52 protein-coding genes (2 of these 52 running past the window's edge) are annotated in these 56780 nt (G+C 61.8%); 24 read left to right on the top strand and 28 right to left on the bottom strand.

Translation table 11 applies throughout. The features are described 5' to 3' along the window. Positions 1-626, bottom strand: partial view of a formamidase gene (gene fmdA, locus HX803_RS06990; protein ID WP_178919769.1) — the 5' portion only. It extends 604 nt beyond the left edge of the window; the window shows 626 of its 1230 coding nt (coding positions 1-626); it begins with the start codon at positions 624-626; its stop codon lies off the left edge, out of view. A gap of 494 nt (positions 627-1120) precedes the next feature. Here fmdA and HX803_RS06985 point away from each other — a divergent pair, with 494 nt between their 5' ends. Next, entirely contained in the window at positions 1121-1441 is a 321-nt protein-coding gene (locus HX803_RS06985) for a hypothetical protein (protein ID WP_178919768.1), read from the top strand. A 745-nt stretch (positions 1442-2186) separates the two neighbouring features. Beyond that, a complete protein-coding gene (locus HX803_RS06980; protein ID WP_178919767.1) occupies positions 2187-3542 on the top strand; it encodes a HEPN domain-containing protein in 1356 nt (451 codons plus the stop codon). 1179 nt (positions 3543-4721) lie between these two features. On the opposite strand, the gene HX803_RS06975 is transcribed toward HX803_RS06980, so the two are convergent. Both HX803_RS06975 and HX803_RS06970 read right to left on the bottom strand, forming a co-directional pair. After that, positions 4722-5426 carry a DUF5677 domain-containing protein gene (locus HX803_RS06975; RefSeq protein WP_178919766.1) on the bottom strand — a complete coding sequence of 235 codons (705 nt, stop codon included), beginning with the start codon at positions 5424-5426 and terminating at the stop codon, positions 4722-4724. A 95-nt stretch (positions 5427-5521) separates the two neighbouring features. Then, the gene (locus HX803_RS06970; protein ID WP_178919765.1) at positions 5522-6115 is read right to left on the bottom strand and encodes a hypothetical protein; all 594 of its coding nucleotides are present in this window, start codon (positions 6113-6115) and stop codon (positions 5522-5524) included. Between the two features lie 606 nt (positions 6116-6721). Here HX803_RS06970 and HX803_RS06965 point away from each other — a divergent pair. Further along, the gene (locus HX803_RS06965) at positions 6722-8362 is read left to right on the top strand and encodes a methyl-accepting chemotaxis protein (protein WP_178919764.1); all 1641 of its coding nucleotides are present in this window, start codon (positions 6722-6724) and stop codon (positions 8360-8362) included. On the opposite strand, the gene HX803_RS06960 is transcribed toward HX803_RS06965, so the two are convergent. Then, complete coding sequence (locus tag HX803_RS06960; protein ID WP_178919789.1) at positions 8359-9090, bottom strand: GntR family transcriptional regulator; 732 nt, start codon at positions 9088-9090, stop codon at positions 8359-8361. The two genes, HX803_RS06965 and HX803_RS06960, sit on opposite strands and share 4 nt — an antisense overlap. Before the next feature lie 113 nt (positions 9091-9203). Between HX803_RS06960 and HX803_RS06955 the strand changes: the two genes are divergently transcribed. From HX803_RS06955 to HX803_RS06945, 3 genes are all read left to right on the top strand, one after another. Further along, positions 9204-10559: an adenylosuccinate lyase family protein gene (locus HX803_RS06955; protein ID WP_178919763.1), complete on the top strand. Its 1356-nt coding sequence runs from the start codon at positions 9204-9206 to the stop codon at positions 10557-10559. 163 nt (positions 10560-10722) lie between these two features. After that, a complete protein-coding gene (locus HX803_RS06950; RefSeq protein ID WP_178919762.1) occupies positions 10723-12027 on the top strand; it encodes a cation:dicarboxylate symporter family transporter in 1305 nt (434 codons plus the stop codon). A gap of 12 nt (positions 12028-12039) precedes the next feature. Further along, entirely contained in the window at positions 12040-13431 is a 1392-nt protein-coding gene (locus HX803_RS06945) for a lyase family protein (RefSeq protein ID WP_178919761.1), read from the top strand. Here HX803_RS06945 and HX803_RS06940 read toward each other — a convergent pair. From HX803_RS06940 to HX803_RS06910, 7 genes are all read right to left on the bottom strand, one after another. Beyond that, a complete protein-coding gene (locus tag HX803_RS06940) occupies positions 13421-14899 on the bottom strand; it encodes an amidase (RefSeq protein WP_178919760.1) in 1479 nt (492 codons plus the stop codon). The two genes, HX803_RS06945 and HX803_RS06940, sit on opposite strands and share 11 nt — an antisense overlap. Further along, complete coding sequence (locus HX803_RS06935; RefSeq protein WP_178919759.1) at positions 14896-15315, bottom strand: cupin domain-containing protein; 420 nt, start codon at positions 15313-15315, stop codon at positions 14896-14898. The genes HX803_RS06940 and HX803_RS06935 overlap by 4 nt, the downstream gene beginning before the upstream one ends. Positions 15316-15381: 66 nt before the next feature. Continuing rightward, entirely contained in the window at positions 15382-16320 is a 939-nt protein-coding gene (locus HX803_RS06930) for an esterase family protein (RefSeq protein WP_178919758.1), read from the bottom strand. A 126-nt stretch (positions 16321-16446) separates the two neighbouring features. Continuing rightward, on the bottom strand, positions 16447-17466 hold the full coding sequence (locus HX803_RS06925) for an amino acid ABC transporter substrate-binding protein (RefSeq protein WP_178919757.1): 1020 nt from the start codon (positions 17464-17466) through the stop codon (positions 16447-16449). Continuing rightward, on the bottom strand, positions 17463-18641 hold the full coding sequence (locus tag HX803_RS06920; protein ID WP_178919756.1) for a cystathionine beta-lyase: 1179 nt from the start codon (positions 18639-18641) through the stop codon (positions 17463-17465). The genes HX803_RS06925 and HX803_RS06920 overlap by 4 nt, the downstream gene beginning before the upstream one ends. A gap of 90 nt (positions 18642-18731) precedes the next feature. Further along, complete coding sequence (locus HX803_RS06915; RefSeq protein WP_178919755.1) at positions 18732-19544, bottom strand: AraC family transcriptional regulator; 813 nt, start codon at positions 19542-19544, stop codon at positions 18732-18734. A 45-nt stretch (positions 19545-19589) separates the two neighbouring features. Then, positions 19590-20492 carry an arginase family protein gene (locus HX803_RS06910; protein WP_178919754.1) on the bottom strand — a complete coding sequence of 301 codons (903 nt, stop codon included), beginning with the start codon at positions 20490-20492 and terminating at the stop codon, positions 19590-19592. A 493-nt stretch (positions 20493-20985) separates the two neighbouring features. On the opposite strand from HX803_RS06910, the gene HX803_RS06905 reads away from it, so the two are divergent. The 4 genes from HX803_RS06905 (at position 20986) to HX803_RS06890 (ending at position 26740) form a co-directional block, all read left to right on the top strand. Beyond that, a complete protein-coding gene (locus HX803_RS06905) occupies positions 20986-22392 on the top strand; it encodes an NAD(P)/FAD-dependent oxidoreductase (RefSeq protein ID WP_178919753.1) in 1407 nt (468 codons plus the stop codon). Continuing rightward, on the top strand, positions 22382-23644 hold the full coding sequence (locus HX803_RS06900; RefSeq protein WP_178919752.1) for an NAD(P)/FAD-dependent oxidoreductase: 1263 nt from the start codon (positions 22382-22384) through the stop codon (positions 23642-23644). The genes HX803_RS06905 and HX803_RS06900 overlap by 11 nt, the downstream gene beginning before the upstream one ends. Beyond that, positions 23641-25056, top strand: coding sequence for a glycerol kinase (locus HX803_RS06895; protein ID WP_176996533.1), 1416 nt, complete (start codon positions 23641-23643; stop codon positions 25054-25056). The genes HX803_RS06900 and HX803_RS06895 overlap by 4 nt, the downstream gene beginning before the upstream one ends. A 208-nt stretch (positions 25057-25264) precedes the next feature. Then, complete coding sequence (locus HX803_RS06890; protein WP_178919751.1) at positions 25265-26740, top strand: amino acid permease; 1476 nt, start codon at positions 25265-25267, stop codon at positions 26738-26740. A gap of 102 nt (positions 26741-26842) precedes the next feature. Here HX803_RS06890 and HX803_RS06885 read toward each other — a convergent pair whose 3' ends face one another. Next, the gene (locus HX803_RS06885; RefSeq protein ID WP_176996535.1) at positions 26843-27622 is read right to left on the bottom strand and encodes a DeoR/GlpR family DNA-binding transcription regulator; all 780 of its coding nucleotides are present in this window, start codon (positions 27620-27622) and stop codon (positions 26843-26845) included. Between the two features lie 112 nt (positions 27623-27734). Here HX803_RS06885 and HX803_RS06880 point away from each other — a divergent pair, with 112 nt between their 5' ends. Further along, positions 27735-28091 carry a DUF1937 family protein gene (locus HX803_RS06880; protein ID WP_178919750.1) on the top strand — a complete coding sequence of 119 codons (357 nt, stop codon included), beginning with the start codon at positions 27735-27737 and terminating at the stop codon, positions 28089-28091. 89 nt (positions 28092-28180) lie between these two features. On the opposite strand, the gene urtE is transcribed toward HX803_RS06880, so the two are convergent. The 5 genes from urtE to urtA form a co-directional block, all read right to left on the bottom strand. Further along, positions 28181-28870, bottom strand: coding sequence for an urea ABC transporter ATP-binding subunit UrtE (gene urtE, locus HX803_RS06875; RefSeq protein WP_138815132.1), 690 nt, complete (start codon positions 28868-28870; stop codon positions 28181-28183). Positions 28871-28880: 10 nt separating this feature from the next. Next, positions 28881-29639 carry an urea ABC transporter ATP-binding protein UrtD gene (urtD, locus tag HX803_RS06870; protein WP_025855702.1) on the bottom strand — a complete coding sequence of 253 codons (759 nt, stop codon included), beginning with the start codon at positions 29637-29639 and terminating at the stop codon, positions 28881-28883. Continuing rightward, the gene (gene urtC / locus HX803_RS06865) at positions 29636-30787 is read right to left on the bottom strand and encodes an urea ABC transporter permease subunit UrtC (RefSeq protein ID WP_178919749.1); all 1152 of its coding nucleotides are present in this window, start codon (positions 30785-30787) and stop codon (positions 29636-29638) included. Before urtC ends, urtD begins: the two co-directional genes overlap by 4 nt. Positions 30788-30797: 10 nt before the next feature. After that, positions 30798-31715: an urea ABC transporter permease subunit UrtB gene (gene urtB / locus HX803_RS06860; RefSeq protein ID WP_176996539.1), complete on the bottom strand. Its 918-nt coding sequence runs from the start codon at positions 31713-31715 to the stop codon at positions 30798-30800. Between the two features lie 184 nt (positions 31716-31899). Next, positions 31900-33108 (bottom strand): urea ABC transporter substrate-binding protein, encoded by a 1209-nt coding sequence (urtA, locus tag HX803_RS06855; protein WP_178919748.1) that lies wholly within the window; start codon positions 33106-33108, stop codon positions 31900-31902. Positions 33109-33422: 314 nt separating this feature from the next. Between urtA and HX803_RS06850 the strand changes: the two genes are divergently transcribed. Together HX803_RS06850 and HX803_RS06845 are read left to right on the top strand one after the other, a co-directional pair. Beyond that, a complete protein-coding gene (locus HX803_RS06850; RefSeq protein ID WP_178919747.1) occupies positions 33423-36806 on the top strand; it encodes an ATP-binding protein in 3384 nt (1127 codons plus the stop codon). Beyond that, positions 36781-37446, top strand: a complete 666-nt coding sequence (locus HX803_RS06845) for a response regulator (protein ID WP_178919746.1) — start codon at positions 36781-36783, stop codon at positions 37444-37446. The genes HX803_RS06850 and HX803_RS06845 overlap by 26 nt, the downstream gene beginning before the upstream one ends. A gap of 132 nt (positions 37447-37578) precedes the next feature. Here HX803_RS06845 and HX803_RS06840 read toward each other — a convergent pair whose 3' ends face one another. Next, a complete protein-coding gene (locus HX803_RS06840; RefSeq protein WP_178919745.1) occupies positions 37579-38409 on the bottom strand; it encodes an IclR family transcriptional regulator in 831 nt (276 codons plus the stop codon). A 243-nt stretch (positions 38410-38652) separates the two neighbouring features. Between HX803_RS06840 and HX803_RS06835 the strand changes: the two genes are divergently transcribed. Genes HX803_RS06835 through HX803_RS06805 form a run of 7 tightly spaced genes read left to right on the top strand, consistent with a single transcriptional unit; the run spans position 38653 to position 45092 of the window. Beyond that, positions 38653-39681, top strand: coding sequence for an ABC transporter ATP-binding protein (locus HX803_RS06835; protein ID WP_178919744.1), 1029 nt, complete (start codon positions 38653-38655; stop codon positions 39679-39681). Continuing rightward, positions 39678-40523, top strand: coding sequence for an ABC transporter permease (locus HX803_RS06830; RefSeq protein ID WP_178919743.1), 846 nt, complete (start codon positions 39678-39680; stop codon positions 40521-40523). The genes HX803_RS06835 and HX803_RS06830 overlap by 4 nt, the downstream gene beginning before the upstream one ends. A 4-nt stretch (positions 40524-40527) precedes the next feature. Then, entirely contained in the window at positions 40528-41322 is a 795-nt protein-coding gene (locus HX803_RS06825; RefSeq protein WP_016974527.1) for an ABC transporter permease, read from the top strand. After that, a complete protein-coding gene (locus HX803_RS06820) occupies positions 41322-41612 on the top strand; it encodes a (2Fe-2S)-binding protein (RefSeq protein WP_178919742.1) in 291 nt (96 codons plus the stop codon). The genes HX803_RS06825 and HX803_RS06820 overlap by 1 nt, the downstream gene beginning before the upstream one ends. Next, positions 41609-42952, top strand: a complete 1344-nt coding sequence (locus tag HX803_RS06815; RefSeq protein WP_178919741.1) for an NAD(P)/FAD-dependent oxidoreductase — start codon at positions 41609-41611, stop codon at positions 42950-42952. The genes HX803_RS06820 and HX803_RS06815 overlap by 4 nt, the downstream gene beginning before the upstream one ends. Then, a complete protein-coding gene (locus tag HX803_RS06810) occupies positions 42949-44046 on the top strand; it encodes an FAD-binding oxidoreductase (protein WP_178919740.1) in 1098 nt (365 codons plus the stop codon). Before HX803_RS06815 ends, HX803_RS06810 begins: the two co-directional genes overlap by 4 nt. A 14-nt stretch (positions 44047-44060) precedes the next feature. Continuing rightward, positions 44061-45092, top strand: coding sequence for an ABC transporter substrate-binding protein (locus HX803_RS06805; protein WP_178919739.1), 1032 nt, complete (start codon positions 44061-44063; stop codon positions 45090-45092). Positions 45093-45168: 76 nt separating this feature from the next. Here the strand turns inward: HX803_RS06805 and nadE are convergent, their stop codons facing one another. From nadE to HX803_RS06790, 3 genes are read right to left on the bottom strand one after another with little or no spacing between them, the layout of a single operon-like run. Continuing rightward, positions 45169-45978 (bottom strand): ammonia-dependent NAD(+) synthetase, encoded by an 810-nt coding sequence (gene nadE, locus HX803_RS06800; RefSeq protein WP_178919738.1) that lies wholly within the window; start codon positions 45976-45978, stop codon positions 45169-45171. Position 45979: 1 nt separating this feature from the next. Beyond that, a complete protein-coding gene (gene pncB, locus HX803_RS06795) occupies positions 45980-47197 on the bottom strand; it encodes a nicotinate phosphoribosyltransferase (protein ID WP_178919737.1) in 1218 nt (405 codons plus the stop codon). A gap of 11 nt (positions 47198-47208) precedes the next feature. Continuing rightward, positions 47209-47856, bottom strand: a complete 648-nt coding sequence (locus tag HX803_RS06790) for a nicotinamidase (RefSeq protein ID WP_178919736.1) — start codon at positions 47854-47856, stop codon at positions 47209-47211. A 147-nt stretch (positions 47857-48003) separates the two neighbouring features. On the opposite strand from HX803_RS06790, the gene HX803_RS06785 reads away from it, so the two are divergent. After that, positions 48004-48696 carry an NUDIX hydrolase gene (locus HX803_RS06785; RefSeq protein WP_178919735.1) on the top strand — a complete coding sequence of 231 codons (693 nt, stop codon included), beginning with the start codon at positions 48004-48006 and terminating at the stop codon, positions 48694-48696. Positions 48697-48832: 136 nt separating this feature from the next. Here HX803_RS06785 and HX803_RS06780 read toward each other — a convergent pair whose 3' ends face one another. Next, positions 48833-49606, bottom strand: coding sequence for an L-iditol 2-dehydrogenase (locus HX803_RS06780; protein WP_178919734.1), 774 nt, complete (start codon positions 49604-49606; stop codon positions 48833-48835). Between the two features lie 20 nt (positions 49607-49626). Continuing rightward, positions 49627-50886, bottom strand: coding sequence for a sugar ABC transporter substrate-binding protein (locus HX803_RS06775; protein ID WP_372339898.1), 1260 nt, complete (start codon positions 50884-50886; stop codon positions 49627-49629). 277 nt (positions 50887-51163) lie between these two features. Here HX803_RS06775 and HX803_RS06770 point away from each other — a divergent pair, with 277 nt between their 5' ends. The 3 genes from HX803_RS06770 to HX803_RS06760 all read left to right on the top strand — a co-directional run bounded on the left by HX803_RS06770 (position 51164) and on the right by HX803_RS06760 (position 54263). After that, the gene (locus HX803_RS06770) at positions 51164-52102 is read left to right on the top strand and encodes an AraC family transcriptional regulator (protein WP_178919732.1); all 939 of its coding nucleotides are present in this window, start codon (positions 51164-51166) and stop codon (positions 52100-52102) included. A 155-nt stretch (positions 52103-52257) separates the two neighbouring features. After that, positions 52258-53220: a nucleoside-specific channel-forming protein Tsx gene (locus HX803_RS06765; protein ID WP_178919731.1), complete on the top strand. Its 963-nt coding sequence runs from the start codon at positions 52258-52260 to the stop codon at positions 53218-53220. Between the two features lie 14 nt (positions 53221-53234). Next, the gene (locus tag HX803_RS06760) at positions 53235-54263 is read left to right on the top strand and encodes a purine nucleoside permease (protein ID WP_178919730.1); all 1029 of its coding nucleotides are present in this window, start codon (positions 53235-53237) and stop codon (positions 54261-54263) included. A gap of 113 nt (positions 54264-54376) precedes the next feature. Here HX803_RS06760 and HX803_RS06755 read toward each other — a convergent pair whose 3' ends face one another. From HX803_RS06755 to HX803_RS06735, 5 genes are all read right to left on the bottom strand, one after another. Then, entirely contained in the window at positions 54377-55336 is a 960-nt protein-coding gene (locus HX803_RS06755; RefSeq protein ID WP_178919729.1) for a zinc-binding alcohol dehydrogenase family protein, read from the bottom strand. 31 nt (positions 55337-55367) lie between these two features. Beyond that, positions 55368-55541, bottom strand: coding sequence for a DUF1427 family protein (locus HX803_RS06750; protein ID WP_176996559.1), 174 nt, complete (start codon positions 55539-55541; stop codon positions 55368-55370). 89 nt (positions 55542-55630) lie between these two features. Beyond that, positions 55631-56395 carry a helix-turn-helix transcriptional regulator gene (locus HX803_RS06745; RefSeq protein ID WP_178919788.1) on the bottom strand — a complete coding sequence of 255 codons (765 nt, stop codon included), beginning with the start codon at positions 56393-56395 and terminating at the stop codon, positions 55631-55633. Between the two features lie 76 nt (positions 56396-56471). After that, the gene (locus tag HX803_RS06740; protein ID WP_178919728.1) at positions 56472-56642 is read right to left on the bottom strand and encodes a metallothionein; all 171 of its coding nucleotides are present in this window, start codon (positions 56640-56642) and stop codon (positions 56472-56474) included. Positions 56643-56731: 89 nt separating this feature from the next. Next, positions 56732-56780, bottom strand: partial view of a DMT family transporter gene (locus tag HX803_RS06735; protein WP_178919727.1) — the final stretch only. Its footprint extends 407 nt past the window's final position; the window shows 49 of its 456 coding nt (coding positions 408-456); the start codon falls outside the window, past its right edge — the gene reads right to left on this strand; its stop codon occupies positions 56732-56734.

Raw genomic sequence — 56780 nt, 5'->3', positions numbered from 1 at the left:
GCAGCCGCATCGTCACGGGCCTGGCCCTTGAGCTTGCCCATGTGCGCGGTGGCGGCCAGGGGTGCGTTGGCCAGCGGCGGGACGCGGGTGGGGTTGGTGTCGATCAGTTCCTGTTCGCGGCGGTTCCAGTCGGCGAGCATGACCGGGTCGGGCAGGCAGCCGATCAAGCCGGGGTGGATGAGGCCAGCGAAGTTCACCCCCGGAATGTGCCGGGAACTGGTGAACATGCCCTTGAAATCCCAGATGGCTTTTTGTGCGCTGGGGAAGTGATCGGTGAGAAAGCCGCCGCCGTTCTGACGCGAGAAGAAACCGTTGAACCCCCATTGGGAATCGGCCTTGGCGCCGATGTCGAGCAGGTCCACCACGAGCAAATCACCCGGCTCGGCGCCGTGCACGCCTACAGGGCCCGACAGGTAATGCACGGTGGACAAGTCCACGTCGCGCACATCGCTGGCGTCGTCGTTGTTCTTGATGGCGCCGGCGGTCCAGTCGTAGGTTTCGAGGATGAAGTCATCGCCCGGCTTGACCCAGCAGGCCATCGGAATGTCCGGGTGCCAGCGGTTGTGAATCTGCTCGTTTTCGGTGACAGGCTGGTTGAGGTCGACTTTGATCAGCGTTTCGGTCATGGACAGGCTCCTGGACGGATGACGGGTGCGTGCGATCCAGTCTCAGGGGGCCAGGGAAAACGGGGAATACGTTGGATGACGTATAAAATGGGAAATTGCGCCTGACTTGACCACGCGTTTGCCTACCACTTGACCACCTGTTTGCATTCGACTTGACCAGCCATTTGCATCGGATGTGACCACGCGCACGGGTACGTCTTGACCGGCAGATATCGGCCAAGAGCAGTCGTTCATCATTGGTAGATTCCGACCCATAGGGTGTAAAAACGTCGTGCGAAATCGGACGACAGGCTTTCACGTATATTCTTGAAAAGTACGGCAGGTTGCCGCCGATCTGAATGCTGGTAAGGCGTGTCGCTGATTATCACCCACCCCTACAACCTTAGCGCTATCAGCCAAGGATGGGCTGGTCATGCTAGGAGAGCATTTTCAAGGGCTTGAAGTGATTTTTTATTACCTGTAGATTATCTATAGATCATCCATGGTTTGAGAAAATGGCTACCACTTACCCGTCCGCAGATGAAATCGCAGCTAAAATCCGCTACCTCCATGAGGCCGCTTTTGCTGGCAAAGCTCGCGGTCGCTTCAAGATCGAAGATGATCTGATGCGAGCATTATCAGGTCGCCCAGGACGGCTTCAGGACAACACCTTTGAGGGCATCAAGGCTGCTTGTGCCGAGGATGGATTGATGATCACCAGGCTTAAACACCATGGGATCTATACCGTTATGGAGACCAAGAAGATGGTCGCCTGGCGAAACGTACCAGTACGTCTTTTGACCAGGCTCGAAAAAGAATGGGAGTGGGAGGATTGAGAACTGAGGAAACTCGGGGGCATTAAAAGGTGGGTTGAGTCCATCATCGCGGAGCATTTTCAATGACCAAACATAGCTATAGCGTCACTGTAGATCTCAGGAGCATCAAGACCTGGGGGAAAGCTTTTAAGCATGTTGCCAGCCTGATCCGGTCGGGGGTAATGAATGAGCATGGGTTCGCTGCTTTAAAAGGGTTAACAGACGTTCGCTTTCGAAACTGGTCGATCGCAATCAGGTTCAAAACCGCAGATAACCGTGACGAATTCTGTCGCGAGATTCGACGTGTCTTACGTCCTAGTGTCGTCGACAGGATTGTATTGAAACCAACGACCCCACGCAGAGACCTCTCGCAACCCATAAGATTTTTGCAAGCCTCATAAACAGCAGCCCCGCGCGATCAAGACGCCTTGAGAATCCTCGCCAAGGCGTCCTATTAGGCCTCAGGAAGTGTGTGAGGCCAACTGCTCTATGGGTCGATTGCTGACTGTCGTGAAGGGCTGTATCCGACCCAACGCTGCCGGAGGCGAATGGTAGCGTTCGGCCAAAAGCAATCGTTGGCGATGGACTGTTTCCGGCCATGAACCGAAGCACTTTCTACCCTTCACTAACTGTTAGTCTGGTGAGGCAGTTGATAAGCTGAGTTTAGTACGACAGGCCGACGGGCGAAGCTCAGGCAAGGAAAAAATAGATGATAAAGTGAAATCTACTATGCACTCGTGTGAGCACAATTTACTAGGGAAGTCTAATGTCTGATTCCACTAAGGCACAAGGATATACAAGGGATACCTCGATTCAGATGCCCGAGCGTCGTTCAGAAACAATATTGGACGAACTGGGAATCGCTCTGAATGATGCAATGGCTAGTAGCGTGCAAACGCCCTATGGACCAGTACCATTGGCAAGCGCGCTGGAATCCACCGACATTGAAATTTCCAGACCCGCCTCGATACAGCTTAATACGATCATGAAAAAAATTGAACCGATTCTAAGGCGTGATAATCGGTTTCCTGGTGATGATAACTATGTAATCCGGTCGGCGATAACGAGAAGCGGAATATATCCAAATAAATCTATTGAGGCGATGTTGTATCGAGCAAAAAAAAGTGGCTCCACGCCAGATGCAATTGCTTGGTTTCTTCGCGTCTTAGCTACAAAGAATGGCAATGTTAATTTGGTTGAAACCTTGTGGGGGCTTTCAATTCAAGAGCCTTTGCAGTTGACTGAAAATATTCAGTTATTACCTTTGTCCAAGCTGCCGGAAAGCGCTCAGAAGAAATTTTTCGTCCCTGGTGCAAGTAGAGGATTTAAGTGCAGTTGGACAATACCAAAGGTAATCAGTGATTCTCCCGGGGGCGCACTTGTAGGGCAGTTGGAACTAAAATATTGCGTGCATAAAAATGCCCCAGGGCAACAGCAATGGGATGAGCTGGCGAAAGATCAGAATTTAATTTCTGGCCTAATGGAAGAATTTCACGACATTGCCATGCTTATAACTTTGGTTGGTTCTAATCCTGTTATAGGGACAGCCATCTGGATGGAGTACGAAGATGCCGACTTGAAGTGCTATGGGGACTTCCTAAGCTCTTGGGTCGCTCGTTCAATTGAAACTATTCCACGCGCGGGTCAAGTTTATCAGCGTGTGGATCTCTCAGAAATTCAAAATATTATTTTAGATTTTCAGCGCTTGAACACTCAAGCCAAATTAAAGGTTCGCGTGGCCTTGGAGCGTTTTAATCTCGCGCTCCGCCGAAGTAGTTTGGGCGATAGGGCAATTGACCTTTCGATTGCGCTGGAATCTTTGGTAGGAGGAAACGAATCGAGTGAGGTCACTCATAAGGTCACAACACGAACAGCAAGGCTTCTTGGTAGCAACTTAACCCAGCGGAGTCGTATACGAGACATTGTTAAGGCAACTTATACTTATAGAAGCGCAATGGTGCACAACGGCCAGCAGCCAACTAAAGCAAAAAAGATTTTAGAGGAGAAAACTGAAGCGAAAGAAATTTTAAAGCAGGCATGTGTTGTCTGTGCGGACTTAATAAAAACCATTTTGCGGTTGGGTGACACTCCAGAGTGGCAAAATTTTGATATTGCACCTTAGTTTGCCGCCAGTGGTCGTTGGTGTGGAGCTGTTTCGAAAGAGTTTGGCTTCTAAGAAGATAAATAGGGCTGTTGATTCCTTGTTTGTTAGTGGTGGCTTTTATCATTGGTTGTCATTAATAGAGAATCACATTTGTATTGATGTGAAATAGTTTAAGTGGGCCATTAGCTGCCCTCCATGACGGGCAGCTTTGGGTCGAAATCGACCCATCCCTATGTGCGCTGCGACTGCCAAATCACGTTCGTCTCCAGCAACCCTAACGATGCCCAACATAAACCCAGGTGACAGGCAGCCTTTAGCTACTGACTGCCTTTGACCGGACTTAGGCCCACATGACTTCATGTTGGGCGGCCCTTCACTTGCCACCTTTCTTTCCAAAAAGTGGCCGGAGAGAGTCCCAAAGCACACCCTCGATAAGCTCTATATCCTCGTCGATTGAGTCTTTGAATTCGTAGTATTCGACCAAAAATTTTGCACCGATTGGAACTGCCCAAGCGGATAAATAGAGTCCCCACGTAGTCGTCCCCGTACCTGTTCCTAGGTGACTTCGGAATCTATCGAACATGTTCTTCGAGGTGCCAACATAAATTGACCTCGATTCCTGATGCGCAGAGTTGTCACGACTCATGTTCCTCGACTCGGTCAAGCGAGCACGCCTAAAAGCACTCCTTGTTCTTGCAATGAGCTGAGAATCCTTACCCTCTAAGGAAACTTGATAGAGATAGTGCGTCGCCGTTGCCTTAACTGGGAACCGAGCATGAAGGCGACTCAATGCATCCGGACTGGAAAGATCTGCCGACGTAAACCTGATGTATCTCGGCCCGGCCTGCGGAGCCGCGAGCACATTGGCAGCGCGCTGAACTCGCGCTTTAAAAACATGTTTCAGGCTCACAAAAATATCCTCGAAATGCCTATCGCTTAAGTTGACCAATATAACGTGCATATTGAACGACCTATCAGGCTCGTTCTAATGACTGAATATGGTCGCTTTCTGCCCGTCGCGAAAGGCAGAAATCGGCCAATAGCATTCGTTCCGGGGCGGCTGTTTACGACCCTAAGCCGTCGGTGGCAGCGGCAACAAACGCACAAAACAGGGCGGATATGCTAATGCAACCACCCTAGCGACAGGGGTTAGAAAATACGTCGCTCGTTACTTGTGGGGAGTCTATGTACGGTTCCTTAGCCATGCCCGTATGGCTTGCTAACTTCAAACGGGACACCTAATTCTTCACAGATTCTGGATATAGAGTCGTGTGCATATAGCTGGGCATGAATTTGTAGCGTTTTTTGGTTTTCGTTGGACGAAGCACCATTGTAATCATTTACTAAATATGAGCTAGGATGGACTAGCTTAGAGTACAATTTAAATAATGCATTGTGCTCATCTTCTAGCCCTACGGTTTTGGCTAGACTTCCTGTGCTAATAGGCTGCTTAATAATCGGAAGTTCGTACTTGGTTGTCAGATTCTTCAGGCGCTCTATTTCCTGCTTTAGTATATATTTCTCATTTAGGTTCTCCGAACCGTTAGCTAGTAATAAGATCCCCTCTAATACTTGAACTTTATCTGTTACTGCCTCAGACTGCCATTTCTTTAGATCTTCTTGGATTTCTATGAGCGACCTAATGCGCACGTTGATTTCATAAATACTCCTTGTTGATAGAGCAAGAGCTGAAATATGAAAACTCAATGAAGACTTAGCTAGCTCCAAATAGTCTGCCGTGGAGCGCAGCAGATTATACAAGACGACTGATCTCTCAGTTTTATGGATGTTTTTCTCAATCCATCGATTTATGAATCTGCATTTTTTTATTAATTTATCCAGATTGCTTTTCAACTCAGTCTGATTGCTCTCTACTACATAGTCCTTCAATTTTTTACTCATGAGTCAAGATTTCTCCTAGAGCCCAATTTTTTGGTCAGTGGTGCGCTTTAGGCCGCCCAAATGACCGCAATCAAGGATTTGAATAAATTATGCGATTAGTTCGCAATGCATAGTCGAAGCTTCGATATTTCAAAAGAAAATATAAACCCAAACGCTGCTAGCAAACCAATACATTTGGCTTTTTCATCTTCGCAATTTTTGAAGTGTGCATGCAGGTCAGGTCGTCTTTCCTTGACATAAGAATCCACTTGCTTAAGCGAACCATAACTAAATATACGCTGCGTGATATCGTGAGCCATTGAATTTCGGATTTTCTTTATTTCGTTTAGAGGCTGTATCAGTAAACGATACTCCTCAATACTTTCACCTTCTTCTGTCTCATACAGTTTCAAGAAGTCTTTGAAAACATCGATTTTTTCACCAAGCATTCTGCTTTCAATGAGCTCATCGATAACTGCTAAAAGATTTATCATTTTGTGCTCTATAAGTAGCACGATTGTGAAGAACATACCTATAAGCCGGTAGTCATCTTCTTTGTTTCTAGCCCACTCATTGCCTTCCACTGTGAGCTCAATAAGGCGCTGGCTGTTTTCGTCAGGAGCGCCTGGGGTCTTGTACTCAATTTTTTTGTATTGCCTTTTTGGCTTTCTTCTTTTGTAGTAACCAAATTTATTCAGAATTCGTTCCAATTTTTACTCCTACAATATATAACCATTGGTCAAGCCCAATATATTGCTGTATAGCGACCCTGGAAGCGGCTATAGCGACACTATAGCTCCACTAATGCATCCGAAAAGTCCCCACTGCCTACCTCTTATGAGCTGGTTTTTGGCGGGTAGGTAGGCCAATTTCAGCATCTTGGTCTTACACCGTACAGTAGCACATAGCCATCCATCTGCTCTGAGACACAATCTGTTCCTGGGGCACTTCAAAAGCGTGAGGTTTATCAAGGGTTTTGAATGGCTGCTTTTGGCCGACTGCTGCCCTTCGCGAAGGGCAGCTTTGGGTCGAAAGCGGTCGTTCATGACTGACCGCTTCTGGCCGATTCCTGCCGGTCAAGACGCACCCGTGCGCTGGTCACGTCCGATGCAAATGGCTGGTCAAGTCGAATGCAAACAGGTGGTCAACTCAGTGCAATTACCCATAAAACCCGGGCGTGCGGTTTTATTCCATCAATTCGCTCAATGTCAGGGTCAGCAATTAGTGATTGGACGCAACGTCGAGGGCTGATTAGATTCCGCGAGACAGATAGCTTTTAGCCATCATCCCTTAGCCCCCTGAATATCGAGCTTTCCATGAAAAAACCTGTCTCGTTGGCAATGCGTATCGGACTGGGCTTTGCGTCCACCCTGTCGTTGCTGGTGCTGATCACTGCCGTCGGTATCCAGCGAGTGGGGTTTATCGACGGCACCCTCAAGGAGGTCGGTGAAAAAGCCGCCGTGGTCCAGCGCTACGCGATCAACTTCCGGGGCAGCGTGCACAACCGCGCCATCGCCATTCGCGACGCGGTGCTGGTCAAGGATGAGCCGGCGCTTAACCGCCACCTGGCCGAGATCGACCAGCTCAAGCGTGACTACCAGGATTCCGCCGTGATGCTCGACCGCCTGTTCGCCAGCGCCGCCCCCAGCGCCGAAGAAGCCCGCCTGCTGGCCGATATCAAAGCCATCGAAACCCAGGCCCTGGCCTCCAGCGAACGGGTGATTGCCCTGCGTCGCGGCAATGACATCGCCGGCGCCCAGGACCTGCTGCTGGCCCAGGCATCGGCCCATTACACCGAGTGGCTCAAGCGTGTGAATGCGCTGATCGACTTCGAGGAAGCCCAGATCAAACAACGCCTGGACACGGTGCAATCGGCCGCCAGCAACTTTGCCGTGCTGATGGTGCTGGCCAGCGCGGTGGCAATCATCCTGAGCGTGCTGGTGTCGCTGCTGATCATCCGCAACATCAAGGCCACCCTCGGCGCCGAGCCGGAGGACGTGGCCGAAGCGATCCGCCGCCTGGCCAAGGGCGAGTTGAACCAGCCCATCGAAACCCGCTACCCCGACAGCGTGATGGGCATCCTGAAAAACGCCCTGGCGCGCCTGGGCGACACCATCACCGAAGTGCGCGCCGCCGCCCAGGCCCTGCGCCACTCCTCGGTCACCCTGCTGTCGGTGGCCAGCGATAACCGCCAGCAAATCACCCTGCAAACCAGCGAAGCCCAGCATGTGGCCGCCGCCATCACGCAAATGGCGGCCTCGGTCAGCGAGGTCTCGGGATACGCCTCGGCGGCGTCGAAGGCCACCATCCTGGCCGACGCGGAAGTGGACAGCGGCCACCGCCTGGTGGGCGAAGTGACGGTGGCCATCGAAGAGTTGGCGACGATCCTTGAGCACGCCACCACCCGGGTCAACCAGGTGTCCAGCGACAGCGAAAACATCGAAACCGTGATCGAGGTGATCAACGCCATCGCCGCCCAGACCAACCTGCTGGCCCTCAATGCGGCAATCGAAGCGGCGCGGGCCGGTGAGCACGGGCGCGGCTTTGCGGTGGTGGCCGATGAGGTGCGCTCCCTGGCCACGCGCACCCAGGAATCCACCCAGGAAATCCGCGACATGATCGGCAAGCTGCAAAGCGGCACCCAGGACGCCGCCGACATCATGCAGCGCAGTCGCGACCTGGCCCAGGTCACCGTGGCGCAGACCCGCGACTCTCAGGTGGCATTGGGCAAGATCAGCCAGGAAGTGGGCGCGATCAACGCAATGAACGCGCAGATCGCCAGTGCTTCGGTGCAGCAGAGCGCCGCAGCCGAAGAGGTGGCGCAGAACGTCACGCGCATCCACAGCTCCACCGTGCAATCGGCGGCCGGCTCCGAAGTGGTGGAAAACTCCAATCAGGAACTGGCCGAGCTGGCGGACCGCTTGAGCACCAAGGTGGCGTTCTTCAACGTGGCCTAGAGCTTGTCGCGCTTCATTTGCATGGTCAGGGTGAAACGGTCTGCCGGGTAGACCGTTTCCGACACGGCAATCACCTCACCGGCTTCATCCCGGTACTGGCGGATGATGTTCAGCCCCAGTGCACCGCTCTGGGCTTTCAGGCTGGCGGCCAGTTCGGTACTCAGTTGCACCGGCCGCACCTGTTGGTCGACCACATCGATGTGCCGCGCAAACGCCTTGCCGATCAACGCAGCGATCAATTCATCAGGGTGTTTGCGCGCCTCGGGGATCACCTCGGCGAAGGTCTGTTCGGCGTACACGTCGGTCCAGCACAACGGCGCATTGCCGTCGCCGGCATCCACCTTGATGCTCGACACGCAGAAGTAGTGCCCACCCGGCTCCAGCCCCAGGCGGCGAGCCAGGGCGATGTCGGCGACGAATTCACGCACGCCCTGGATATCACGAATGTGGGTTTCGGCCACTTGCACCAGGTCGGCCACCGACGCCATCGCCTGGGAATAACCGCCCTTGGGTGACGACGCCTCGACCCGCGTGCCCACGCGCTTGCGCCGCGAGACCATGCCCTGCCCCTGCAACTGGTCGATGGCCGCGCGCACCGTGTGCCGGCTCACCGCATACAGCGAACACAGTTCGAACTCCGTCGGCAACAACGACCCCACCGGGTAATGGCCGCTGCCAATCCTGTCGATCAAGTCCTTGGCCACCGCCGCATAACGCCTCTGGCTCACGCTTTCCATTTTTACCCTCGTTGTCGAGTTGACAGTGTATCAGCACAGGCGTAATCATAATGTACGGACATATTAAATATGTATGATTTAAAAATAACAAATAGGACTTCGCCATGTCGAGTACCGTTTTTGATTCCGCCCTGTTCCGCGACATGTTCGGCACCGCCGAAATGCGTGGCGTGTTCTCCGACAAAGCACTGATCGAGCGCTACATCGAAGTGGAAGTGGCCCTGGCCCGCGCCGAAGCCCGTTGCGGCGTGATCCCAAGCGAGGCCGCCGAGCAGATCGCCACGCTGTCACGCTACGAAGCCCTGGACCTGGCGCTGATGCAGCACGAGACCGAGATCGTCGGTTACCCGATCCTGCCGCTGGTGGAACAACTGTCGAAGATCTGCGGCGAAGCCGGCCGCTATGTGCATTGGGGCGCCACCACCCAGGACATCATGGACACCGCCGTGGTGCTGCAGGTGCGCGCTGCCCTGGCGATTGTCGAGCGTGATATCCAGGCAGTACGCGGCCTGCTCGCCGGCCTGGCCGAGCGCTATCGTGACACCCCCATGGCGGGCCGTACCCACCTGCAGCACGCGCTGCCGATCACCTTCGGCTACAAGTGCGCGGTGTGGCTGAGCATGTTCGACCGCCACGCCGAACGCCTGGTGGAGTTGCGTCCACGGGTGGAAATCGGCCAGTTCGCCGGGGCTGCCGGCACCCTCGCCTCCCTGGGCGACAAAGGCTTGGAAGTTCAGGAAGCGCTGATGGCCGAATTGGGCCTGGGCGTGCCGCAGGCCACCTGGCACGTGGCCCGCGACGGCCTGGCCGAAACCCTGAACTTCCTCGGCCTGGTCACGGGCTCTTTGGGCAAGATCGCCCTGGACATCATGATGATGATGACCAGCGAACTGGGCGAAGTGTACGAGCCCTTCGTCAAGGGCCGTGGCGCCAGCAGCACCATGCCGCAGAAGCGCAACCCGATTTCGTGCGAGCTGATGTACGCCGCCGCCAAGGGCGTGCGCCAACACGCCGGGCTGATGCTCGACGCGATGATCCAGGACTTCGAACGCTCCACCGGCCCGTGGCAGGCGGAATGGATCGCCATCCCCGAAGCCTTCGCCCTCAGCGCCGCGTCCCTGGGCCAGGCGACCTTCATGCTCGCCGGCCTCGAAGTGCGCCCCGAGCGCATGCGCAAGAACCTCGACATGACCCAGGGCCTGATCGTTGCCGAAGCCGTGATGATGGGCCTCGCCCCGGCCCTCGGCCGTCAGGTGGCCCACGACGTGGTCTACGCCGCCTGCCGCATGGCCAACGACCAGGACACCAGCCTGCTCGACGCCCTGCTCGCCCAGGGCGAAGCCACCGCGCAACTGGACGTGGCCGACCTGCAACGCCTGACCGACCCGGCCAACTACCTGGGGCTGGCGCCGCAGATGGTGGATATCGCGCTGGCGCGCCAGGGTGCAGTCGCTCGCTGATCCGGAACCCAATGGAAATCCAAATGTGGGAGCGGGCTTGCCCGCGATTGCGGTGTATCAGTCACCGGATGCATCAGTTGACAGACCGCTATCGCGGGCAAGCCCGCTCCCACATTAGATCTACGGCGCTACACCGAACCATAACAACAATGAGATCACAGACATGTCATCCACCCCCGCCAAAAAACCGCTCTACAAGGACCTGACCTTCCAGGTCGTCGCCGCCATGTTCCTCGGCATTGCCTTCGGCTTTCTCGCCCCCGAGCTGGCTGCCAGTTTCAAGATCCTCGGCGATATCTTCCTCAAGCTGATCAAGACCGCCGTCGCGCCGCTGGTGTTTTTCACCGTGGTCCACGGCATCGCCTCGGCCGGTGATATCAAGCGCGTCGGCAAAGTCGGCCTGCGCGCACTGATCTATTTTGAAGTGGTGTCGACCATCGCCCTGGCCATCGGCCTGTTGTGGGGCAACCTGCTGCAGATCGGCTCCGGCATGCACGACGCCCACCCGAGCAGCGCTGCCGCTGCCGCGGCGAGTGCCGCCGTTGCCAAGGGCCATGCGCCGGCGTCGACCATGGACTTCATCTACGGCATCTTCCCCGACAACTTCGTCGGTGCCTTTGCCGGTGGCCAACTCCTGCAAGTGCTGGTGATCTCGGTGCTGTTCGGCTTTGCCCTGCTGGCCCTGAAACCCGAGCGGCGTGAAGTCATTGAAGACGGCTTGAACCGCATCTCCGAATGCTTCTTCGAGTTCATCAACCTGATCATGAAGTTCGCGCCCCTGGGCGCCTTCGGTTCGGTGGCTTACGCCGTGGGTAGCAACGGCACCGCCGTGCTGATGTCCCTGGCCAACCTGGTGCTGATGTTCTATGTGGGCATCGCGTTCTTCATCTTCGTGGTGCTGGGTGCGGTGTGCCGCTTGAGCGGCTTCAGCCTGTGGCGCTTCCTCACCTACATCAAGGATGAAATCTTCATCGTGCTCGGCACCGCCTCGTCGGAAAGCGCCTTGCCCCGCCTGCTGCAAAAACTCGAGAAGTTCGGCTGCTCCAAGCAGAGCGTCGGCCTGGTGCTGCCCACCGGCTACGCGTTCAACCTCGACGGCACCTCGATCTACATGTCGCTGTGCGTGCTGTTCATTGCCAACGCTTATGGCGTGCCCCTGAGCTGGGAGCAACAACTGGGCATCATCGCGATCATGCTGGTGACGTCCAAAGGCGCGGCGGCGGTGTCGGGCGGCAGTTTTGTGGTGTTTGCCGCCACCGTCACCGCCATCGGCGTGCTGCCGGCCGAAGGCCTGGCCCTGCTGTTTGGCGTGTACCGCTTCATGTCGATGGCGATTGCCACCTGCAACACCATCGGCAACAGCGTGGCCACCGTGGTGGTGTCCAAGTGGTCCGGCGAGTTCTCCCAGCAGACCGCCCAGAATGAATATCAACGCGTGCTCGGCCGTGCGGCCGGCGCGGCACTTTGACGGAGCAGCACGATGCCCACTCTGCGAATCGAACACGATGCGTTTGGCCCGGTGTCCATCCCGGCCGAGCGCTACTGGGGTGCACAGACCCAGCGCGCACTGGAGGTGTTCGGCGCCAAGCAGCCGTTCCCGCCCAGCCTGATCCGCGCCTTTGGCCAGCAAAAACGCGCCTGCGCCCGCGCCAATGCACGGCTTGGCGCACTCGCGCCCGCCCTGGCCGAGGCCATTGAGCTGGCCGCCCAGGACTTGGCCAACGGTCACTTTGACGCGCACTTTCCGCTGTCGATCTGGCAGACCGGCTCCGGCACCCAGACCAACATGAACGCCAACGAGGTGATCGCCAACAGCGCCAACCTGCGGCTCGGCGGCGAGCTGGGGAGCAAGTCGCCGGTGCACCCTAACGACCACGTCAACCGTTCGCAGTCGTCCAACGACAGCTTTCCCACGGTGATGCACCTGACCACCGTGCTCGAATTGCGCGGGCGGCTGCTGCCTGCGCTCGGCCACTTGCGCAACGAGCTGAACGCCAAGGCCGACGCCTGGCAGGACGTGCTGAAAATCGGTCGCACCCACCTGATGGACGCGGTGCCGATGAGCCAGGGCCAGGCGTTCGGCAGTTTTGCCCAGCAGATCCACCACGGCATCGCGCGCATCGAGGCCTGCATGCCGCGCCTGCGCCTGCTGCCCCAGGGCGGCACGGCGGTGGGCACGGGGCTTAATACTCCCGTGGGTTTTGATGTGGCGTTCTGCGAGGAGATCAGTCAACTCACCGGTGAAACCTTCCAGACCAACCCGTGCAAATTCGAAGGCATGGGCACCCACGATGCGTTGGTGGAGGTCTCCGGCGCGTTGAACGTGCTGGCGGTGTCGCTGACCAAGATCGCCAACGACATCCGCCTGCTGGGCTCAGGCCCGCGCTGCGGCCTGGGCGAATTGATCGTGCCGGACGACGGCCTCACCTCCTCGATCATGCCCGGCAAGCGCAACCCGACCATCGCCGAAGTGCTGGTGCAGGCGGCCATGCAGGTGATGGGCAACCACACCACCATCACCCTGGCGGGCGCGTCCAGCACCTTTGAATTGAACGTGGCCAAGCCGGTGCTGATCCACAACCTGCTGCACTCGATCGAGGTGCTCACCGACTGCGTCAGCCTGTTCACCCACAAGCTGCTCAACGGCCTGGAGGTGAACCGCCCGCAACTGGCGCGCAATGTGGAGCACTCGCTGTTGATGGCCACCGTGCTCAACCCGGTGCTGGGTTATGACCGGGTGGCGCAGATCACCCGCAAGGCCGCAGACGAAGGCTTGTCGCCCAAGGAAGCGGCGGTGCAACTGGGCTTCATGACCGCCGAGGAATACGCGCAACGCGTGCAGCCGGCCGCCATGATCCGCCCTACCCCATAGCCCCCGGCACCTGGAACCCACCCACCACCTCCGCCAGGTATTCGGCAAACTTGATCGTGGTGCGATCGGCAAACGGCGCACCGATGATCTGCACCCCCACCGGCAACCCCTGGCGTGTCAGGCCAATGGGCGCGCTGGTGGCCGGCAAGCCCATCAGGGTGGCCGGCGCAATCCACTTGTACAGGTCGGCGTAATGACGCTTCTGGCCGTCGACCTGCAGGGTGCGCAGGCTGATGACCCTGGATTGGTCATGGGCAAACGCTGTGGTGAAGGTGGGCGGCGCCAGGATCACATCGACGTCGTCGAAGGTCTTGAGGAACGCTTCACGCAAGCGCAAGCCCGCCTCATGGGCCTTCAACCAATCGGCATGGCCCATGGCGCTGCCCTGGTAGAACTTGTCGGCATGCTGCGGCGTGTCCATCACCCGGCCCAGTGCCCGCAACACCGGAGCCATCAACCCCATGAAATACCGCTTGGACGCCGGCAACGACACGCCCAGCTCGGCGCCCAGTTGCAACAGGTAGGCGGCAAACAAACGCTCCAGCGACGCGCCCCGGGGCGCGCCCTGTACCACCTCCACACCCGCCGCTTCCAGGCTCAGGTGCAATTGGCGATAGGCCTCGGTCATGCCCTGGTCGAGCGGGCAATCGACATCGTCGGTCCACAGCAACACACGAAAGGTCTTCAGAGACACAGGGCGCGGCGCCGGCAGCTGCAACTGCCAACCGGGCTGCCCGGCCGGTGGTGCGGCGGCGAGCACGTCCAGCATCAACTGCAGGTCGGCGGCACTGCGCGCCAAGGGCCCGACCACGTTCAACGCCCCTTCCGCCAGGTCGCCCGGCGCCCCGGGAATATGCCCGCGCTGGGACACGATGCCGTGGGTGGGTTTGTGCCCATACACCCCGGTAAAGTGCGACGGGATGCGGATCGAGCCGCCAATGTCGCTGCCCAGCTCCAGCGAGGTGAAGCCCGCCGCCAACGCAACGGCCGCGCCCCCTGAAGAGCCGCCCGGTGTCAGCGCCAAGTTCCAGGGGTTGTGGGTGGTGCCGAACAGGCTGTTGTAGGTCTGGATATCCCCGGCCATCGTCGGCACGTTGGTCTTGCCGAACACAATCGCACCCGCGTCTTCCAGGCGCTTGACCGCCACCGCCGACTGCGCCGGCCGATGCTCGCGCAACGCGGCGGCACCTGCGGTGCACGGCATGCCGAGCACTTCGAAGGTGTCCTTGATAGTGATCGGCAAACCGTGCAGAGGCCCCAGCGACAGGCCGTTGCGTACCGCCGTGTCGGCCAGGTCGGCCTTGAGGCGCGCTTGTGCCAGGTCCAGGGTGACCACACTGTTGAGCGCCGGGTTGAGGCTGTCCAGGCGCGCCAGGTAGCTGTCGAGCAAGGCGCGGCTGCTTTGACGGCCGGCCGCGATGTCGGCGAGCAACTCGGTGGCGCTGCGGTAGGTGATGTCGGTGGTCATGGCTTGCTACCGGCGGGGTGCAGCGCATCCAGATGGGGCATCAACACCACGCTCTCCTGCTCATTGGGGTCTGAGCGCGCCACCAGCACCGACACCGGTTCATCGGTGTCGTTGTAGGGCTGATGGGGCATGCCCGCCGGAATGTAGAAAAAGTCGCCGGGATGGAGGGTCTCGTGACTTTCCAGTTGCTGTCCGTACCACACGCGAGAGATGCCACTCAGGGCATAGATCGCGGTTTCATGGCCTTCATGCATGTGAGTTTTGGCACGGCCACCCGGGGGGATGGTGACGATCTGCAAGTTGATGCCGGTGGCTCCGACCGTTTCGGTGGAGATGCCCACGGCATTATGCAGGCCTTGCTTGCCGATCACGGCAGCACGGGGACGAAGCAGGCGGCAGGTATTAGGTTCGGTCATCCGGGCGGGCTCGGTGGTTGTCAGGGTATAGGGTGAACACCCGAGCCCGCCCGGTTATTCCCTGGGTTACTGCACGTTGCGCTCCTGGAAGGTCAGGCCGACAAAGCGCAGCAAGGGTTCGGAGCCCGGCACCCAGAAATCATAATTGTGCGCCCCCGGCCGGGCCTGGAACTGATGGGCGACTCCCAGTTTGTTGAACGCCAGGTGCAGCAGCACATTGCCGAGGAAGAACGGGTCGTTGGTGCCCACATCCAGGTAATAACGGGTCTTGCGCAATTCGGCCACCGGCGTGTGCTTGACCAGGTCCAGCACGTTTTTCTCGTGGTATTGCAGGTTCAGGCGCTGCTCGCCGGTCAGGCCCTCGCCCCACGCATGCCCGTAGCGGCGTTCGTAGCCGGCGGGATCCATCTGGGTGATCTGCTCATCGGTGCGCACCGCCGCGCTCATCACCGCCGCTGCACTGAACAGTTCCGGGTATTTGAACGCGTACATCAGCGAGGCGAACCCGCCCATGGACAGGCCGCCCATGGCACGAAAGCGCTTGTCATCGAGGATGCGATAACGCTTCTGCATGGCCGGGATGAATTCCTGGATGAACATGGTCTCCCACTGGAACTTGCCGTCGGCATCGTTCATGAAATAGGTGGCGTACTTGTTCTCGGGGTTGCGCAGGCCATCGGGGGTGATGACGATCATGGCCGGGATCTCGCCGGCGTTGATCAGCCGGTCGAGCAAGGCGCCGAGGTTGTCTTGCACGAACCAGTCGTTGTAACGGCCATCGTCGCCGCCGTGCATCATGTACAGCACCGGATAGGCACGCGTGGAACGGCCGTAGTCGGGCGGCAGGTAAAGGGTGTATTTGACGTTCTGGCCGAGGATGCTGCTCTTGATCGAGGCGGTGTCATCGACCGTACCGGCGTCGGCGTTGGCGGCCGGAGCGACCAGCGCCAGGGCGGTGAGCAGGGCCAGGCTGGCCCAGAAACGGTGCAGGGTATTCAAAAACATCGGGCGTTCTCCGTAGGGGTGGGACTGCCCGGTAGATCAGGCAGGTCCCACGCCAGTGTGGGAGTGGGCTGTGGAGGTGACCGAGTGCCTGCCTCCTGCCAGGAAGAATAGGCACTCGGCAGCCCATTACCGCACCGGTGGCGCGTACTGGATACCGCCGTTGTTCCACAGGTTGTTCAAGCCCCGGTCGATGGCCAGCGGCGTCCCCGGCCCGAATGCACGGTTGAACACCTCGCCATAGTTGCCCACCTGCTTGACCACCTGCACCACCCAGTCCCGGGGCAGTTTCAGGTCTTTGCCGTACTCGCCATCGGCGCCGAGCAAGCGCGCCACGTCCGGGTTCTTCGTGGCCTTGGCTTGAGCCTCGACATTGGCCGAGGTCACCCCCGCCTCTTCGGCGTTGAGCATCGCAAACAGCGTCCAGCGCACAATACTGAACCATTCATCATCGCCGCGACGCACCGACGGCCCCATGGGCTCCTTGGAAATCGTCTCCGGCAGGATCACAAAGTCGGACGGCGTGGTCATCTGGCTGCGCTGGGCATTGAGTTGCGACTTGTCCGCCGTGATCACGTCACAACGCCCGGCCTGCAAGGCCTTGGCGGTTTCTTCAGAGGTATCGAAGGTGATTGGCGTGAACTTGAGCCCACGGCTGCGGAAGAAGTCCGAGGTGTTCAGTTCGGTGGTGGTACCGGCCTGGATGCAGATTGACGCGCCATCCAGTTCAGTGGCACTGCTCACCCCCAGCTTCTTGTTGACCATGAAACCGGCACCGTCGTAGTAGGTGACGCCGGTGAAAACCAGGCCCATGCCGGCGTCGCGGGAGCTGGTCCAGGTGGTGCTGCGCGACAGGATATCGATTTCGCCGGACTGCAACGCGGCCAGGCGTTCCTTGCCGTTGGTGGGGGTAAACCGCACTTTGCCCGCATCGCCGAACACCGCAGCGGCCACCGCGTGGCAGACGTCCACGTCGATGCCCTGTTGCTTGCCATTCTTGTCCGGCACCGAGAACCCCGGGATGCCGTCGGACACCCCGCATTGGATAAAGCCTTTCTTGTGAATCGCATCCAGGGTGGCGCCAGCCTGTGCCAGGCCACTGGCGCCCAGGACGGCGCCCGCGATCATCAAACGCGTGAAGGTTTTCATTGCCCATCTCCGTGGTTATCTGCTTGGGAAAATGCGTGTTCAAGGTCGGCGATCAGGTCGTCGACGTGCTCCAGGCCGATGTTGAAACGCACCAGCCGATCGCCGTACTGGCGCACATCGCGGTTGAGGTTGAAATGCGGCGCCACCAGGCTGGTCACGCCGCCCCAGCTGTAGCCGAGGTGGAACAGGTTGAGGCGGTCGATGAAGTCCAGCAGCACCTCGCCCGCCAGCGTCGGGCGGAACACCACCGAAAACACACTGGTCGAGCCGGTGAAGTCGCGCAGCCACACCCCGTGCCCCGGGCAATCTGGCAGCGCGGGGTGCAATACCCTTTCCACTTCGGGGCGAGCCTTGAGCCAGTGCGCCACCTGCAGGGTGCTGGCCTGCAACTGGGCCAGGCGCACCCACAGGGTCTGCAGGCCGCGCAGGGCCAGGCTGCAATCGTCGGGCGAGACCGCCATGCCCAGCAGCGAACGCGCCTGGCCGAGGGCCTGGTAATGCACATCGCTGCAGGTGGACACCGAGCCCAGCAGCAGGTCGCTGTGGCCGCCGATGTACTTGGTGAGGGCTTGGATCGACACGTCCACACCGTGGGCATAGGCGTCGAAAAACACCCCGCTGGCGTAGGTGTTGTCCAGCGCCAGCACCACGCCGGCCGCCCGCGCCACTTCAGCGATGGCGGGCACGTCCTGGATTTCCATGGTGGCCGAGCCTGGGCTCTCGCACCAGATCAGGGTGGTGTTGGGACGGATCAGCGTGGCGATCTCGGCGCCGATCATCGGGTCGTAGGTCTGCACCGCGATGCCCAGCCTGGCCAGCAGGTCGCGCGCCAGGTCGTTGTTGGGGCCGTAGGCACTTTGTGGCACCAGCACATGGTCGCCCGCGCCGCAGAACGCGAAGTACACCAGGGCAATCGCCGCCTGGCCGCCGGGGGTGATAAAGCAGTGCTCGGCGCCCTCCAGTTGCGCAACGCGCGCGGCCAGCTCCAGGCTGGTGGGCGTACCGTGTAGGCCGTAGGCATAGGGCACGCGCTCGGGGCACCAGTCGTCGCGCACCTCGCGGGCACTGGCAAACAGGGTGGTGGAGCCGCGATGGGTGGCCGTGGCCAGTGAGCGAAAACCGCCCGGGGCGCGGGGTGTGGGGTCGAGCAAGGTGGTTTGGATATGGCGAGGCATGACAGGGGTTCCACTTCCAGATGATGGAAAAATCATAGGGAGTGGCACAGCGGCGGCGATTGAACGTTCTTGCGCTTTACGAAAATAAACTCAGCGCCAGCGACCCGGCGTCACGCCAAAGCTTTTCTTGAAATGCCGGGTGAAATGGCTGAGGTCGGCAAAGCCGCTGGCACTGGCTACATCCGTGGCGGGCACGCCGTCGCGCAGTAGGTGCAGGGCCAGGTTCAAACGGTATTGATTGCGCCAGGCATGGGGTGCCAGGCCGGTTTCGCGGCTGAACAGGCGCGCCGCGTGAAAGGTCGACAAGCCCACCTCACCCGCCAGTTCACTCAAGGTCAGGGGCTCGGCCAGGTCGCTCATCAAGCGCGCCTTGAGGGTCTCGACACGCGCCGCATCGCGCAGCACCTGTGCCACCGGAGGACGCTGCCCGGCATGGCGGATCAACAGGGTGGACACCGCATCGAGCAACGCGTGCTCGGCGCCAAGGGCGTCGTCCGGCTGCTGCAGGGCGCGGTGGGCCCGCAGCATTTTGCGGGTCAGGTCGGGGTCACGCAGGATGTCGTCGCGAAACCACGGCAGGTCGCACGGGCGGTCGCACAGGTCATTCATCACCTGTTGCACGAAGTCGATCGGCAGGTAGAACACCCGGTATTGCCAGCCACCGTCCATGGCCGGCGAACCGGTGTGCACCTCACCCGGGTTGAGCACCGGCACGCAGCCCGCATCGGCCACGTGACGGCTGCCACGGTAGTCGTAACGCTGGGCACCGGCTTCGATCACCGACACGGTGTAGGTGTCGTGCCAGTGCGCCGCGAAACGCTGTCGATGGTAGGTGGCACTCAGCAGGTCGGCGTCCGGCAGGATCGGCGAACGCCAGTACCTCACGGAATCGGCGGTGGTCATCGGGCAGCCCTCCTCTGAGCAAATACCGAGCACCGCCACCACCGATCAGGCTTTGCCGAACGGTGCGAGCGCCCTGGCGATGGTGCCGGCCAGGCCGCGACCACTGAGGTGGCCCGGGTCCATGTCGGGGTTGTAGATGGTGAATTGAATGCCAATGGCCTGTGGCGACTGCATGGCGGTGCGCAGCGTGGTGGCCAGGTCGTCCCAGGAGAAACCGTCCGGCTGCGGGTGGTCACAGGCCCACATGATGCCCTGGTCCAGCACGTCGACGTCGACGTGAATCCAGAAACCTTCCGGGCCGTCGACACGGGTCAGATGGGCCACCGCTTCTTCAGCAGCAGTTTGCGTGCCGAGTATGCGCACTTCGTTGCGGTTGAACGCCAGCAGGTCTTCGGGGATCGGCTGGCAACGGTTGCGGGCCTGGATCGCACCGTCGCGGTAGCCGAACAGCACCACATCGTCGTCACGCAACAGCGGGCGGCGGCCTTCAATATCGGCCACCACTGCCGGGCCACGGCCGGTGGCGTAGCCCAGGTCACTGGCCGAGGCAGCGCCGGAGATCGGGTTCTTTTCGGCCTCATAGAAGTCTGCATGACCGTCCAGGTAAAACAGCCCGAAGCGCCCACGGCGGCGCAGCGCCAACAAGGTGCCCAGCAGGATCGAGCAGTCGCCGCCGATCACCACCGGGAACTCGCCCTTGTCCAGCACCTCCCCGACGGTGTTCGCCAGGGTGATGGAGTATTCGTTGATGGCGTGGGGGTTCATGATCTGGGTTTCCGGGTCGCGCTCCTCGCGCCACGGTGGCGACTCCACGCGGCCGGCATGGCGCGCGCCCAGCCGCTCGGCCAGGCCGGCCTTGAGCAGCGCATCCGGCATGCGGGCCACGCCCAGGTGAGTGGGGATATGCCCGAGCACGGACGGGGCTTCAATGATTGCGAAGTTACGCATGGAACATCCTCTCTGGTGTGTTCAACGGCAAGGCGGCTGGTTTTTATCGATGTGCCGCTACACCGTGACCTTCGCAGGGAGTGCGCCAGTGTTGGTTTTAAACGTGGGTATTGGTTTTTTTAACCGCCCTTTCGGTCATTTATCAACGGTTATTTGACCGAATCACTTTTGCTCCAAAATATCACCACGCACCTTAGTTGCCCTGCAACTTAGTCATAGTGGGTACACAACTAAGCGAACGCCTCACTTGAGTGCACTTGTAACGTTACTTCGCCCCACTGTGTCGCAAAGTAGCAGTGTTAAAACGTTCAATAACCCTCGCAGAAAACCAATAAAACCAATGCTCTATAGGTTTAAGGCGTGCTTTATCCTTTTATGACCGAATAGAGCGCCTTAAAAACAACAACCCCACACTCAATACCTCGACTGGCACAGTCACTGCTCCGTTACCGGCATTCAAGTCACGTTATCGACACAAGGACTACGCCGCACAATGAGCCCATCATTTGCCCATCCCACCGACATTTATGATGTCGCTATCATCGGCGCCGGCGTCGTGGGTTGCGCCATGGCGCGGCGCTTCACCCTCGAAGGGGCACGGGTGCTGTTGCTGGAAAAAGGCACCGACATTCTCTCGGGTGCGAGCAAGGGCAACAGCGCCATCTTGCACACCGGTTTCGATGCGCCGACGGGCAGCCTCGAGCTGGCGTGCATGAAAGCGGGTTACCAGGAATACCTGGAGATCCATGGGCACATGAACCTGCCGCTGCTCAAGACCGGCGCCATGGTGGTGGCGTGGAGTGACGACGACCTGGCCAAGCTCGATGGCATCCTGCAACAGGCCCATGAAAATGGCGTGGCCGATGCTCACCTGATCGGCCCAAAGCAGCTTCAGCACGCCGAACCCCACCTGGCCCACGGTGCCCTGGGGGCCGTGGCGGTGCCGGGGGAATACCTGATCGACCCGTGGTCCGCGCCCCTGGGTTACCTGCAACAGGCCATGGCCCACGGCGCCCGCGTGCACACCGCCACCGAGGTCGAGGCCGGGCACTTTGACGGCCAGGCGTGGCAGCTCTGCACCTCGCGCGGCAGTTTTACCGCCAACACCGTGATCAACTGCGCCGGGCTGTTCGGCGACCACTTGGAACACCGCCTGCTGGGCGACAGCACCTTCAGCATCCACCCGCGCAAAGGCCAGTTCGTGGTGTTCGACAAGGCCGCGTCCGCCCTGCTCGGCAACATCATCCTGCCGGTGCCCAACGAGCGCACCAAAGGCATCGTCATCACCCGCACCGTCTTTGGCAACCTGCTGGTGGGGCCCACCGCCGAAGAACAGGACGACCGCGTTCACGCCGGCCTGACCCCCGCCATCCTCAACCAATTGATCGACGCCGCCGTGGCACGCATTCCGGCGCTGGAGGGCATGCCGGTGACCGCCACCTACGCCGCCCTGCGCCCCGCCAGCGAGAAGAAGGAATACCGCATCCATGAAGTGGCCGGGCAGCAGTGGATCACCGTCGGCGGTATCCGCTCCACCGGACTGACGGCGGCGCTGGGCATTGCCCGGCATGTGTTCGAGCTGTACAGGCAGCGCGTCCAGCACGCGCCCGTCACGCACCTGAGCTGGCCGCACTTGCCCAACCTCGCCGAGCACCTGCCACGGGACTATCAGCAGGCGGGCTTTGGCGAAATCGTCTGCCATTGCGAGTGGGTCACCTCGCGGGAAATCCAGGCCACCTTCGCCAGCCCCCTGCCCCCCGGCGACCTCGGTGGCCTCAAGCGTCGCACCCGTGCATGCATGGGCCGCTGCCAAGGTTTTTACTGCGGCGCCCGCGTGGCCGAACTGAGCGCCGGGCACCTCGCACTGCCACTGGCCACAGGAGCCGCCCATGAAGACTGAGTACGTAGACGTGGCGATCATCGGCAGCGGCCCGGCCGGCTTGTCGGCCGCCGTTGAACTGCGCCGCCAGGGCGTGGACAACGTGGTGGTGATCGAACGCGACAGCGTGGCCGGTGGCGTGCCGCGCCATTGCGGCCACCCGCCGTTCGGTGTTCGCGAATACGGCCGCCTGTATACCGGGCCCGACTATGCCCGCCGCAACGTCGCCGAAGCCCTGGCCGCGGGTGTGCACCTGCGCCTGGGCCACACCGTGACCCAACTGGGCCACGGCGGTTGCCTGCAGCTGGTGAACGACGACGGCGCCTTTACCCTGCAAGCCAAGCGTGTGCTGCTGGCCACCGGCGTGCGCGAGAACCCGCGCTCGGCGCGCCTGATCGGCGGTGACCGGCCTCTGGGGGTGATCAACACCGGTGCCCTGCAAGCCTACCTGTACCTGCAACACCTCAAGCCGTTCGAACGGCCGCTGATTGTCGGCACCGAACTGGTGAGTTTGTCCTCGGTGTTCAGTTGCCGCCGTGCCGGGATCAAGCCGGTGGCGATGATCGAGTCGAACTTCCGTGCCACCGCGCGTTGGCCGTTGTCGCTGTTCCCATGGCTGTGCGGCGTGCCGGTGCATTACGGTGCCGAGCTCTTGGAGATCCACGGCACCGGTCGTGTAGAGGCCGCCAGCGTGCGCCTGGCCAACGGGCAAGTGCAGCGCCTGGCCTGCGACGGCGTGTTGCTCACCGGGCAGTTCCTGCCGGAAGCCAGCCTGGTGCGCCAGAGCCACTTGATGCTGGACCCGGGCAGCCGTGGCCCGGTGATCGACCAATACGGCCGCTGCTCCGACCCGGCCTACTTCGCCGCCGGCAACCTGCTGCGCCCGGTGGAAACCGCCGGCTGGTCGTGGCGCGAAGGGGCCCGCGTGGCACGCCTGCTGGCCAAGGACCTGCGCGGTGAAATCCCCGCGGCCCACCGCACCCTGGCCATCCGCTGCCGCCCGCCGCTGAAACTCTGCGTGCCGCAACGCTTTGCCCCGACCGGCGTGGCCGGCCTTGAACACCTGCAGTTGCGCGTCAGCACCGCCTACGAAGGCGAACTGACGGTGTATGCCGACGGTGTGCCGATCTGGAGCAAGGCCCTGGCCTGCCTGCCGGAACGACGCATCCTTATCCCCATCGCCGCACTCAAACTCAACGCCCGTATCACGCAACTGGATGTCGACTTTGTCGGCCATGAACACCCCGCGCCGAACAAAGGAGAAACGCCATGAGAATTGCCGCCCTGGACCAAGGCACCACCAGCACCCGCGTGCTGGTGGTCAGCGATGACGGCTCGGCCGATATCCAGCTCGCCTTGCGCCACCAGCAACACCACCCGCAGCCGGGCTGGGTCGAGCATGACCCGCTGGAGCTGCTGGCCAACCTGCAACGCTGCCTGGAGTCCACCGGGCGCGTGGATGCCATCGGCCTGGCCAACCAGGGTGAAAGCTGCCTGGCATGGGACGCGATCACCGGCAAACCGCTGTCGCCGGTGATCGTCTGGCAAGATAACCGCACCGGCCCGGCCATCGAACGGCTGCGCGCCGAAGGTGGCGAAGGCCTGACCCTGGCCCGTGCCGGGCTGCCGCTGGACCCGTACTTTTCGGCGAGCAAGCTGAGCTGGATCATCAACCACCTGCCCGCGGCCCAGCAGGCGCTCAAGGCCGGACGCCTGCGCCTGGGCACCAGCGATGCGTGGTTTCTCGACCGCCTAACCGGGGTGTTCGCCACCGATGTCACCACCGCGTCGCGCACTTCGCTGATGAACCTGGCCACCGGGCAATGGGACGCCGAACTCTGTGAACTGTTCGGGGTGCCCATCGAGACCCTGCCGCCGATTCTCGACACCGTCGGCCATTTCGGTGAAATCGGCGCCACGCCGGTCACCGCCGCCGTGGTCGACCAGCAAGCCTCGTTGTACGGCCACGGTTGCCGTAAGGCCGGCGATGCCAAGATCACCTTTGGCACAGGGGCGTTTGCCCTGACCCTGACCGGTGACGAGATCATCCGCGCCCCGGATAAAGGCCTGCTCGCCACCATTGCCTGGCAGATCGACGGCAAGCCGGTGTACGCCATGGACGGCGGCGTGTACGACGCCAGCGCCGCCGTGGAATGGGCCGGCCGGTTGGGCCTGTTCAGTGACTTTTCCGAACTGGCCGGCTTCGACCAGCCCCCGGCGATTGCCCGCCAGCTGGCGTTCGTGCCGGCATTGTCGGGCCTGGCCTGCCCGCACTGGGACCGCAGCGCGGCCGCCTTGTGGGTGGGTATGCACGGCGGCACCACGCGCCAGGACATGTGCCAGGCCGTGCTGGAAGGTGTGGCCCTGCGCAGTGTCGAGGTGATCAGCGCCATGGACCAGTTCCTCAGCGTCACCGACCGCCTGTCCATCGATGGCGGCCTGGCGCGCAGCCCCTATTTCGCGCAGTTCCTCGCCGACGCCTTGCAACGGTGCATCGTGACCCAGCGTTTCGACGAACTCACCGCCTTTGGTTGTGCAGCACTGGCCGCCCGTGGACTGGGCAAAACCCTGGTGGCACCGCGCAACACCTGCACCGAGTTTCACCCCAGGGTCAGCGCGGCCACCGCCCGCGCGTGGAGGGACACCTTCAGCGACGCGGTCAGCCGCTGTCGCACCTGGCGCTAGCCGCAGGCAACCGGTGACAACAGGCAGGTTGTCACCCGCTACACCGCCAGGGAGTTGACCGGCTCACAACGCCGAAAAAGGCAAAACCACAACAAAAAACACGCTGGCATATGAAGTGCGTCACCCCGTCGGGCCCCAGGCGTCTCAGGTTGCCCTGTCAACCCGTGCGCCGAGCCTTGTCCTGTGCATTTTTGAAGGAGACATTCCCATGTCTGACACTCTTTCGAGTCCGCAAACCGTTTTACCCGATAAAGGTGCCGACAGCGGCACCGGCTACAAGGAACAGTTTGAACGCTCCCTGGGCAAGTTCGAATCCTTTGCCGTGGCGTTTTCGTTTATCTCGATCACCACCGGGCTGTTTTCCACCTACGGTTCGGTGCTGGTCTCCAGCGGCCCCATCGGCATGTGGACCTGGCCCATCGCAACCCTTGGCACCCTGCTGGTGGCGCTGGTGTTCGGGCTGCTGGCGAGCAAGATCCCGCTGTCCGGTTTCAGCTACCAGTGGGCCAGTCGCCTGGTCAACCCGGTGCTGGGCTGGTGGTTTGGCTGGATGAGCTTCGCGTTCATCGCCGTAGTGCTGCTGGCGGTGGACTACGGGCTGGCCCAGGTGGCGCTGTTCCCCTTGCTGGGGCTTGAGTACTCCCCGGCGGCGGGCGCCATCACCACCGTGGTGGTGCTGTTTATCCAGATGCTGCTGATCATTTGGTCGACGCCGATCCTGACCAAGATCAACAACATGGCCGTGGGAGCGGAAGTGATCGCGATGATCGGCCTGATCGTCGGCATCGGCATCGCCGTGACGTTCTTCGGCAAGGGCCAGGCGTCCAACCTGCTGTCCACCGGCATTGCCCCCACCGAGCATTACTACGGCTGGCTCGGCCCGTTCATGCTCTCGGGCCTGCTCGGCGCGTTCACCCTGGTGGGTTGGGAAGCGGCGGCCAACCTGGCCGAAGAGACCCTCAACCCCAAGCAGGTGGTGCCTCGAGCGATGGTCCACGCGGTACTGGCCAGTGGCGTGATGGGCACGTTGTTCCTGATGGTGATCGGCATGGGCCTGGGCGATCAGGTGGCCGAGTTGAGCAAGAGTTCGGCACCGGTGGCAGACGTGATCCGCATCACCCTGGGTGAAACCCTGAGCAAGCTCATCCTGTTGGTGGTGTGCGTGGCGATCTTTGCCTGCGGCCTGGTGATCATGACCAGCAACAGCCGCCTGGTGCACGCCATGGCCCGCGACGGGCGCCTGCCATTCGCCGAAGCCTTGAGCTACGTACCACGCCCCACCGGCGGCCCGCTGTGGGCGACCATTGTGGCAGCGCTGATCCCGATGATCATTGTGCTGAGCTTCTACAGCGACCCCGATGCCCTCACGCAAATCCTCGGTGCGGCCACCCTGCTGCCGGCCCTGCTCTACAGCGCCACCGTGCTGCTGTACATCGGCACCCGCCACAAACAGCTGCACCACGCCGACGATTTCACCCTGGGCAAATGGGAGTGGCCGGTGGTGGTTGGCGCGTGCCTGTGGCTGTTCGTGGAGCTGTGCGTGTTCATGATCCCGGCGGACTTTCGCGTGGCGCAGATGTACGTGCTGGGCCTGATCGCGGTCGGCGCCGTGGTGTTTGCCTGCGTGTGGGTCACCCGTCGCAAGCAACTGGAACAGATGCCGCCGATCCAGCATTACCTGTAAGCCACACCCCCTTTCGCCCACCTGATACGGCAGAGGCTGCACCCCAGCCTTGCGGCATCCGGCTGCGCGCGATTCCTCGGCTGCCCCTGGGCAGCCGGGGGTTTACCAATCGGTTTTCGGAGTGACCTGCGCCTCATGCACGTCCACATTGGCCCGCGCCAACGCACTGCCCAGCTCGCCCACCGGCTTGCGATCGATGATCAAGCGGTCGATGCGTTCCAGGGGAAACACCTGGAACAACGCACTGCGGCCGAGCTTGGACGAGTCGGCGATCACCGTGAGGTAGCGCGCCCGGGCAATCATCGCACGGGCGATCTCGGCCTCTTCGATGGAGAAGTCGAACGCACCGTCCACGCTCAGGGCACCGATGGTGACCACCGCGTGCTCGGCGTTGAAACGGGCGATCTGCTCCAACGCCAGGGGCCCGCTGTTCTGGTTGGATTCGGGGCGGTACTCGCCACCGATCATGAACACCCGGTTGCCACTGGCACCGATGCTGTCGGCGATCTGCAGGGAATTGGTGATTACCGTGATGCGGTTGAGCCGTGCCAGTTCGCGGGCGAAAAACAAGGTGGTGGTGCCGGTATCGATCAGCAGGCTGTCCCCCGGCGAATACAGGCCGGCGGCATAGCGCGCCACTGCGCGTTTTTCCTGGGAGAACTCGTTCATGCGGGTCTGAAACGCGTTCTCGTGTTCGCCCCGGGGCGGCAACGAGGCCCCGCCATGGAACTTGGTGACCTGGCCGCTATCGGCGAGGTCCGCCAGGTCGCGGCGGATGGTTTCCTGGGAGGCGCTGAGGGTACGGGCCAGTTCGTCGACGGAGATGCGCTCGCGCTGGCGAAGCAGTTCAAGGATGTGCTGGCGGCGCTCGTTGGGGCGCATGGCGATCTCCGTGTCGGTGTTGAGGTGACGGCAAAATTAAGTGGATTCGGTCACCAATTCAACAGATAAACCACAACTTTTTATTCATTCATCAAAAAAAACAGAGGTATTTATGCGCAAGATTTTTCTCGCCTGCCCTTACAGCCACGCCGACGCGGCCGTGGTCGAGGAACGGTTTATCGCCTGCAACACGGTCGCGGCCGGGATTATCGAGGCGGGTCATGCCGTGTTCAGCCAGGTGTCGATGTCCCACCCGATCAACCAGGCGTTCGTGGGCAAGGACAACGCAGCCATCGGCAAGCTATGGGCGCCGGTGGATGCGGTGTTCATGGAATTGCTCGACGAGCTGATCGTGCTGGACCTGCCGGGGTGGGAATTGAGTGGGGGGATCAAGCGCGAGATCGCGTTTTTTGAAGCCAGGGGGCGTCGGGTAAGCCTGTGGTCGAACGTTGCAGCACAATTCACCTGACCCTGACGGCTAATTCCTATCCCCCCTGTAGGAGCCGGCAAGCCGGCTCCTACAGGTCCAACCCACCAGCAATAAAGGTGGGTGGTGGGTCAGACGGACAGGTAGCGGCTGATGGTCGCCTCGTCCACGCGGTCGCGGGTCTCTTCGATCACGAAGCGGCCCTTCTCGATGACGAGGAAGCGGTCGGCAATTTCCAGGGTGAAGGACAGCACCTGCTCGGACACCACGATAGTCAGGTCCCGCAAGTTGCGGATCTCCTTCAAGGTGCGGGCGATGTCCTTGATGATCGACGGCTGGATGCCCTCCGTCGGTTCATCGAGCAACAACACCTTGGGGTTGGTCGCCAGCGCGCGGGCGATTGCCAGCTGCTGTTGCTGCCCACCGGACAGGTTGCCGCCCTTACGCGACTGCATGTCGTGCAGCACCGGAAACAACGCATACAGATCCTCCGGCACCTTGCCCCGTGCCGAGGCCGGCAGGCCGGTCTGGATGTTTTCCAGCACGGTCATGCTCGGGAAAATCATGCGGCCCTGGGGCACATAGGCGATGCCCCGCTCCACCCGCTCGTGGGTTTCCAGCGCCGACACATCGTGCCCGTCCACACTCACCTGGCCTTTCCATTGCGGCAGGATGCCCATCAGGCTCTTGAACAAGGTGGTCTTGCCCATGCCGTTGCGGCCCATTACCGCGACAATCTCGCGCTTGGCCACGTTCAGGTCCAGGTCGTGGAGGATCTGGCTCTGCCCGTAGCCGCAGGACAACTGGTCGATCTTGAACATGCCTGCTTCCTCAGTGGCCCAAATACACTTCGATGACTTTAGGGTTGCTTTGAACCGACTCCATGCTGCCCTCGGCCAGCACCTTGCCCTGGTGCAGCACCGTGACCTTGTGGGCGATGCTTTTGACGAACTCCATGTCGTGCTCGATCACCAGCACCGAACGGCCCTGGCTGATGCGGTTGAGCAACTCGGCGGTCTGCGCACGTTCGTTGACACTCATGCCCGCCACGGGCTCGTCGAGCATCAGCAGCTCGGGGTCTTGCATCAGCAGCATGCCGATCTCCAGCCACTGCTTTTGCCCGTGGGACAACAGATCGGCCTGCTGTTGCAGCAAGTCGCCGAGGAAGATCTCCCGCGCCACCTCCTCCACCCGGGCGATCACCTGGGCGTTGCGCTTGAAGAACAGCGCGCCCCACACCTTGCGCCCGGCCGGGTAGGACATCTCGAGGTTCTCGAACACCGTGAGGTTTTCGTAGATCGACGGGTTCTGGAACTTGCGCCCCACGCCTGCACGCACGATGTTGTATTCGCGCATTTTGGTCAGTTCCTGCCCGTCGAACTGGATGCTGCCGCTGGTGGCGCGGGTCTTGCCGCAAATCAGGTCGAGCACGGTGGTCTTGCCGGCGCCGTTGGGGCCGATCACCACGCGCACTTCATTGCGGTCGATATACAGGTTGAGGTTATCGACGGCCTTGAAGCCGTCGAACGACACGGTGAGGCCTTCGATGGCCAGCACCGGTTTTTTCATCTCAAAACCGACGGCAGTCATGGCTGGGTCTCCAGGATTTTGGTGTTGGCCTTGGCTTTGACCGGGGCTTTCGCCACCGGTGTGCGCCGCAGCAGTTTGGCCAATGCCTGGCGGCCATGGCTTTCCCACAACCCGGCCAGGCCGTTGGGGAAGTACATGACCACGGCAATGAACAGCCCGCCCATCAGGTACAGCCACAGTTCGGGGAACGACTCGGAAAAGTAGGTCTTGCCATAGTTCACCAGCAACGCGCCATACACCGCGCCCAGCAGCGACATGCGCCCGCCCACGGCGGCAAAGATCACCATCTCGATCGACGGCACGATGCCCACGAACGACGGCGACATGAAGCCCACCTGCAAGGCAAACATGGCCCCGCCAATCGCCGAGAACGCAGCGGCCACGCAGAACACGAAGATCTTGAAGCTGGCCACGTCATAGCCGGAAAAACGCACGCGCTCTTCCTTGTCGCGCATCGCCATCAGCAACCGGCCGAGCTTGGACGCGAGGATGAAACGGCCAATGAAGATGCAGCCAAACAGCAAGCCCGCGTTGATGAAGTACAGGATCAACTTGGCGCTGTCGGTGCGCAGGTCCCAACCCAGTAGGGTCTTGAGGTCGGTGATGCCGTTAACCCCGCCGGTCAGGCCTTGCTGGCCGACGATCAGCACGGTGAGGATCAGTGCAATTGCCTGGGTGACGATGGAGAAATACACATCCCCCACCCGCCGTTTGAACAACGCCAGGCCGATCACGAACGCCAGCAAGACCGGCACGGCGATCACCGCCACCAGGGTAAAGCTGAAACTGTGGAACGGCTGCCACAACAGCGGCAGTTCGGTGATCTGGTTCCAGTCCATGAAGTCCGGGATGCCGGGGGTGGACTGGATCTTGGTGCTCTCCGGGTCCGATGCCTCCAGCTTGAGGAACATCGCCATGCAGTAGCCGCCGACGCCAAAGAACACGCCCTGCCCCAGGCTGAGAATGCCGCCGTAGCCCCAGCACAACACCAGGCCCACCGCAACGAACGCATAGGTCAGGTATTTGCCGACCATGTTCAGGCGGAACGCGTCCAGGGTCAGGGGGAATACCACCAGGATCAACAGCGCCAGCAGCACGATGCCGATCAGGTTTTGCTGGCCGCCCAGCAGCTTGTCTAAAGCCTTCATCTGCTCGCCTCTACTTGCGCACTTTGATGGAGAACAACCCTTGCGGGCGCAGCATCAGGATCAGGATCACCGAGGACAAGGTGAGTACCTTGGCCATCGAGCCACTGAGGAAAAACTCCGACAGCGATTGGGTCTGGGCAATCACGAACGCCGAGGCGATGGTGCCGAACAGGCTCTGCGCACCGCCGAACACCACCACCAGGAAGGTGTCGACGATGTACTGCGAACCCGCCGTGGGCCCTGTGGAGCCAATGGTGGTGAACGCCGCGCCCGCCACCCCGGCCACGCCGCAGCCCAGGGCGAAGGTCATGCGGTCGACCTTGCGCGTATTGATCCCCACCGCCCGGCTCATCAGGCGGTTCTGCACCGTGGCGCGCACCTGCAAGCCCCAGCGCGAGCGGTAGAGCATGATGAAGATCGCACCGGTCAGCAGCAGGGTCAGGCCCATCATGAACAGGCCGTTGCGCGGGATCTCGATGGCGTCGGTGAAGTTCACCGAACCCATCAGCCACGCGGGCGGTTCGGCGCTGACTTCACGGGCGCCAAACACCGAGCGAAAGGTTTGCTGCATCACCAGGGACAGGCCCCAGGTCGCCAGCAAGGTGTCCAGCGGGCGCTTGTACAAGCGGCTGATCATCGCCCACTCCACCAGCCAGCCGATGGCGCCGGCAACGAGGAACGACAGGGCGATGGCAAAGAAGAAGTAATAGGGTTGGAAGCTTGGCGCAAAATGCGCGGTGAGGCTGGAACACACGTAGGTGGTGTAGGCGCCGATGGTCAGGAACTCGCCGTGGGCCATGTTGATCACGCCCATCTGACCAAAGATGATCGCCAGCCCCAATGCCATCAGCAACAGCACGCAGAACACGGACAAGCCGTTGAACCCCTGCATTGCCGCGATGGCTCCAAATTCCGATAGCCATTCCATGATGATGGTCTCCTGAGAACCAGGTGATAATTGAAATGCGGTCTGCTGTTGATTTATGTGGGAGCTGGCTTGCCTGCGATGCAGACACCTGGGTCTTTCGGTGACACAGAGGTGATGCAATCGCAGGCAAGCCAGCTCCCACACAAAGCCCGTTCCCACAAGTGGATCGGTGTGTTGCGCAGGGTTATTGGTAGCCTTTGGGGAACGGGTTCGGCTCGATCAGATCCGACTCGTAGATCACCTTGAACTGGCCGTTGGGCTGCACTTCGCCAATGCGCGACTTGCTCCACAGGTGATGGTTCTCGTGGATCTTCACGTAGCCTTCCGGCGCGGTTTTCAGTTCGATGCCCGGGGATGCAGCGACGACCTTATCCACGTCGAAACTGCCGGCCTTCTCCACCGCGGCTTTCCACAGCCATGGGCCGAGGTAGGCGGCCTGGGTCACATCGCCGATCACCGCGTCCTTGCCATACTTGGCCTTGAACGCTTCGACGAAGGCTTTGTTGTTCGGGTTGTCCAGGCTCTGGAAGTACTTCATCGAGGCATAGAAACCGGCCATGTTTTCGCCGCCGATGCCGAGCAGTTCGTCTTCGGTGACCGACAACGTCAGCAAGGTCTGCTTGGACGCGTTCACGCCGGCCGCGTTGAGCTGTTTGTAGAAGGCCACGTTGGAGCCGCCCACCACCGCTGCAAACACCACATCCGGCTTCTTCAGCTTGACCTTGTTGATCAGCGAGCCGAACTGGGTGTTGCCCAGTGGGTAGTAATCTTCGCCGACCACGGTGCCGTGCAGCACGTTTTCAATGTGCTTGCGCGCGATCTTCATCGAGGTACGCGGCCAGATGTAGTCCGAGCCCACCAGGTAGAAAGTCTTGGCGCCTTTGGTCTTGGCGATCCAGTCGAGGCTGGCGAGGATCTGCTGGGTGGCTTCCTGCCCGGTGTAGATCACGTTTTTCGACTGCTCCAGGCCTTCGTAGAAGGTCGGGTAGTAGAGCAAACCGTTTTCTTTCTCGAAGATCGGCAGCACCGCTTTGCGCGACGCCGAGGTCCAACAGCCGAACACGGCGGCGACCTTGTCGTTGACCAGCAGCTTTTTGGCTTTCTCGGCGAAGGTCGGCCAGTCGGACGCGCCGTCTTCCTGGATCACCTTGATCTGCCGGCCGAGGATCCCGCCCGAGGCGTTGATCTGCTCGATGGCCAGGCGCTCGGCCTGGATCGAACCGGTTTCGGAGATGGCCATGGTGCCGGTGGCCGAGTGCAACTGACCGACGGTGACTTCGGTAGGGGTCACGGCCAGGCCTTCGTTATCGGCCAGCACGCCCTGGCTGAACAGAGCGGCCGCCAGCAATGACAAGGCCAACAGCGGTGTGGAGCGGATCAATCGGTGTGCCATGGGGCGACTCCTCTGCAATGAGGGGTCCAGCATGGCGGCAGGGGGCCAGCGCGGGTATACGCAGCCTGACGTAAGCGGGTACGTCATTTGACGTATGCCGCTGCGCACCATTTTCGCGCAGGATCGCGCTCCCTCGAACACTAGAGATCCAAATGTGGGAGCGGGCTTGCTCGCGAATGCGGCGTATCAGTCACTGATGTTCAAGCTGACCTACCGCATTCGCGAGCAAGCCCGCTCCCACATTTGGACCTCAGTGTTCGTCGGGGCATGGAACTTGCTCATTCGATTTAGCCTTCTTTGCGGAGTCCCCCACCGTGCATCCCCCTCCCGGCACCCAGCGCATCGTCAAGATCCGCCGCGACTACAACACCTGGGTCGCCGACGAGACCATGGAAGACTACGCCCTGCGCTACACCCCCAAGTCCTTTCGCAAATGGTCGGAGCTGCGCATCGCCAACACCGCCCTGGGCGCGGTGTCGTTCCTGGCGCTGGAGGCCATCGGCGGCGTCTTGGCCTTGAGTTATGGGTTCACCAACACCTTCTGGGCGATCCTGGCCATCAGCCTGGTGATTTTCCTCACTGGCCTGCCCATCAGTTATTACGCCGCGCGCTACGGCGTGGACATGGACCTGCTCACCCGTGGCGCCGGTTTCGGCTACATCGGTTCCACCATCACCTCGCTGATCTACGCCAGCTTTACCTTCCTGTTCTTCGCCCTCGAAGCGGCGATCATGGCGCTGGCGCTGGAGCTGTATTTCCACATCCCGCTGGCGATTGCCTATGTGATCTGTTCATTGCTGGTGATCCCCTTGGTGGCCTACGGCGTGACCCTGATCAGCCGCCTGCAACTGTGGACGCAGCCCCTCTGGCTGTTGTTGCTGGTGCTGCCCTACGGCTTTGTTTGGTGGAAAAACCCCGACGCCTTCAGCGACTGGACCAGCTTTGTCGGGCGCAGCGGCGAAGGGGGCGGGTTCAACCTGCTGGCGTTCTGCGCCGCATGCACCGTGGCGCTGTCCCTGGTGACGCAGATCGGCGAACAGGTGGACTACCTGCGCTTCCTGCCGGAAAAAACCGCCGCCAACCGTAAGCGCTGGTGGGCCGCCCTGCTCTGCGCCGGCCCCGGCTGGATCATCCCGGGCGCGTTGAAGATGTTCGCCGGGGCGTTCCTGGCCTTTCTCGCCCTGCAACACGAAATCCCCATGGAACGCGCCGCCGAGCCGACCCAGATGTACCTGGTCGCCTTCCGCTATGTGTTCAGCTCGCCAGAATGGGCCCTCGGCGCCATGGTGCTGTTCGTGTTCATCTCGCAGATGAAGATCAACCTGACCAACGCCTACGCCGGCTCCCTGGCCTGGTCCAACTTCTTCGCCCGCGTCACCCACAGCCACCCCGGCCGCGTGGTGTGGCTGGTGTTCAACGTGGCCATCGCGCTGATGCTGATGGAGCTGGGCGTGTTCGATGTGATCGACCAGGTGCTGGGGCTCTACGCCAATGTCGCGATTGCCTGGATCGGCACGCTGGTGGCGGACCTGGTGATCAACAAGCCCCTGGGCCTGTCGCCCAAGCATATCGAGTTCAAGCGCGCGCACCTCTACGACATCAACCCGGTAGGCGTCGGTTCGATGCTGATCGCGTCGTTGCTGTCGATCCTCGCCCACTTCGGCCTGTTCGGTGCCCTGGCCCAGGCGGCGCCACCCTTTGTCGCGCTGGGCACGGCGCTGGTGATGGCGCCGTTGCTGGCCTGGCTGACCGGGGGCAAGTACTACATCGCCCGCACCAGCGATGTGCAGTTGATTCACCCGGTGGCGCCGGCCACCCACGCGGTGTGCGGGCTGTGCAGCAACCCGTTCGAAACCGCCGACATGGCGTTCTGCCCGGCCTACAGCACGCCGATCTGCTCGTTGTGTTGCTCGCTGGATGCGCGCTGCGGCGACCGCTGCAAACCCCACGCGCGCCTGGTCACCCAGTTCGAAGGCGTGCTGCGCTGGCTGCTGCCGAATACGATGATGCCGCGCCTGCACACGCGCCTGGCCCATTACCTTGGGTTGCTGCTGGCGCTGGTGTTGATGCTCGCCGGCGCCCTGGCCCTGATCTACGTGCAGGCTGCCCAGGGGCTGCCCCACTCGGAAACCTTGTATCAGGCGTTCTTCAAGGCCTTCCTGACCCTGTCGGTGTTGGCCGCCGTGCTCGCCTGGTGGGTGGTGCTCACCCGTGAAAGCCGTGGCGTAGCCCAGCAGGAGTCCGACCGCCAGACCCTGCTGCTGATGCAGGAAATCGACGCCCACAGCCTCACCGACCAGGCCCTGCAACAGGCCAAGGAAGCTTCGGAAGCGGCGAATGCCGCCAAAAGCCGCTATGTCACCGGGCTGTCCCACGAACTGCGCACACCGCTGAACAGCATCCTCGGTTTCACCCAGATCCTGCAGCGCGACAGCGCCATGCCCGAGCAGCATCAGGACGCCCTGGCGACCATCCTGCGCAGCGGCTCGCACTTGGTGTCGCTGATCGACGGGCTGTTGGATGTGGCCAAGATCGAGGCGGGCAAGTTGCGCCTGGAACTCACCGAAATTCCCTTCCCGGAACTGCTTCACGACCTGGAACAGATGTTCACGCCCCAGGCCCAGGACAAGGGCCTGCGCTTTCGTCTGGATTGCGCGGGCAATATCCCGGCGGTGGTGCGCGGCGATGAGAAGCGCGTGCGGCAGATCCTGATCAACCTGCTCGGTAATGCGGTGAACTTCACCGACAGCGGCGAGGTGTGCCTGCGGGTGAGCTACAGGCGCGAGACCGCCAATTTTGAAATCATCGACACCGGCATCGGCATAGACCCGGAGCAGCTGGAGCGGATTTTCCAGCCGTTCGAGCGCGGCGACCTGATGCGCCAGGACAAGGGCGTGGGCCTGGGGCTGACCATCACGCGCATGCTCACCGCGTTGATGGGCGGCGAGTTGCGCGTCACCAGCGAACGGGACAAGGGCACGTGCTTCCAGGTGCGGCTGTTCCTGTCCCAGGTACGCGCGCCGCAGGCGGTGGTGCATGTGGAGCACGACATCATCGGCTATCTCGGTTCACGCCGGCGCATCCTGGTGGTGGATGACCACGTGGACCATCGCAAAGTGCTCAGCGGCATGCTCACGCCCCTGGGGTTTGAAGTGATCCAGGCCAGCAACGGCCAGGACGCGATCCGGCAGGTGGCGCTGCTGGCCCCTGACCTGATCCTGATGGACCTGTCGATGCCGACGCTGGACGGCTATGAGACCAGCCGCCTGATCCGGCGCAACGCGCTGTCGACCGCGCCGATCATCGTGATCTCGGCCAATGCCTTTACCGACGACCGCGAGCGCAGCCTCGCGGCCGCCTGCAACGACTACCTGGCCAAGCCGGTGCGCACCCCGGAACTGCTCGGGCGCCTGCAAACGCACCTGGGCCTGGAGTGGTTGCGGCGCACCCAAAGCCGCGTGCCACCTTCGCCGCCCAGCGTATTGCCCTGCCCCGAAGACCTCGCCGCCCTCGCTGAACTCAGCGCCATCGGCTATGTGCGCGGCCTGCACGAACGACTCGACACGATCCTCGTACAAACCCCCGACGCCGCGCCTTTCATCAGCAAAGTGCGCGGTTTGCTCAAGGGCTTTCGCCTGGATGAACTCAACCGAACCCTCAAGGAGGCCGTAGATGAATGCACTCACCCGCAGCACTGAACCTGGCGTGGTGCTGATCGTCGATGACACGCCGGACAACCTGGCGATGCTGTCCGACGCTCTCGACGATGCCGGCTACATGGTGCTGGTGGCCCTCGACGGCCTCAGCGCGTTGAACCGCGTACAGCGCCGCCGCCCGGACCTGATCCTGCTCGACGCGATGATGCCGGGCCTGGACGGTTTCGAAACCTGTCGCCGGCTCAAGGCCCAACCGGCCAGCGCGGATATCCCGGTGGTGTTCATGACCGGGCTGACCGACAGCAAGCATGTGGTGCAGGGGTTCGAGGTAGGTGGCAGCGACTACGTGACCAAGCCGATCCAGACCGACGAGGTGCTGGCACGGGTGGCGGCGCATTTGCGCACCTCGCGCATTTTGCTGTCGGCGCGGGAGGCACAGCAGCCGAGTGTGCTGACGCTGGAGGATGAGCCGGCGCACCGCTTGTTGTCGGCGCGGTTTGCCCTGACGGAACGGGAAGTCGAGGTGCTGCGCTGGGTGGCGTGTGGCAAGACCAATCGGGATATCGGCGACATTTTGGGGTTGAGCCCGAGGACGGTGAACAAGCACCTGGAGCATGTGTATGTGAAGCTCGGCGTGGAGACCCGCACCGCAGCGACGTCAGTCGCGTTGGCTGCAATCTGAATGGGTGTGGGGCTTGTGTGGGAGCGGGCTTGCTCGCGAATACGGAGTATCCGTTGACATATCCTTGGCTGACCCACCGCATTCGCGAGCAAGCCCGCTCCCACATTTTAATCCTCATCGTGGCTGAAATCGTTATCCGCCAAAGGTTTGTGAGGGCCGGCGCAGTGTGGGATCGAAGGGGTTGATTCTTGGCCCGATTGCCGCCGCTTCGCGCTTGAGCAACTCCACCACCATCGGCAACCGGCTCGGCCCCAGCCGGTCGCTGATGGTCGCCACACTCAAGGCCGCCACCGCGTGGCCATCGCGGTTGAGGATCGGTACTGCCAACCCCGCCATGCCTTCCAGCACGCCGGTATTGCGCGCCGCATAACCCAGGGTGCGCACGTTCTCTACCTCCGAACGCAACAACACCTCGTCATACAGATGGAAGTCCTTGAGCCGTGGCAGGTTGTAGCGGATCACCGTTTCGCGCTCTTCCTCCGGCAAAAACGCCAGGATCGCCAGGCTGCCCTGCCCCACGCCCAATGCCACGCGCCCGCCGATATCGCCGGTGAAGGTGCGGATCGGGTACGGGCCTTCGCTGCGGTCCAGGCAGATCGCGTCAAACCCCGAACGCGCCAGCAGGAACAGCGAGTCCCCCAGCGATGCGCTGAGGCGCAACATGCTCGGCCGCACCAGGTCACGCAGGTTGCCGGTCTTGCCCGCATTGGCCGCCAGGGCGAAGAACTCCAGGCTCAGGCGATAGCGCTTGCTGCGCGCGTCCTGCTCGACCATGCCTTCGTCCATCAGGCTGCGCAGCAGGCGGTGGGTAGTCGGTTGGGACAAGCCGACTTGCTGCGCCAATTGCGTCACGCGCTCGCCGCCCTCCGGTACTTCACCCAAGGTACGCAACAGCGCGAACAGCCGGGACACCCCACCGACACCGACTTCCTTGGCGTTTTCGTTTCGTTCATTGGAATCCATAACAACAGATCTCTTAGTAAATTCCGGTGAGTGAATAAAACTGAAAATAGTAGTCCGTTCAGTGAAATTCCATCTTCCGCCCATCCTAGTCTTCGTCCTAATCTGCGTCCACCAGGGGCGAAATGAACAACAACCGGCAGCCGACTAAAGATCGAGCGCCACCGCACCCGCAACACTCTTTTCGCATCTGCCCAAAACAACAAAGCGCGTGTCGACGCGACTTAAAAAAGGTGGAACGCAACCATGGCATTTCTCCAACTCAACGCCTTGAGCAAACGCTACGGCGCCGTCGATGCGGTGGTCGCCACCGACCTTGCGGTGGAAAAAGGCGAGTTCGTGTCCCTGCTCGGCCCGTCGGGCTGCGGCAAGACCACCACCCTGCAAATGATCGCCGGCTTCGTTGACGTGAGCGGTGGGCAGATCCTGCTCGACGGCCGCGACATCACCCACGCCAAGCCCGCCAGCCGTGGCCTGGGGGTGGTGTTCCAGAGCTACGCGCTGTTCCCCCACATGAGCGTGCGCGACAACGTCGCCTTCGGCCTGAAGATGCGCAAAGTGCCCGCCGCCGAGATCGCCGCCAAGGTCAAGACCGTGCTAGAACTGGTGCGCCTGGCGCCCCACGCCGAACGCTACCCACGGGAATTGTCCGGTGGCCAACGCCAGCGCGTGGCCCTGGCCCGTGCCCTGGTGATCGAGCCGCCGGTGCTGCTGCTCGATGAACCGCTGTCCAACCTCGACGCCAACCTGCGCGAAGAGATGCAATTTGAAATCCGCCGCATCCAGTGCGCCGTGGGCATCACCACCCTGATGGTCACCCATGACCAGGCCGAGGCGCTGTCCATCAGCGACCGCGTGGTGGTCATGCAGGCTGGACGCGTGACCCAGGTGGATGCGCCCTACAAGCTGTACGAACACCCGCGCACGCGGTTCATTTCGGACTTCGTCGGCAAGGCCAACCTGCTGCCCGGCGACTTCGACCAACTGGGCGTGCCGCAAGTGCGTCATGAAAGCGGCCACGGCGAGCTGACCCTCAGCCTGCGCCCGGAAAAAATCCAGCTGGTGGACCCAGGTCACGGTCGCCTGCAGGGCAAGGTCCTCGACCGCTACTTCTTCGGCAGCCAGTGGCTGTACCGCATCCACACCCTGCTGGGCGAAATCACCGTGGTGCGCAGCAACGACGGCAGCGCGCCGCTGGGCTGCGGCGCCCTCGTAGGCCTGGACTGGCAGGCAGAGCTGCTGCGCGTGCTGGCCGCCGATGAGGTGCGCGCATGAGCCGGGGCTACCTGTTGTCGCTGCCGGCCCTGGCGCTGTTCACCGGGCTGCTGGTGTTGCCGCTGCTGATGACCCTGGTGCTGTCGTTCAACGTGTTCGACTACCAAGTGGGGGTGAAGGCGGATGAATGGACCCTGGCCCATTACCTGTCGCTGTTCAGCGATGCGTACTTCTACGAAATCTTCTGGCGCACGTTCTGGATCAGCGCGCTGGTGACCCTGTTGTGCGTGGTGATCGGCTTGCCCGAGGCCTACATCCTCAGCCGCATGGGCACCCCATGGCGCTCGATTTTCCTGATCCTGATCCTCACGCCGCTGTTGATCTCGGTGGTGGTGCGGGCCTTCGGCTGGAGCCTGTTGCTCGGCGCCGACGGGTTGGTCAACCAAGTGATCCAGGCCCTGGGCGGGCGCCCGATGAAACTGCTGTACACGCCCTTCGCGGTGGTGATCGCACTGGTGCACGTGATGCTGCCGTTCATGATCATCCCGGTGTGGACCTCCTTGCAGAAGCTCGACCCGTCGGCCGAACAGGCGGCGTTGTCCCTCGGTGCGAGCCAGGCCACGGTGATGCGCAAGATCGTGCTGCCGCAGGTGATGCCCGGTGTGCTGTCCGGCACCTTGATCGTGTTCGGCCTGGCCGCCAGTTCGTTCGCGATCCCCGGCCTGCTCGGCGGGCGTCGCCTGAAGATGGTCGCCACGGTGGTGTACGACCAGTACCTCTCGGAACTCAACTGGCCCATGGGCGCGACCATCGCGGTGGTGCTGCTGTTGGTCAACCTGCTGATCATGCTGAGCTGGAACCGCATGGTCGAACGCCGCTACAAAAAGTCCCTGGGGGTTTAAGCGCATGTCCAGAAACGGTCCTTTGGCCCTCGGCTTCCACGGCCTGGTGGTGCTGTTCATGATGGCGCCACTGGTGGTGGTGTGCCTGGTGGCCTTCACCCCGGAAAACACCTTGAGCTTGCCCACGTCGGGTTTCTCCCTGCGCTGGTTCCGGGCGGTGTTCGAACGCGCCGACTTTATCCAGGCGTTCTATAACAGTCTGATCCTGGCCTTTACCGCCGCCAGCCTGGCAACGTTGATTGCCGTGCCGGCCGCCTTGGCCATCAGCCGTTATCAGTTCCCAGGGCGCAATTTTTTCAGCGCCCTGTTCCTGTCGCCGATCATCATCCCGCACCTGGTGCTGGGCGTGGCGATGCTGCGCCTGTTCGCCCTGATGGGCGTCAATGGCAGCTTCACCTGGTTGATGCTGGCCCACGTGGTGATCATCACCCCTTACGTGCTGCGCCTGGTGCTGGCGGCGGCCATCGGCATTGATCGCAGTGCCGAGCAGGCCGCCGAATCCCTCGGGGCCAGCCGCTTTACGCTGTTTCGCCAGATCACCCTGCCGATGATCCTGCCGGGTGTGGCAGGCGGCTGGTTGCTGGCGTTCATCAACAGTTTCGATGAGGTGACGCTGTCGATCTTTGTCAGCTCGCCGGCCACGCAAACCCTGCCGGTGCGCATGTACGTGTACGCCACCGAGTCCATCGACCCGATGATGGCCGCCGTTTCCGCGCTGGTGATTGCGCTGACCGCCGCCACCATGATCCTGCTGGACCGGGTCTACGGCCTCGACCGCGTGCTGGTGGGGAAACACTGATGGCTTTGTTCAAACGCTTGGCCGAGACAGGGCGCCCTGCCCTGACCTTTACCCTTGACGGACAACCGGCGACCGGCCTGCTCGGTGACACCGTACTCACCGCCGTGCTGACCTGCGCCGAGCACCTGCGCGGCAGCGATTTCAGTGCCGAACGGCGCGCCGGTTTCTGCCTGATGGGCGCCTGCCAGGATTGCTGGGTACGGCTTGCCGATGGCCGGCGCGTGCGTGCGTGCTCGACCCTGCTGGAAGCCGGCCAGGCGATCAGCCGCGACCCGGGGCGCAAGCCATGAAGCCGGTGGTAATTGTGGGCGCAGGCCCGGCCGGCATCAGCGCGGCACGCACCTTGCTCGACCATGGCATCAAAGCGTGCCTGGTGGATGAAAGCGTGCGTGGCGGCGGGCAGATCTATCGTCGCCAACCGGCGAATTTCCAGCGCTCGGCCAAGCAACTCTACGGCTTTGAAGCGGGCAAGGCCGAGGCTGTGCACCGCACGATGGACGAACTGGCGCCCTTGATCGACTACCGCCCGGAAACCCTGGTGTGGAATGCCGAGGATGGCCGACTGGACCTGCTCAATAACGGCCATGCCGAAAGCATTGAGTATGCGCAGCTCATCGTCGCCACGGGTGCCACCGACCGCATCCTGCCGGTGCCGGGCTGGACCCTGCCCGGCGTGTACAGCCTGGGCGCGGCGCAGATCGCCCTGAAGTACCAGGGCTGCGCCATCGGCGAGCGCGTGGCGTTTTGTGGCAGCGGGCCGTTGCTGTATCTGGTGGCTTACCAATACGCCAAGGCCGGCGCCCAGGTGGTGGCGGTGCTCGACAGTGCGCCGTTCAGCGCGCAGTGCCGTGCCTTGCCTGCGCTGCTCGGGCAACCGGCAACCTTGGCCAAGGGCATGTATTACCGCGCATGGCTCAGCGCCCACGGCATTCCGGTGCACCAGGGCGTCACGCTTGCGCAGATTGACGGTGAGCAACGGGTCACTGGGATTCGCTGGGGTTCGCGCACCCTGGAATGCGATGCGGTGGCCTTCGCCCATGCCCTGCGCAGCGAGACGCAACTGGCGGACTTGCTCGGTTGTGAATTCACCTGGAATGCCCTGAACCGCGCTTGGTTGCCGCAACGCGACAGCGCGGGACGCAGCAGCGTTAATGGGGTGTATCTGGCGGGCGACGGCGCAGGAATCATGGGCGCCGATGCCGCACAGATGGCGGGCGAGCGAGCGGCATTGGCGGTGCTGGAAGATTCGGGTATCGCAATTAATCAGCGCCGCACCGCCGTGCTCGAACAACAACTGGCCGGTATCCAGCGCTTTCGCCATGGCCTGGAAACCGCGTTCCCCTTCCCCGAACAGTGGGCGGCGCAGGCGCCGGATGCGTTGATCCTGTGCCGCTGCGAAGAAGTCAGTGTCGGCGACGTGCGCGCGGTGGTGGATGAAGGCCATTGGGAGATCAACCGGGTCAAGGCTCACTGCCGCGTCGGCATGGGCCGCTGCCAAGGGCGCATGTGCGGCTTGGCGGCCGCAGAGATCGTGGCCGAACGCAGTGGCCGGGGCATTGAGGAGGTCGGCCGGTTGCGTGGCCAGGCACCGATCAAGCCCCTGCCGTTTGGCGTGGAGGTGCAGCCATGATCGACGTGATCGTACTGGGCGGCGGGATCGTCGGCGCCTCGGCGGCCTTGACCCTGGCGCAAAAAGGCCAACGTGTCGCGCTGGTGGAGCGAGACTTTTGCGGCTCCCACTCCAGCGGCGTCAACTATGGCGGCGTGCGGCGTCAAGGGCGGCCGTTGCATCAGCTGCCGTTGTCGCAACGCGCCCATGAACTGTGGGCAGACTTGCCGGGGCTGATCGGCATCGACGGCGAATACGTGCGCTCCGGGCATTTGAAGCTGGCGCGCAGCCATGCCGATTTCGCCGCCTTGCAGGCCTACGCCGAGCAGACCCGGGGCTTTGGCCTGGGCTTGCAGCTGCTCGACTACACCGAGCTGCGCGCACGTTTCCCGTGGGTGGGCGATATCGCCGTGGGCGCGTCGTTGTGCCCGGAAGACGGCCACGCCAACCCGCGCCTGGTGTCGCCGGCCTTCGCCCGTGCGGCGCAACGCTGCGGCGCCACGGTGTACGAGCAGGCCGAAGTGGTCCGCATCGAACACGACGGCCGCCAGTTCCAGGTGAGGTGCGCCAATGGCCTGCAGTTGCAAGCGCCGTGGCTGTTGAATTGCGCCGGCGCCTGGGCGGGCACCGTGGCCGAACAGTTTGGCGAGCCGGTGCCGATCACCTCGGCGCACCCGGCCATGCTGGTGACCGAGCCGTTGCCGGTGGTGATGGACGTGAGCACCGGCGTGGAAGGCGGCGGCATTTATGCGCGGCAGGTCGCCCGGGGCAATTGCATCCTCGGCGGCGGTCGTGGCTTTGCCCTCGGCCCGCAGCAGGCCCGACCGGGGCAAGCGGCGGTGCTGGAGATTTTGCGCAATGCCGGCGAGCTGTACCCGTTTCTCAAAGGTGCCCAGGCGATCCGCACCTGGAGCGGCACCGAAGGTTACCTCCCCGATCATGAACCGGTGATCGGCCCCAGCAGCACCCAACCCGGCCTGCTCCACGGTTTCGGCTTTGCCGGCGCCGGGTTCCAGCTCGGCCCCGCCGTCGGTGAAGCCCTGGCAGAGATCGTCTGCACCGGGGCCAGCCGGCAACCCATCGAAGCGTTTTCCATCCGTCGTTTCCAAGCCTGAGAGGAAAAACATCCATGAACCCACGTATTGCGCTGTCCTGCTTGTCCCTCGCCCTGCTCGCCTCTACCGCCCATGCCGCGCCCACGCTGTACCTGGGCATGAACGGCGGCACCATGGAACGGGTGTACGCCGACAAGGTGCTGCCCGCATTCGAGAAGGCCAACAACGTCAAGGTGGTGATCGTGCCCGGCACCTCGTCGGACATCCTCGCCAAGGTCCAGGCCAACAAAGATAACCCGCAGATGCACGTGATGTTCCTTGACGACGGCATCATGTACCGCGCCATCTCCATGGGCCTGTGCGACAAGCTCACGCCGAACCCGACTCTCGACCAGATCCCGGCCAAAGCGAAGATCAAGGAAGAGGCCGTGGCCGTGACCCTCGGCGTGACGGGCCTTGGCTACAACGCGAAGATGTTCAAGGAAAAAGGCTGGGCAGCGCCGACCTCATGGATGGACCTGGCCGACCCGCGCTTCAAGGACAAAGTGGTGTTCCAGTCCCTGGCGTCGTCCACCTTCGGCTTGCACGGTTTCCTGATGTTCAACCGTATCCAGGGCGGCGACGAAACGAACGTGGAGCCGGGCTTCAAGGCCTGGCCAAAAACCATCGGGCCGAATGTGCTGGAATACATTGCCAGCTCGGCGAAGATCTCCGAAATGGTGCAAACCGACGAAGCGGCGATCTTCCCGCTCACGCCGACCCAGGTCACCACTCAGCAACTGCTGGGTGTGCCGATGGAATATGCGCAACCCAAGGAAGGCGCGGTGGTGCTGAACGTGGCCGAATGCGTGATTGCGCGCAACGACCAGCCGGAACTGGCGCAGAAACTCGCCGCCTTCCTACTGACCGCCGAAGCCCAGGCGCCGGCGCTGGAGGAAGGCGACCAGATCCCGTCGAACCCGACCACACCGACCACCGACAAAACCCGCGCGCGGGTGGAAGCGATGCAGGGTTACTTGCAGACGGCGATTTCGATCGACTGGGACAAAGTGAACCTGGCGCGGCCGGAATGGAATGCGCGGTGGAGCCGCTCGATCGAACGCTGACCCCTGTGGGAGCTTGCCTGCGATGCTCGTTAACGGTGACGCGGCGCCGTTGCGATTATCGCCGGCAAGCCGGCGCCTACAGGGGGGTGATGGGTAGCGCGCGTTTGTGGGCGGTCTTCAGGTAGGCTTGCTCCACGACGTGGCGTACCCGCTCGCTCACCGGTTCGCCCATGAGGTACGCGTCGATCTCGGCATACGAGCAACCATAGGCATGTTCATCCAGCTTGCCCGGCACCAGCTCTTCCAGGTCGGCGGTGGGGTGTTTGTGCACCAGGTTGTCCGGCGCCCCCAGGGCCGTGGCCAGCAGGCGCACCTGGGTCTTGGTCAGGCCCGACAGTGGCGCCAGGTCACAAGCACCGTCACCGAATTTGGTGAAGAACCCCATCAAGGCTTCGGCGCCGTGGTCGGTGCCGACCACCAGGCCGTTGTGCAGGTTGGCCACGGCGTACTGGGCGATCATCCGCGCACGGGCCTTGACGTTGCCTTTGATGAAGTCGACATGGGCCGCGCTGGCTTCGCTGGCGGTGAGGCTGGCCATCAGGCCGTCGACACTGGCGGCGATGTTCAGGGTATCGATATGGTCCGGGGTGATGAAACCCAGGGAAGCCTGGGCGTCGCGCTCGTCGGCCTGGGTCTTGTAGGGCAGGCGCATGGCGATGAAGTGCGCGGCATACCCTTCGCTGCGCAATTGCTCGGCGGCCAGTTGGCACAGGCGGCCAGCGGTGAGGGAATCGACGCCGCCGCTGATACCCAGCACCAGGGCCTTGCCGCCCGAACTGCGCAAGGTGGCCTTGATGAAGTCGATGCGCCGTTGAATTTCCTTGGCTTCACCGCCTTTGACCAACTGCCGATTGATGTTCAGTTCCTGTGCGATACGGTCTTGCATGTCACACCTCCACATTGCCCACATTGAACACCTGTGCTGCGTACTGCAAAAACGAGGCGTCTTCGCAGACGTTCTTGACCGGATCATCCGAGAACTTCACCACCGGCTCGCCGTGCACCCGCACCAGTTTCATCACGATGCTCAACGGTTCCACGCCTTCCACATCGCAGGCCAGGCTGGTGCCCATGCCGAAGCCGAACTTGGCCTTGCCGCGCACGTGACGCAGGATCGGCAGGCATTTTTCGAAGTTCAGGCCGTCGGAAAACATCAGGTCCTTGGTCATCGGGTCGATGCCCAGCTGCTTGTAGCGGGCCAATACCTTATCGGCCCAGGCGATGGGGTCGCCGGAGTCCTGGCGCAGGCCGTCATACAGCTTGGCGAAGTACAGGTCGAAGTCCTTGAGGAAAAAGTCGGTGCTGATGCAGTCGGTCAGGGCAATGCCCAGGCGGCCACGGTATTCACGCACCCAGTTTTCCAGCGCGGCGTTCTGACTTTCGCGCAAGCGCCCCAGTTGCTGGTGCACCATCAGCCATTGGTGGGCCATGGTGCCGATCAGCGGCAGGTCGAATTCATAGGCCAGGTGCGCGTTGCTGGTGCCGACGAATTGGCCGGGGAAGTCACGGCGCATGATGTCGACCACTTCACGTTGGGCCTTGAACGACAAGCGCCGGCGTGTGGAGAAATCGGAAACACGCAGGTCGGCCAACTCGTCGCGGCTGAGGTTTTTCTGCAGCCAGTCGAACTTCTGGTAGAGCTTGCGGGTGACGTCTTCCAGGGTCACGTCGGGGTACTTGTCGCGGTTGCGCAGCTCGCTCACCAGGGCCAGCACCGGCTGCTCGAACATGATGCAGTGCAGCATCGGTCCGACCACGCGGATGTTGAGTTGGCCGTCGACTTCACTGACGTGGATGTAACGCAGGTTGAAGCGGAACAGGCCGAGGAAACGCTCGTAGTCTGGGGTGAGGTATTCGCGAAAACGTGGGTTGAACAGAAAACGCAGCTCGCCTTCGCGCATGTGCAGGCCGGCCATCCTCTCCAGCTCGGCGCGCAGTTCGGGGATCAGGTGGCCGAGTTTTTCCTTGGACCGGACGATGAAGTTGTACTCGACATCGACGTTCGGGTGCTGGTGCAACACGGCCTGCATCATGGTGAAGGTGTAGTAGTCGGTGTCGAGCAAACCCTGGATCACCGGGGCTTCGTAGTCGTAGGCACTTTCCATGGTGTGTCTCCTTAACGCGTGGCCATCGCGGCCAGTTCTTCGCGGGTGCTGCTGATGACGGCACCGGCCTTGAGCAAATCGTTGACGGCCTGCACACCGCCCTCCTCGCTGATACCCCGGCAGGCCGGCAGGTGCAGGATCACCTCGAAGCCCGCCTTGAGCAGTTGCAACGCGGTGGTCTTGACGCAGTAGTCCAGGGCCAGGCCGCCGACGATCACCCGACTCACGCCTTTGGCGTTGAGGTACTCGATGACGCCAGTGGAGAGTTTGTCGTGCAGGTCGTGGTAGCAGGCGCCATAGGGGTGCAGGTCGGGTTCGACGCCTTTCCAGATGAAGTAGTCGTACTCATAGGGCGTGGGCAGCTCGTCGAGCAAGGTGAAACCCTCGGTGCCCGGTACGCAGTGGCTCACCCAGGTCACGTCGGCGTGGGCCAGGCCAGTGGCTTGCAGCATGTCGCTGTGTTGCGACACCACCCAAGGCGCGTGCGGGGTGTGGGCGTCCTTGCTGCCGACGCGGTGGCCGGCCAGGCTGGCCATGTAGTTGAGTTCGGCACCAATCTGGTCACCGCCGGCCACCGGCAACTCGTTGGGGCACAGGGGCGTGAAGCTCTTCTGGGCGTCGACGTCGAATGAGGCAATGGCAGTTTTCGCAAGGGTCATGATGGTTCTCCTGTGGCCTGGAAACAAAAGTACACGTCATGTACTTTCATTGCAAGAAACATTTAGTTATCTATGCTGGAGCGAGTACATGACATATCTGCTCTATCCGTTAGACTGTGCCCCGCCACTGTTCACAAGGACTGCCCGATGCCCCTTCACGCCTACCTCCACACCGTCGACCTGTGCGTGCTGTTCTACTGCCGCGCCACGGGCGAGCTGAAACTGCTGCTCAACAAGCGCGACGCCGAACCCTTCGCCGGGCATTGGGCGCTGCCAGGCGTGGTGGTCAATGGCGACGTGCAAGATCTGAGCCTCAAGGATGCGGTGGAACGGTTGCGCGCCAGTGACAAGGTCGGCCTGGAACTGGCCTGGAGCGAGCAAGTGGGCACGGTGGGGGATGCGTTTCGCGACCCACGCTGCTGGTCGTCGTCGACCTATTACCTGGCGATCGTCGCCGACGAGGTGGCGCTGGGAGAGCATCAGGCCTGGTTTTCCCTGGATGACGTGGCGGATGGCAGCCTCAAGCTGCCGTTCGATCACAACCTGATCGTGGCGGCCGTGCAGGAGCGGCTGCTGTCCAAATCGCTGTACAGCAGCTTGCCGCTGATGTTTTTGGGTGAGGAGTTCAGTGCACCGGAGGCGACCGCGATCTTTTCGTTGGTACTGGCGCGGCCGGTGTTGAAGACCAGTATTCGCCAGCGGTTGTTGAAGCTGACTGAGGCGGGGTATTTGCGGGAGACGGGGCGTAAAAAGCACGGTGACGGTGGCCGGCCGCAGGCGACGGTGGCGGCGCTGAAACCGGGTGAGATCTACTTCTTCGATCGCAGCTTCGCCGAGTAACGCGATTTAAAAACACCGAAGATCATCTGTGGGAGCGGGCTTGCTCGCGAATGCGGTGTAACAGTCCCAGATTCAGCCACTGACACTACGCATTCGCGAGCAAGCCCGCTCCCACATTTTTGATCGACGTACGGTTTTAGTTCATCCAATTGCCGCCGTCGACGTTGTAGGTCTGGGCGACCACGTAGTCGGCGTCCTTCGAGGCGAGGAAGATCGCCATGCCGGTCAAGTCCTCTGCCGTGCCCATGCGCCCGAACGGCACCTCGGCCCCCACCCGCTGCTTCTTCTCGCCAGGCGCCAAGCCTTCATGCTTGGCGAACAGTGCATCCACCCCGTCCCAATGTTCGCCATCCACCACGCCCGGGGCGATGGCGTTGACGTTGATGCCCTGCTTGATGAGGTTGAGCCCCGCCGATTGCGTGAGGCTGATCACCGCCGCCTTGGTCGCGCAGTAGATCGCCACCAACGGTTCGCCCCGGCGCCCGGCCTGGCTGGCCATGTTGATGATCTTGCCGCCGTGGCCCTGGCTGATCATCTGCCGCGCGGCCGCCTGCAGGGTGAACAGCGTGCCGGCAACGTTGATCGAAAACAGCCGCTCATAGCTGTCGCGGGTGATGTCGACGATGGGCGCCAGGTCGAACAGCGCGGCATTGTTGATCAGGATATCCAGCTTGCCCGCGTGGGCCACCACGGCGGCAATTGCGCCGTCGATGGAGGCCTGGTCGGTCACATCCATCGCGACGGCATACGCCTTGGGGCCGAGTTCAGTGGCGGTTGCCTGGGCCCGTTGCAGGTTGATATCGGCGATGGCAACAGTGGCGCCTTCAGCGATATAGGCCTGGGCAAAGGCGCGGCCGATGCCGCGCGCCGACCCGGTGATCAACGCGCTTTTACCTTCCAGTCGATTCATGACGTTCGTGTCCTTGGGAATTATTTGGGGTAGCCGGCGCGTTTCATCTCGCGTTCGGTGGTGGACTGGGCTTCGAGCAACGCCTGGTCAACCGACATGCCACCGGTGAGCGCCGCCGAAAACAGCTTGCCCACCGACGTGCCGATCGCCTGGAATTCAGGGATGGTCACGTATTGAATGCCCACGTACGGCACCGGCTTGGCCGACGGGTGTGCAGGGTCGGCGTGCTTCATCATTTCCAGGGTTACCTGGGCAAACGGCGCGGCCTTCAAGTACGCGTCGCTGTAGGTGGACTGGCGGGTGCCTGGCGGTACGTTGGTGATGCCTTCTTTATCGGCGACCAGTTGGATGTAATCCTTCGATGTTGCCCAGGTAATGAACGCCTTGGCCGCCTCCTTGTGCTTGGAGGTGGCTGGAATGGCCAGGGACCAGGCGTACAGCCAGGACGAGCCCTTGTCGGTAACCTCGGTGGGCGCGGCGGCGAAACCGACGCTGTCGGCGACCTTGCTCTGGCTCTTGTCGGTGGTGAAGGAGCCGGCGACGCTGGCATCGACCCAGATTGCGCATTTGCCGCTGTTGAACAGCGCCAGGGTTTCGTTGAAGCCGTTGCTGGAGACGCCAGGCGGGCCGTATTTTTTCAGGGTGTTGACGTAATAGTTGGCGGCGGCCGTCCACTCGGGGCTGGTCAGCTCGGGCTTCCACTGCTCGTCGAACCAGCGCGCGCCAAAGGCATTGGCCATGGTGCTGAGCAAGGCGATGTTCTCACCCCAGCCGGCCTTGCCCCGCAGGCACATGCCGTATTGGTCTTTGTCTTTTGCCGTGAGCTTGGCGGCGAATTCGCCGAGCTGGGTCCAGGTCGGGTGCGCGGGCATGCTCAGGCCGGCCTGTTTGAACAGGTCGGTGCGGTAATAGGTGACGGTGCTTTCGCCATAGAATGGCAAGGCATACAGGGTGTTGTTGACCGACAGGCCCTGGCGTACCGAGGGAAAAATATCGTCAGCGTCGTACGCGGCCGGCAGTTGCGTCAGCGGTTCCAGCCAATGCTTGGCGCCCCACAACGGGGTTTCGTAGGTACCGATGGTCAGCACGTCGAACTGCCCGCCCTGGGTGGCGATGTCGGTGGTGAGGCGTTGGCGCAGCACGTTTTCTTCCAGCACCACCCAGTTGAGCTTGATGTCCGGGTGCTGTTCTTCAAACACCTTGGACAGGCGCTGCATGCGGATCATATCGCTGTTGTTGACCGTGGCGATGGTCACGGTGTCGGCGGCGTGGCTGGGCATGGCCAGCGCCAGGCCGGAAAGCAGGAACAACGCTTGCGGGAGCTTACCTTTGCAGATCTGGAACATGGCGGTTTCCACCTGTTGTTTTTGTTGTCGAGGCCTGATTACAGCAGCTTGCCCACCCCCTCACAAACGAATGGCGAATGCCCGACTGATACTTTTTTAACTTCGCGGCACGGATCAAAAAAGTATCAGTGCCGGGCGAAACCGAGGGTAGCGCTTACCCGTGCGGGGCGCGTATGTTGAAGCGAGTCCACGCCCACCCAGAGGCCGCATCATGCCTGTCAGCCGCGCCCAGCTGTTCGAGCACCGCCCTGCCGAACTCGAAGTGATCCTGCCCGAGCCGGACCACTGTTTCCGCTGGTTCGAACACGACTACCCCTTTGATCTGGCGCGCTGGAACCATCACCCCGAATTCGAAATCCACCTGATCCGCCAAGGCAGCGGCAAGCTGGTGGCCGGCGACTACATCGGCGCCTTCAGTGCCGGGCATGTGGCGTTGATCGGCCCGGACCTGCCCCATGACTGGATCGGCGACCTGGCTCCCGGCGAGTACCTGACCGGCCGCGACGTGGTGCTGCAATTCGACGGCGCCGCCCTCCTCGCCCTGCGCAAGACCCTGCCGGAACTCGGCGATTTGCAGCAATTGTTCGAAACCGCCCGGCGCGGCCTGGAATTCAGCGGCGACACCGCCGTACAGGCGGCGCAGTTGATGGAAGCCATCGGCAAGGCCCACGGCCTGCAACGGCTGATCCTGTTCCTGCAATTGCTGAACACCCTGAAGAACGCCCCCGCGCAGCACGTCCAGGCACTCGCCAGCCCCTGCTACGCGCCGACCCTGGACGCGCGCAGCGCCGAGCGGATCAACAAAGCCTTTGATTACCTGATGCGTGAACTCACCGGCGACTTGCGCCTGTCGGTCATCGCCCAACAGTTGGAGATGAGCGAACCGGGGTTTTCGCGCTTCTTCAAGCGCAACACCGGCCACGGCTTTATCGACCTGATGCGCAAGTTCCGCGTGCAACGCGCCTGCCGGCTGTTGCTGCAAAGCGATATGTCGGTGGCGGACATCTGCTTTGAAGTGGGCTACGCCAACCTGTCCAATTTCAACCGGCACTTTCGCATCGAGATGAACCAGACGCCGAGCGAATACCGGCGCGAAACCGCGATGCACCTGTTCAATCGCATCGAAAAAATGACACCCAGTCATTTCTGATCAAAAGGTCGACTAATCCCAATTTTTTTCAAGCTGATCAACCGATTGAGAGAAGTTGGTACAGCCTGTGCAAACGTTTGCGGAACGAACTTGGCAACCAGGTTCACCTTTACCCGAAGAATCGGGTTCAAACCGCGTACGAATAGGGATTTTCAATGCACCCCACCTCAAGGCGTCCTGCTTCCCTTGGTGTTTCTTTGCTACTGGCCGCCGTTACGGGAGTACTCAGCGCCCCCCTTTTGGCGCAGCAAACACCCATCGATGACTCAGCACAGGGCGAAACCCTGAGCCCCGACACGAAAAACCCTGAAGCCAGCCCGGCGAAAAAAGGCGTCTATCTGTCGGAATGGTTCAACCAGGACCTCACATTGATCGGCAGCAAGGACATCAGCTTCGGCCCCAAACCCCAGGATGATGTCTACCTGGAATACGAGTACTTCGGCCGCAAGGGGCCGTTCGAGTTGTACGGCTACATCGATGTGCCGAAGATCCTCGGCATCGGTAACAGTAATGACAAAGGCGTGTGGGACCATGGCTCGCCGGTGTTCATGGAACACGAACCGCGCATCTCCATCGACTACCTGGCGGGCCGCAGCCTGGCGATCGGGCCGTTCAAGGAATGGTATGTGGCGTTCGACTGGATCTACGACCACGGCAGCAACAAGGCCAACCGCGCCAACACCTTGTACAGCGGCCTGGGTACCGACATCGACACCCACTCGCGGGTCAACCTGTCGGCGAACTTCTATGGCCGTTACCAGTGGGAAAACTATGGCGCCAGCAACGAGTATTCGTGGGATGGCTACCGCGCGCAGATGAAGTACATCGTGCCCATCAGCAGCTTCGACAACGGCGCCTCGCTGACCTACATCGGCTTCACTAACTACGATTTTGGCTCGGACCTGCACAAGGACAATCCGGCGCGTACCGCCAACTCGGTGGTGGCCACCAACGTGCTGCTGTACTCGTTCACCCACCTGCGTTTTACCCTGGTCGGCCGTTACTTCCATAACGGCGGCAATTGGGAGGATGGCAGTGAGTTGAATTTCGGCGAGGGCAACTTCCGCGCCCGTTCCGACGGCTGGGGTTACTACGCCGGCGTGGGTTACCAATTCTGATCAAGGAGCTTTACATGAACGCGTTTACCCGTCTCTCGATTGCCGTGGGCCTGGCCCTGCTGGCCCCTGCGGTGTTGGCCGATACGCCGGCGCCGATCAAGCCCAAAGTGATGCTGATCACCATGTTCGCCCCCGAGGCGCAAACCTGGATCGATCGCCTGGAACTCAAGCGTGAAGTCCGTGTGCCGGGCTTGTCCGCCGAATACCCGGTGATTCGCTGCAACACCCAGGACGTGTGCCTGCTGGTGACCGGCATGGGCCAGACCAATGCCGCCGCATCCACCCTGGCGCTGGCCTTGTCGCCCAAGTTCGACCTGCGCCAGAGTTATTTCTTGATCGCCGGGATCGCGGGTATCAGCCCTAGACACGGCACTATCGGCACAGCCGCGTGGGCCCATTACCTGGTGGAATTCGGCACCCAGTGGGAGCTGGATTCGCGGGACGCGCCAAAGGACTGGCCGACCGGCTACATCGGCATCAACACCAAGGGGCCCAACGAAAAACCACCGTTGGACTACAAGACCGAAGTGTTTGAGCTCAACCCCAAGTTGCAGGCCAAGGCATTTGCCCTGTCGCAGAAAGTCGAACTGACCGAAAGCAAGGAATCCAGCGCCTGGCGCAAGCACTACCCGGCGGCACCGGCCAACCAGCCGCCACAGGTCACCCGCTGCGACACCCTGGCAGGTAATACCTGGTTCTCCGGCACACGCCTGAGCGAGCGCGCCGAGGTCTGGACCAAGCTGCTGACGGACAACAAGGGCGAGTACTGCACCACCCAGCAGGAAGACAACTCCACCTATGAAGCCCTGCTGCGTGCCAGCCGTGAAGGTTTGGTGGATATCCAGCGCCTGGCGGTGGTGCGCGCCGGCTCCGACTTCGACCGGCCGTACCCTGGCTACAGCGAAGTGGACAACCTGCTGAAATACGCAGACCAGGGCGGCTTTGTACCGGCGCTGGAGAACCTGTACCGCACAGGCAACCCGCTGGTGCAGGCGATTCTGAAGAACTGGTCGGCCTGGGAAAAAGGCGTCCCCGAGGCCTAGTGAAGATCAAACTGTGGGAGCCGGCTTGCTCGCGAATGCGGTCTATCAGTAACAGATTCAGTGACTGGCACTGCGCATTCGCGAGCAAGCCCGCTCCCACCGTATTGACTGTATCAAGGCAGGAAGATGATCTTGTCCGCACTGCCGCTGTTCACGTCCTCATAGCACTGCAAACCGTCGGCCAGCGCCACTTCGCGCAGGCCGCTCGGCAGGGGCAGCAAGCCCTCGTCAAAGAAGCCGCCGAACTGCTCCAGCATCACTGCGCACTGCTGGCAGTTGTAGAGCAATGAATTGATCCCCACCACCGAACCGCCCTTGCGGTACAGGGCCAGCGCCGGCAATTGCACGTGGCCGTCAACCGGTGCGGCGATGATTGCAATACGCCCGAACGGCGCCAAGCCAGCGACCGCCGCCGGTAGCCAGAAACCCGTGGTGTCGAAGATCACATCGGCGCCGCCCTTGAACACTGCACTCACCTGCGCGCCCAAGGCGTCCGGCTCACCCAGGGTGATCGCGTCAAAGCCTTGCGCCTTCAGCACCTGGACCTGATCCGCCTTGCGCACCGCGCCCAACACTTCGGCACCGAGTATCTTGGCCAGCGCCAACGCTGCGCTGCCGACCGCCCCGTTCGCGCCGATCACCAGCAACCGCGTGCCTTGGGTGACACCACTGCGCGCCAGGGCATCCCAGGCGGTGGTGTACGGCACGCCAAGGCTGGCGGCCTGGGCAAAGCTCAGGTGGGTCGGTTTATGCGCCACGCCTTCGGCGGCCACCGTGAGGTATTGGGCGTGGGAACCGTCGGCAAAAAAACCGAGGTCGCGGCCAGTGCCCCAGACTTCCTGGCCGATCAGTGCTTGCGGGCCGTCCACCACAACGCCGGCAAAGTCACGCCCGGGAATGCGCGGCAGCGTGGTGTACGGGAAGCGGCCAAGTACGTTTTTCACATCGCTGGGGTTCAGGCCGGCCGCCTTGACCTGCACCAGTACCTCACCGGCAGCGGGCACCGGGGTGGCGACGTCGACAAAGCGCAGGGAAGAAAGGTCGCCGGTGGCGGAAAATTGCAGTGCTTTCATGGCCAATATCCATCGAAAGGAGGGAAGGAATTCAGGACAACCAACCGCTGACCAGCTGCCGGCCCACGGGCCAGAGCTTTTCGCCCAGCAGCATGCCCATCAGGCCCACCAGGGCGATGGCGGGTGGCGCGGGCGAACGGAAATCCAGGGCACCGTAGATCACGCCGACCAATAGGCCGATGGCGAGGGAAATCAGGTAGTTCATGGGGGTCATGCCAGTTGGGTGGATGGGCTCAGTGTAGAGAGCCCATTGCTGCAGCATCGGCCAAGTGCTTCAGGATTTCGGCCAAACCCTCAACCCACGTACTGCGAAGGCGCCACGCCGAGCGCGCGACGGAACATGTCGCTGAAACTGCTGGGCGAGTACCCCAGGGAGCGGGCGATGCCGCTGACGGACTGGCCCTGGATCAGCTCCGCCACCGCCGTGGCCAGTTGCACCTGGCGGCGCCATTCGGCAAAGCCCATGCCCAGGTGGGTCTGGAACAGGCGCGACAAGGTGCGCACGCTGGCACCGGCGGCTTCGGCGTGCTGTTCGAACGGGATCTCCAGGGACGGCGCCGCCATCACCGCCTGGCAGGCATTCACCAGTCGCCGGTCGGCCTCCACTGGCATGGCGATGCGGATCTGCGAACGGCGCGCCCGTTGCAGCTCCAACAGGGCCAGGCTGACCACCGCGTCGTAATACGCCGGCTCGCCGTTATCGCCCTGATCGACCAGGGTGACGATCAGCTCGCGCAACAACCCACCCACCTCGATCACCTGCACCTGGCTGTCCAGCGTCGCCGCCAACGCCGGGCGCAGGTAGATATTGCGCATCTGCAGGTCCGAAACCACGCGGATCCCATCCTCCACCCCCGGCGGTAGCCACACCGCACGCTGCGGCGGCACCACCAGGGCTTCGCGGGGCGTCTCGACCCACATCACCCCGCTCATGGCATACAGCAACTGGCCCCAATCGTGGCTGTGGGGTTCCACATACAACCCACGCGGGTAGGTGCGCGCCAACGGTTGCACGGGGACGGCGTGATCAGAGAGGTCAGGGGGTGCGGCCAGGGCCATGAAGAAGGCATCGATCAAGGGTGAGCGGCCATGGTAATGACCGCCACCGGATAATCCGAGCGGATTTTTACAGGTTTCAGCCGTGGGCCGACTTGGCGCACTCGCAGCCCGTCGCCGCAGCGCAGGGCTCGCCATGGGCATGGTGCTCGGCGCAGCCTTTGCAGCAATAGCCTTTACCGTCCTTCATCACCGCATTTTTGCCCAGTACGCACTTGCAATGGGGGCAGGCACAGGTTTTATCAGCCATAGTCAGACTCCTTTTTCATGGTCGTCCAGGCGCAGCGGGCGCCACACCTTAAGCAGTGACTATAGGCAAGCCATCAGGGTTCAGCGCCATTAATCGGCCAGACGGCTATTGCTGCGGTACATGAACACCAGCGCCAGC

Origin of the sequence: Pseudomonas sp. P7548 (assembly GCF_013386585.1) — a bacterium.
Classification (GTDB): Bacteria; Pseudomonadota; Gammaproteobacteria; order Pseudomonadales; family Pseudomonadaceae; genus Aquipseudomonas.
Note: the sequence above shows the minus strand (reverse complement) of the source record. Positions and strands in the feature narration are given on the sequence as shown.

Bases quoted from the DNA above. Each gene is read 5' to 3' on its own strand.
- HX803_RS06985 (WP_178919768.1), top strand. From the start codon at position 1,121: ATGGCTACCACTTACCCGTCCGCAGATGAAATCGCAGCTAAAATCCGC.
- HX803_RS06980 (WP_178919767.1), top strand. From the start codon at position 2,187: ATGTCTGATTCCACTAAGGCACAAGGATATACAAGGGATACCTCGATT.
- HX803_RS06975 (WP_178919766.1), bottom strand. From the start codon at position 5,426: ATGAGTAAAAAATTGAAGGACTATGTAGTAGAGAGCAATCAGACTGAG.
- HX803_RS06965 (WP_178919764.1), top strand. From the start codon at position 6,722: ATGAAAAAACCTGTCTCGTTGGCAATGCGTATCGGACTGGGCTTTGCG.
- HX803_RS06955 (WP_178919763.1), top strand. From the start codon at position 9,204: ATGTCGAGTACCGTTTTTGATTCCGCCCTGTTCCGCGACATGTTCGGC.
- HX803_RS06950 (WP_178919762.1), top strand. From the start codon at position 10,723: ATGTCATCCACCCCCGCCAAAAAACCGCTCTACAAGGACCTGACCTTC.
- HX803_RS06945 (WP_178919761.1), top strand. From the start codon at position 12,040: ATGCCCACTCTGCGAATCGAACACGATGCGTTTGGCCCGGTGTCCATC.
- HX803_RS06940 (WP_178919760.1), bottom strand. From the start codon at position 14,899: ATGACCACCGACATCACCTACCGCAGCGCCACCGAGTTGCTCGCCGAC.
- HX803_RS06935 (WP_178919759.1), bottom strand. From the start codon at position 15,315: ATGACCGAACCTAATACCTGCCGCCTGCTTCGTCCCCGTGCTGCCGTG.
- HX803_RS06930 (WP_178919758.1), bottom strand. From the start codon at position 16,320: ATGTTTTTGAATACCCTGCACCGTTTCTGGGCCAGCCTGGCCCTGCTC.
- HX803_RS06925 (WP_178919757.1), bottom strand. From the start codon at position 17,466: ATGAAAACCTTCACGCGTTTGATGATCGCGGGCGCCGTCCTGGGCGCC.
- HX803_RS06920 (WP_178919756.1), bottom strand. From the start codon at position 18,641: ATGCCTCGCCATATCCAAACCACCTTGCTCGACCCCACACCCCGCGCC.
- HX803_RS06915 (WP_178919755.1), bottom strand. From the start codon at position 19,544: ATGACCACCGCCGATTCCGTGAGGTACTGGCGTTCGCCGATCCTGCCG.
- HX803_RS06910 (WP_178919754.1), bottom strand. From the start codon at position 20,492: ATGCGTAACTTCGCAATCATTGAAGCCCCGTCCGTGCTCGGGCATATC.
- HX803_RS06905 (WP_178919753.1), top strand. From the start codon at position 20,986: ATGAGCCCATCATTTGCCCATCCCACCGACATTTATGATGTCGCTATC.
- HX803_RS06900 (WP_178919752.1), top strand. From the start codon at position 22,382: ATGAAGACTGAGTACGTAGACGTGGCGATCATCGGCAGCGGCCCGGCC.
- HX803_RS06895 (WP_176996533.1), top strand. From the start codon at position 23,641: ATGAGAATTGCCGCCCTGGACCAAGGCACCACCAGCACCCGCGTGCTG.
- HX803_RS06890 (WP_178919751.1), top strand. From the start codon at position 25,265: ATGTCTGACACTCTTTCGAGTCCGCAAACCGTTTTACCCGATAAAGGT.
- HX803_RS06885 (WP_176996535.1), bottom strand. From the start codon at position 27,622: ATGCGCCCCAACGAGCGCCGCCAGCACATCCTTGAACTGCTTCGCCAG.
- HX803_RS06880 (WP_178919750.1), top strand. From the start codon at position 27,735: ATGCGCAAGATTTTTCTCGCCTGCCCTTACAGCCACGCCGACGCGGCC.
- urtE (WP_138815132.1), bottom strand. From the start codon at position 28,870: ATGTTCAAGATCGACCAGTTGTCCTGCGGCTACGGGCAGAGCCAGATC.
- urtD (WP_025855702.1), bottom strand. From the start codon at position 29,639: ATGACTGCCGTCGGTTTTGAGATGAAAAAACCGGTGCTGGCCATCGAA.
- urtC (WP_178919749.1), bottom strand. From the start codon at position 30,787: ATGAAGGCTTTAGACAAGCTGCTGGGCGGCCAGCAAAACCTGATCGGC.
- urtB (WP_176996539.1), bottom strand. From the start codon at position 31,715: ATGGAATGGCTATCGGAATTTGGAGCCATCGCGGCAATGCAGGGGTTC.
- urtA (WP_178919748.1), bottom strand. From the start codon at position 33,108: ATGGCACACCGATTGATCCGCTCCACACCGCTGTTGGCCTTGTCATTG.
- HX803_RS06845 (WP_178919746.1), top strand. From the start codon at position 36,781: ATGAATGCACTCACCCGCAGCACTGAACCTGGCGTGGTGCTGATCGTC.
- HX803_RS06840 (WP_178919745.1), bottom strand. From the start codon at position 38,409: ATGGATTCCAATGAACGAAACGAAAACGCCAAGGAAGTCGGTGTCGGT.
- HX803_RS06835 (WP_178919744.1), top strand. From the start codon at position 38,653: ATGGCATTTCTCCAACTCAACGCCTTGAGCAAACGCTACGGCGCCGTC.
- HX803_RS06830 (WP_178919743.1), top strand. From the start codon at position 39,678: ATGAGCCGGGGCTACCTGTTGTCGCTGCCGGCCCTGGCGCTGTTCACC.
- HX803_RS06825 (WP_016974527.1), top strand. From the start codon at position 40,528: ATGTCCAGAAACGGTCCTTTGGCCCTCGGCTTCCACGGCCTGGTGGTG.
- HX803_RS06820 (WP_178919742.1), top strand. From the start codon at position 41,322: ATGGCTTTGTTCAAACGCTTGGCCGAGACAGGGCGCCCTGCCCTGACC.
- HX803_RS06815 (WP_178919741.1), top strand. From the start codon at position 41,609: ATGAAGCCGGTGGTAATTGTGGGCGCAGGCCCGGCCGGCATCAGCGCG.
- HX803_RS06810 (WP_178919740.1), top strand. From the start codon at position 42,949: ATGATCGACGTGATCGTACTGGGCGGCGGGATCGTCGGCGCCTCGGCG.
- HX803_RS06805 (WP_178919739.1), top strand. From the start codon at position 44,061: ATGAACCCACGTATTGCGCTGTCCTGCTTGTCCCTCGCCCTGCTCGCC.
- nadE (WP_178919738.1), bottom strand. From the start codon at position 45,978: ATGCAAGACCGTATCGCACAGGAACTGAACATCAATCGGCAGTTGGTC.
- pncB (WP_178919737.1), bottom strand. From the start codon at position 47,197: ATGGAAAGTGCCTACGACTACGAAGCCCCGGTGATCCAGGGTTTGCTC.
- HX803_RS06790 (WP_178919736.1), bottom strand. From the start codon at position 47,856: ATGACCCTTGCGAAAACTGCCATTGCCTCATTCGACGTCGACGCCCAG.
- HX803_RS06785 (WP_178919735.1), top strand. From the start codon at position 48,004: ATGCCCCTTCACGCCTACCTCCACACCGTCGACCTGTGCGTGCTGTTC.
- HX803_RS06780 (WP_178919734.1), bottom strand. From the start codon at position 49,606: ATGAATCGACTGGAAGGTAAAAGCGCGTTGATCACCGGGTCGGCGCGC.
- HX803_RS06775 (WP_372339898.1), bottom strand. From the start codon at position 50,886: ATGCCCAGCCACGCCGCCGACACCGTGACCATCGCCACGGTCAACAAC.
- HX803_RS06770 (WP_178919732.1), top strand. From the start codon at position 51,164: ATGCCTGTCAGCCGCGCCCAGCTGTTCGAGCACCGCCCTGCCGAACTC.
- HX803_RS06765 (WP_178919731.1), top strand. From the start codon at position 52,258: ATGCACCCCACCTCAAGGCGTCCTGCTTCCCTTGGTGTTTCTTTGCTA.
- HX803_RS06760 (WP_178919730.1), top strand. From the start codon at position 53,235: ATGAACGCGTTTACCCGTCTCTCGATTGCCGTGGGCCTGGCCCTGCTG.
- HX803_RS06755 (WP_178919729.1), bottom strand. From the start codon at position 55,336: ATGAAAGCACTGCAATTTTCCGCCACCGGCGACCTTTCTTCCCTGCGC.
- HX803_RS06750 (WP_176996559.1), bottom strand. From the start codon at position 55,541: ATGAACTACCTGATTTCCCTCGCCATCGGCCTATTGGTCGGCGTGATC.
- HX803_RS06745 (WP_178919788.1), bottom strand. From the start codon at position 56,395: ATGGCCCTGGCCGCACCCCCTGACCTCTCTGATCACGCCGTCCCCGTG.
- HX803_RS06740 (WP_178919728.1), bottom strand. From the start codon at position 56,642: ATGGCTGATAAAACCTGTGCCTGCCCCCATTGCAAGTGCGTACTGGGC.